Annotated in this window: 59 protein-coding genes, 2 tRNA genes and 3 pseudogenes (1 of these 64 only partly in view); 31 read left to right on the forward strand and 33 right to left on the reverse strand. The window is 44.4% G+C overall.

Annotated features, from left to right (window positions below; genetic code table 11):
- Positions 1 to 333: 333 nt before the first annotated feature.
- Positions 334 to 549 (forward strand): annotated as a pseudogene (locus NIES593_RS07805) (GTP-binding protein); the annotation flags it as partial.
- Between the two features lie 214 nt (positions 550 to 763).
- On the opposite strand, the pseudogene NIES593_RS07810 reads toward NIES593_RS07805, so the two are convergent.
- From NIES593_RS07810 to NIES593_RS07825, 4 genes and pseudogenes are all read right to left on the reverse strand, one after another.
- Positions 764 to 1138, reverse strand: a pseudogene (locus NIES593_RS07810) (DUF2254 family protein); the annotation flags it as partial.
- The gene (locus NIES593_RS07815) at positions 1135 to 2151 is read right to left on the reverse strand and encodes a mechanosensitive ion channel family protein (protein WP_073599051.1); all 1017 of its coding nucleotides are present in this window, start codon (positions 2149 to 2151) and stop codon (positions 1135 to 1137) included. The gene NIES593_RS07815 and the pseudogene NIES593_RS07810, both read right to left, overlap by 4 nt.
- 145 nt (positions 2152 to 2296) lie before the next feature.
- Positions 2297 to 2539, reverse strand: coding sequence for a hypothetical protein (locus NIES593_RS07820; protein WP_217651846.1), 243 nt, complete (start codon positions 2537 to 2539; stop codon positions 2297 to 2299).
- Positions 2540 to 2640: 101 nt separating this feature from the next.
- Positions 2641 to 3834, reverse strand: a complete 1194-nt coding sequence (locus NIES593_RS07825) for an aminotransferase class V-fold PLP-dependent enzyme (RefSeq protein WP_073599052.1) — start codon at positions 3832 to 3834, stop codon at positions 2641 to 2643.
- A gap of 111 nt (positions 3835 to 3945) precedes the next feature.
- On the opposite strand from NIES593_RS07825, the gene NIES593_RS07830 reads away from it, so the two are divergent.
- The 3 genes from NIES593_RS07830 to NIES593_RS07840 all read left to right on the forward strand — a co-directional run bounded on the left by NIES593_RS07830 (position 3946) and on the right by NIES593_RS07840 (position 6432).
- The gene (locus NIES593_RS07830) at positions 3946 to 5442 is read left to right on the forward strand and encodes a TM0106 family RecB-like putative nuclease (protein WP_073599053.1); all 1497 of its coding nucleotides are present in this window, start codon (positions 3946 to 3948) and stop codon (positions 5440 to 5442) included.
- A 265-nt stretch (positions 5443 to 5707) separates the two neighbouring features.
- Complete coding sequence (locus tag NIES593_RS07835; RefSeq protein WP_073599193.1) at positions 5708 to 5944, forward strand: hypothetical protein; 237 nt, start codon at positions 5708 to 5710, stop codon at positions 5942 to 5944.
- Positions 5945 to 6039: 95 nt separating this feature from the next.
- Positions 6040 to 6432 carry a hypothetical protein gene (locus NIES593_RS07840; protein ID WP_083602373.1) on the forward strand — a complete coding sequence of 131 codons (393 nt, stop codon included), beginning with the start codon at positions 6040 to 6042 and terminating at the stop codon, positions 6430 to 6432.
- A gap of 9 nt (positions 6433 to 6441) precedes the next feature.
- Here NIES593_RS07840 and NIES593_RS24010 read toward each other — a convergent pair whose 3' ends face one another.
- On the reverse strand, positions 6442 to 6600 hold the full coding sequence (locus tag NIES593_RS24010; RefSeq protein WP_175561072.1) for a hypothetical protein: 159 nt from the start codon (positions 6598 to 6600) through the stop codon (positions 6442 to 6444).
- Positions 6601 to 6826: 226 nt separating this feature from the next.
- Positions 6827 to 8878 (reverse strand): NAD(P)H-quinone oxidoreductase subunit 5, encoded by a 2052-nt coding sequence (locus NIES593_RS07845; protein WP_073599054.1) that lies wholly within the window; start codon positions 8876 to 8878, stop codon positions 6827 to 6829.
- Between the two features lie 258 nt (positions 8879 to 9136).
- Between NIES593_RS07845 and fni the strand changes: the two genes are divergently transcribed.
- Positions 9137 to 10165 (forward strand): type 2 isopentenyl-diphosphate Delta-isomerase, encoded by a 1029-nt coding sequence (gene fni / locus NIES593_RS07850; protein WP_073599055.1) that lies wholly within the window; start codon positions 9137 to 9139, stop codon positions 10163 to 10165.
- 42 nt (positions 10166 to 10207) lie between these two features.
- Complete coding sequence (sppA, locus tag NIES593_RS07855; protein WP_073599056.1) at positions 10208 to 12013, forward strand: signal peptide peptidase SppA; 1806 nt, start codon at positions 10208 to 10210, stop codon at positions 12011 to 12013.
- Between the two features lie 89 nt (positions 12014 to 12102).
- Here the strand turns inward: sppA (NIES593_RS07855) and NIES593_RS07860 are convergent, their stop codons facing one another.
- Together NIES593_RS07860 and NIES593_RS23210 are read right to left on the reverse strand one after the other, a co-directional pair.
- Entirely contained in the window at positions 12103 to 12582 is a 480-nt protein-coding gene (locus NIES593_RS07860) for a hypothetical protein (protein WP_083602375.1), read from the reverse strand.
- Entirely contained in the window at positions 12576 to 12809 is a 234-nt protein-coding gene (locus tag NIES593_RS23210) for a hypothetical protein (protein WP_083602377.1), read from the reverse strand. Before NIES593_RS23210 ends, NIES593_RS07860 begins: the two co-directional genes overlap by 7 nt.
- Before the next feature lie 408 nt (positions 12810 to 13217).
- On the opposite strand from NIES593_RS23210, the gene NIES593_RS25765 reads away from it, so the two are divergent.
- The 4 genes from NIES593_RS25765 to NIES593_RS07880 all read left to right on the forward strand — a co-directional run bounded on the left by NIES593_RS25765 (position 13218) and on the right by NIES593_RS07880 (position 16091).
- On the forward strand, positions 13218 to 13421 hold the full coding sequence (locus tag NIES593_RS25765) for a YqhA family protein (RefSeq protein ID WP_073599057.1): 204 nt from the start codon (positions 13218 to 13220) through the stop codon (positions 13419 to 13421).
- 55 nt (positions 13422 to 13476) lie between these two features.
- A complete protein-coding gene (locus tag NIES593_RS07870; protein ID WP_073599058.1) occupies positions 13477 to 14355 on the forward strand; it encodes an alpha/beta fold hydrolase in 879 nt (292 codons plus the stop codon).
- Positions 14356 to 14372: 17 nt separating this feature from the next.
- Positions 14373 to 14555: a hypothetical protein gene (locus tag NIES593_RS07875; RefSeq protein WP_073599059.1), complete on the forward strand. Its 183-nt coding sequence runs from the start codon at positions 14373 to 14375 to the stop codon at positions 14553 to 14555.
- Between the two features lie 135 nt (positions 14556 to 14690).
- Positions 14691 to 16091, forward strand: coding sequence for a cytochrome P450 (locus NIES593_RS07880; protein ID WP_083602379.1), 1401 nt, complete (start codon positions 14691 to 14693; stop codon positions 16089 to 16091).
- 30 nt (positions 16092 to 16121) lie between these two features.
- On the opposite strand, the gene NIES593_RS07885 is transcribed toward NIES593_RS07880, so the two are convergent.
- The 3 genes from NIES593_RS07885 to NIES593_RS07895 form a co-directional block, all read right to left on the reverse strand.
- Positions 16122 to 16451, reverse strand: coding sequence for a hypothetical protein (locus NIES593_RS07885; RefSeq protein WP_073599061.1), 330 nt, complete (start codon positions 16449 to 16451; stop codon positions 16122 to 16124).
- A 508-nt stretch (positions 16452 to 16959) separates the two neighbouring features.
- The gene (locus tag NIES593_RS07890; protein WP_073599062.1) at positions 16960 to 17691 is read right to left on the reverse strand and encodes a lysophospholipid acyltransferase family protein; all 732 of its coding nucleotides are present in this window, start codon (positions 17689 to 17691) and stop codon (positions 16960 to 16962) included.
- Positions 17692 to 18107: 416 nt separating this feature from the next.
- Positions 18108 to 19112: a DMT family transporter gene (locus NIES593_RS07895; protein WP_073599063.1), complete on the reverse strand. Its 1005-nt coding sequence runs from the start codon at positions 19110 to 19112 to the stop codon at positions 18108 to 18110.
- A gap of 284 nt (positions 19113 to 19396) precedes the next feature.
- On the opposite strand from NIES593_RS07895, the gene sppA (NIES593_RS07900) reads away from it, so the two are divergent.
- The 7 genes and pseudogenes from sppA (NIES593_RS07900) (at position 19397) to NIES593_RS07930 (ending at position 23693) form a co-directional block, all read left to right on the forward strand.
- Positions 19397 to 20218 (forward strand): signal peptide peptidase SppA, encoded by an 822-nt coding sequence (sppA, locus tag NIES593_RS07900; protein WP_073599064.1) that lies wholly within the window; start codon positions 19397 to 19399, stop codon positions 20216 to 20218.
- 72 nt (positions 20219 to 20290) lie between these two features.
- A pseudogene (gene aroH / locus NIES593_RS07905) lies at positions 20291 to 20671 on the forward strand (chorismate mutase); the annotation flags it as partial.
- Between the two features lie 304 nt (positions 20672 to 20975).
- Positions 20976 to 21113, forward strand: coding sequence for a 50S ribosomal protein L34 (gene rpmH, locus NIES593_RS07910; protein WP_015142969.1), 138 nt, complete (start codon positions 20976 to 20978; stop codon positions 21111 to 21113).
- Between the two features lie 12 nt (positions 21114 to 21125).
- Complete coding sequence (gene rnpA, locus NIES593_RS07915; RefSeq protein ID WP_073599065.1) at positions 21126 to 21515, forward strand: ribonuclease P protein component; 390 nt, start codon at positions 21126 to 21128, stop codon at positions 21513 to 21515.
- On the forward strand, positions 21487 to 21882 hold the full coding sequence (locus tag NIES593_RS07920) for a PH domain-containing protein (RefSeq protein WP_073599066.1): 396 nt from the start codon (positions 21487 to 21489) through the stop codon (positions 21880 to 21882). The genes rnpA and NIES593_RS07920 overlap by 29 nt, the downstream gene beginning before the upstream one ends.
- Before the next feature lie 124 nt (positions 21883 to 22006).
- Positions 22007 to 23161: a membrane protein insertase YidC gene (yidC, locus tag NIES593_RS07925; RefSeq protein WP_073599067.1), complete on the forward strand. Its 1155-nt coding sequence runs from the start codon at positions 22007 to 22009 to the stop codon at positions 23159 to 23161.
- A 40-nt stretch (positions 23162 to 23201) separates the two neighbouring features.
- Positions 23202 to 23693, forward strand: a complete 492-nt coding sequence (locus NIES593_RS07930) for a Jag family protein (RefSeq protein ID WP_073599068.1) — start codon at positions 23202 to 23204, stop codon at positions 23691 to 23693.
- Between the two features lie 68 nt (positions 23694 to 23761).
- On the opposite strand, the gene NIES593_RS07935 is transcribed toward NIES593_RS07930, so the two are convergent.
- The 3 genes from NIES593_RS07935 to lpdA all read right to left on the reverse strand — a co-directional run bounded on the left by NIES593_RS07935 (position 23762) and on the right by lpdA (position 26283).
- Positions 23762 to 24223, reverse strand: coding sequence for a hypothetical protein (locus tag NIES593_RS07935; protein WP_073599069.1), 462 nt, complete (start codon positions 24221 to 24223; stop codon positions 23762 to 23764).
- A gap of 103 nt (positions 24224 to 24326) precedes the next feature.
- Entirely contained in the window at positions 24327 to 24788 is a 462-nt protein-coding gene (locus NIES593_RS07940; RefSeq protein WP_217651847.1) for a protein tyrosine phosphatase family protein, read from the reverse strand.
- Positions 24789 to 24849: 61 nt separating this feature from the next.
- On the reverse strand, positions 24850 to 26283 hold the full coding sequence (lpdA, locus tag NIES593_RS07945; RefSeq protein WP_073599070.1) for a dihydrolipoyl dehydrogenase: 1434 nt from the start codon (positions 26281 to 26283) through the stop codon (positions 24850 to 24852).
- Positions 26284 to 26484: 201 nt separating this feature from the next.
- Between lpdA and NIES593_RS25135 the strand changes: the two genes are divergently transcribed.
- Positions 26485 to 26607 (forward strand): hypothetical protein, encoded by a 123-nt coding sequence (locus NIES593_RS25135; protein ID WP_281250710.1) that lies wholly within the window; start codon positions 26485 to 26487, stop codon positions 26605 to 26607.
- A 91-nt stretch (positions 26608 to 26698) separates the two neighbouring features.
- Here NIES593_RS25135 and NIES593_RS07950 read toward each other — a convergent pair whose 3' ends face one another.
- Together NIES593_RS07950 and NIES593_RS07955 are read right to left on the reverse strand one after the other, a co-directional pair.
- Complete coding sequence (locus NIES593_RS07950) at positions 26699 to 27229, reverse strand: tetratricopeptide repeat protein (protein WP_073599071.1); 531 nt, start codon at positions 27227 to 27229, stop codon at positions 26699 to 26701.
- A gap of 150 nt (positions 27230 to 27379) precedes the next feature.
- On the reverse strand, positions 27380 to 28165 hold the full coding sequence (locus tag NIES593_RS07955) for a transporter substrate-binding domain-containing protein (RefSeq protein WP_073599072.1): 786 nt from the start codon (positions 28163 to 28165) through the stop codon (positions 27380 to 27382).
- A gap of 219 nt (positions 28166 to 28384) precedes the next feature.
- Here NIES593_RS07955 and NIES593_RS07960 point away from each other — a divergent pair, with 219 nt between their 5' ends.
- The 4 genes from NIES593_RS07960 (at position 28385) to NIES593_RS07975 (ending at position 31694) form a co-directional block, all read left to right on the forward strand.
- Positions 28385 to 28882, forward strand: coding sequence for a TIGR00725 family protein (locus NIES593_RS07960; protein ID WP_073599073.1), 498 nt, complete (start codon positions 28385 to 28387; stop codon positions 28880 to 28882).
- 139 nt (positions 28883 to 29021) lie between these two features.
- Positions 29022 to 29624 (forward strand): superoxide dismutase, encoded by a 603-nt coding sequence (locus NIES593_RS07965; protein WP_073599074.1) that lies wholly within the window; start codon positions 29022 to 29024, stop codon positions 29622 to 29624.
- Positions 29625 to 29683: 59 nt separating this feature from the next.
- On the forward strand, positions 29684 to 29908 hold the full coding sequence (locus NIES593_RS07970; RefSeq protein WP_073599075.1) for a hypothetical protein: 225 nt from the start codon (positions 29684 to 29686) through the stop codon (positions 29906 to 29908).
- 406 nt (positions 29909 to 30314) lie between these two features.
- Complete coding sequence (locus NIES593_RS07975; RefSeq protein WP_073599076.1) at positions 30315 to 31694, forward strand: hypothetical protein; 1380 nt, start codon at positions 30315 to 30317, stop codon at positions 31692 to 31694.
- Here the strand turns inward: NIES593_RS07975 and tgt are convergent.
- Positions 31691 to 32797 (reverse strand): tRNA guanosine(34) transglycosylase Tgt, encoded by a 1107-nt coding sequence (tgt, locus tag NIES593_RS07980; RefSeq protein ID WP_073599077.1) that lies wholly within the window; start codon positions 32795 to 32797, stop codon positions 31691 to 31693. The two genes, NIES593_RS07975 and tgt, sit on opposite strands and share 4 nt — an antisense overlap.
- 89 nt (positions 32798 to 32886) lie before the next feature.
- Positions 32887 to 33345 (reverse strand): hypothetical protein, encoded by a 459-nt coding sequence (locus tag NIES593_RS07985; protein WP_073599078.1) that lies wholly within the window; start codon positions 33343 to 33345, stop codon positions 32887 to 32889.
- A gap of 144 nt (positions 33346 to 33489) precedes the next feature.
- Here NIES593_RS07985 and cobS point away from each other — a divergent pair, with 144 nt between their 5' ends.
- Positions 33490 to 34281, forward strand: a complete 792-nt coding sequence (gene cobS / locus NIES593_RS07990) for an adenosylcobinamide-GDP ribazoletransferase (protein WP_073599079.1) — start codon at positions 33490 to 33492, stop codon at positions 34279 to 34281.
- An 87-nt stretch (positions 34282 to 34368) separates the two neighbouring features.
- On the opposite strand, the gene NIES593_RS07995 is transcribed toward cobS, so the two are convergent.
- The 11 genes from NIES593_RS07995 to asnS all read right to left on the reverse strand — a co-directional run bounded on the left by NIES593_RS07995 (position 34369) and on the right by asnS (position 48677).
- A complete protein-coding gene (locus tag NIES593_RS07995) occupies positions 34369 to 34824 on the reverse strand; it encodes a PPC domain-containing protein (RefSeq protein ID WP_015144896.1) in 456 nt (151 codons plus the stop codon).
- Positions 34825 to 35413: 589 nt separating this feature from the next.
- On the reverse strand, positions 35414 to 36223 hold the full coding sequence (gene pstB, locus NIES593_RS08000) for a phosphate ABC transporter ATP-binding protein PstB (RefSeq protein ID WP_073599080.1): 810 nt from the start codon (positions 36221 to 36223) through the stop codon (positions 35414 to 35416).
- Positions 36224 to 36295: 72 nt separating this feature from the next.
- Complete coding sequence (gene pstA, locus NIES593_RS08005; RefSeq protein WP_073599081.1) at positions 36296 to 37216, reverse strand: phosphate ABC transporter permease PstA; 921 nt, start codon at positions 37214 to 37216, stop codon at positions 36296 to 36298.
- Positions 37213 to 38145: a phosphate ABC transporter permease subunit PstC gene (gene pstC, locus NIES593_RS08010; protein ID WP_073599082.1), complete on the reverse strand. Its 933-nt coding sequence runs from the start codon at positions 38143 to 38145 to the stop codon at positions 37213 to 37215. The genes pstA and pstC overlap by 4 nt, the downstream gene beginning before the upstream one ends.
- A gap of 58 nt (positions 38146 to 38203) precedes the next feature.
- Positions 38204 to 38359, reverse strand: a complete 156-nt coding sequence (locus tag NIES593_RS24015; protein WP_175561073.1) for a hypothetical protein — start codon at positions 38357 to 38359, stop codon at positions 38204 to 38206.
- A 107-nt stretch (positions 38360 to 38466) separates the two neighbouring features.
- Positions 38467 to 39555: a PstS family phosphate ABC transporter substrate-binding protein gene (locus NIES593_RS08020; protein WP_073599084.1), complete on the reverse strand. Its 1089-nt coding sequence runs from the start codon at positions 39553 to 39555 to the stop codon at positions 38467 to 38469.
- A 525-nt stretch (positions 39556 to 40080) separates the two neighbouring features.
- Positions 40081 to 41100, reverse strand: coding sequence for a PstS family phosphate ABC transporter substrate-binding protein (locus NIES593_RS08025; protein ID WP_073599085.1), 1020 nt, complete (start codon positions 41098 to 41100; stop codon positions 40081 to 40083).
- A 346-nt stretch (positions 41101 to 41446) separates the two neighbouring features.
- Positions 41447 to 42634, reverse strand: coding sequence for an 8-amino-7-oxononanoate synthase (gene bioF, locus NIES593_RS08030; RefSeq protein WP_073599086.1), 1188 nt, complete (start codon positions 42632 to 42634; stop codon positions 41447 to 41449).
- Positions 42635 to 42798: 164 nt separating this feature from the next.
- Positions 42799 to 43893: a metallophosphoesterase family protein gene (locus tag NIES593_RS08035; RefSeq protein ID WP_073599087.1), complete on the reverse strand. Its 1095-nt coding sequence runs from the start codon at positions 43891 to 43893 to the stop codon at positions 42799 to 42801.
- 726 nt (positions 43894 to 44619) lie between these two features.
- Complete coding sequence (locus tag NIES593_RS08040; protein WP_073599088.1) at positions 44620 to 47046, reverse strand: WD40 repeat domain-containing protein; 2427 nt, start codon at positions 47044 to 47046, stop codon at positions 44620 to 44622.
- Between the two features lie 239 nt (positions 47047 to 47285).
- Positions 47286 to 48677: an asparagine--tRNA ligase gene (gene asnS, locus NIES593_RS08045; protein ID WP_073599089.1), complete on the reverse strand. Its 1392-nt coding sequence runs from the start codon at positions 48675 to 48677 to the stop codon at positions 47286 to 47288.
- A gap of 245 nt (positions 48678 to 48922) precedes the next feature.
- On the opposite strand from asnS, the gene NIES593_RS08050 reads away from it, so the two are divergent.
- Positions 48923 to 49075 (forward strand): chlorophyll a/b-binding protein, encoded by a 153-nt coding sequence (locus NIES593_RS08050; protein ID WP_073599090.1) that lies wholly within the window; start codon positions 48923 to 48925, stop codon positions 49073 to 49075.
- A gap of 197 nt (positions 49076 to 49272) precedes the next feature.
- Here the strand turns inward: NIES593_RS08050 and rpoD are convergent, their stop codons facing one another.
- From rpoD to NIES593_RS08075, 4 genes are all read right to left on the reverse strand, one after another.
- On the reverse strand, positions 49273 to 50397 hold the full coding sequence (gene rpoD, locus NIES593_RS08055; RefSeq protein ID WP_073599091.1) for an RNA polymerase sigma factor RpoD: 1125 nt from the start codon (positions 50395 to 50397) through the stop codon (positions 49273 to 49275).
- An 844-nt stretch (positions 50398 to 51241) separates the two neighbouring features.
- On the reverse strand, positions 51242 to 51916 hold the full coding sequence (locus tag NIES593_RS08065) for a polysaccharide deacetylase family protein (protein WP_073599093.1): 675 nt from the start codon (positions 51914 to 51916) through the stop codon (positions 51242 to 51244).
- A gap of 107 nt (positions 51917 to 52023) precedes the next feature.
- Positions 52024 to 52095, reverse strand: a tRNA-Thr gene (locus tag NIES593_RS08070).
- Between the two features lie 26 nt (positions 52096 to 52121).
- Positions 52122 to 52206: transfer RNA gene (locus tag NIES593_RS08075), tRNA-Tyr, on the reverse strand.
- 387 nt (positions 52207 to 52593) lie between these two features.
- On the opposite strand from NIES593_RS08075, the gene NIES593_RS08080 reads away from it, so the two are divergent.
- The 7 genes from NIES593_RS08080 to atpA all read left to right on the forward strand — a co-directional run.
- Entirely contained in the window at positions 52594 to 52947 is a 354-nt protein-coding gene (locus NIES593_RS08080; protein ID WP_073599196.1) for an ATP synthase subunit I, read from the forward strand.
- Positions 52948 to 53010: 63 nt separating this feature from the next.
- Positions 53011 to 53766, forward strand: a complete 756-nt coding sequence (atpB, locus tag NIES593_RS08085; protein ID WP_073599094.1) for a F0F1 ATP synthase subunit A — start codon at positions 53011 to 53013, stop codon at positions 53764 to 53766.
- Between the two features lie 219 nt (positions 53767 to 53985).
- Entirely contained in the window at positions 53986 to 54231 is a 246-nt protein-coding gene (atpE, locus tag NIES593_RS08090; RefSeq protein WP_015143401.1) for an ATP synthase F0 subunit C, read from the forward strand.
- A gap of 252 nt (positions 54232 to 54483) precedes the next feature.
- Entirely contained in the window at positions 54484 to 54915 is a 432-nt protein-coding gene (locus NIES593_RS08095; RefSeq protein ID WP_073599095.1) for a F0F1 ATP synthase subunit B', read from the forward strand.
- A gap of 31 nt (positions 54916 to 54946) precedes the next feature.
- On the forward strand, positions 54947 to 55483 hold the full coding sequence (locus tag NIES593_RS08100) for a F0F1 ATP synthase subunit B (RefSeq protein WP_175561074.1): 537 nt from the start codon (positions 54947 to 54949) through the stop codon (positions 55481 to 55483).
- Positions 55483 to 56037 (forward strand): ATP synthase F1 subunit delta, encoded by a 555-nt coding sequence (atpH, locus tag NIES593_RS08105; RefSeq protein ID WP_073599097.1) that lies wholly within the window; start codon positions 55483 to 55485, stop codon positions 56035 to 56037. The genes NIES593_RS08100 and atpH overlap by 1 nt, the downstream gene beginning before the upstream one ends.
- Before the next feature lie 42 nt (positions 56038 to 56079).
- Positions 56080 to 56172: the start of a F0F1 ATP synthase subunit alpha gene (atpA, locus tag NIES593_RS08110; RefSeq protein WP_073599098.1), read on the forward strand. Its footprint extends 1419 nt past the window's final position; 93 of the gene's 1512 nt are visible here — the first part of the coding sequence; the start codon lies at positions 56080 to 56082; its stop codon lies beyond the right edge, outside the window.

Genomic DNA, 56172 nt, shown 5'->3' on the forward strand with positions numbered 1-56172 from the left:
GGGTTTCGTCCAAGCGACTGGTTCGCTGGTATCGCCATCAGCCAAAATCGACTTTAAGTAACTGATTTAAGTTAGTACCGATTACTTAGGGTTATTATAGGATTAACAAGAATTCCCAGTTTAAAGCATGTATCGGTATTGTGCAATCACAATTCGTCAATCTAGCTTCAGTGTTGGCTCTCAGTGTCCACCCTAAAACTGCTTTTTTAATTTTTACTAAATGGGCAATTAATAGCTTCGTCATTGCCTGACCAATTAGTGCAATTAAGCAATACTGACTAATTCTGATTCTCAGACTTTAGTTTCTATAGTAGTTTTAGGAAACTTTAACCGATGCAAACAAATATAAATTCGACAATTTTGTCGAAAAATTCTGTTGTTGAACAGATTTACCAAGAAGTCTCTCGTCGTCGTAACTTTGCCATTATTTCCCACCCCGACGCAGGAAAAACCACGCTTACCGAGAAATTACTGCTTTACGGCGGAGCCATTCAAGAAGCCGGAGCCGTTAAAGCCAAAAGGACACAGCGTAGCGCGACTTCTGACTGGAATGTATTTAATTTTCTTCATGATGCTAAAAGTTCTTTTTTAATAGTTAAATAACGCTCCTCAATATCTTTTTTGTCCATTTCTTCCGATATCGCTTGCTGGCTATCGCGTCTAATCATTTCGGCATGACGCAACAGTATTTCGCGTTCTTTTGGGTTTGAGGTATAACGAGCTACCGTTGCGATCGCTTCTAACAAACGAATAGTAACTGCGACATCACTAAGGAATAGATGAACGTGCTAATGAAGGTGCCAAGAACGAGTTGATTTCCTATGTCCTGCATAAAGTTACGCAGCAACCTGGGACCGAAATTGGAAGCAGCTAACTGAAGTGCCACAACGGTAATTGAAAAGGCTGTACCAGCAACGCCAATAGTGGAACTAGCCACCGATGAAAGCACCTCACGCGCCCCATCAGTTCCGCCAGTGTAAATCCAACCCCATTTCTCAATCGGGCCGTAATAACCTTGGCGATCGAGCCATAACATCGTAAATGCTAGCGCGATCGCGAGCAGTGCAAAAATGGTTGGCAAAAACCAGTAACTAGAATGGAGCGTGTCCCAAATTTTACCGAATTTGACATTTTTCATGGTTCGTCATGCTCGGCTTGAGCCTGCTTGGTATTGTCATTTCTCGACGAGCGCATTTGAGCGAGTTTTATTAAAGAATCGCTGATGCTGCGCGGTTTTGGGACTTCTTTCTTTCCAGAAGGCCAACCTTCTCTTTGAGATTTGCGATCGCCATCTGTCTCTTCGGTTTGGTCGTGGAATAAAATTTGTTGGGTTGGGAAGGGTAGATCGATTCCGTTTGCTGTTAGCTTATGCTTAATGGCAGTTAAAACGCGATCGCGCGAGTCGAGATCGTCTGCTCGTCTTGGCGGTTTAATCCACCATCGGGCACGAATATTAACGGTACTTTCTGCTAGTTCCATTACCAGCACGTCAGGAGATGGATCTCTTAAAACTCCTTCAACACTATGAATCGCTTCTAAAATTAAACGCTTCGCTTCGTCAAGATCGTCGCCATAGCCGATGCCAACATCGTATTCCATGCGACGACTTTCAAAAGCGGTATTTACAGTAACTGAATTAGTAAACAATTCTGAATTAGGAATCACAATTCGGCGACCGTCGTAGGTTTTAATTGTCGTCGCGCGGGTTTGAATATTTTCAACCGTTCCCTCATATTCTTTAAAAACTATCTGGTCGTCAATTTGAAATGGTTCGGTTAAAAGAATTAAAATTCCTGCCAGAAAATTTTGCAAAATATCGCGAAAAGCGAAGCCAATGGCAACACCACTAATTCCGAGTAATTGGATTAAATCCCCTGCTTTGAAAGTCGGGATAACAATTGACAAAGCCACAAATAAACCGATGAGAATAACAGTTCCTTGCGCTAATCGTCCTAAGACCATGCCCAGATTTCTCGCTTGTCGATGCCTTCTCGTGAGGCGTTTAACCAGTATCTTCAGCCATCTGGCGGCGAAAAAAAACGCGATCGAGACGATTCCGGCTAAGATAATATTTGGCAGCAAAACAATTAAACCATTAATTAGTCCACTAATTTTTGCCCATGCTGCCGCAATTGATTCCTGAAAGTTCATGGTATTTCATGCCATTTTTTGCTCGTTTTCATTATTTGCTTTTTTAAGAAAATATCGAGCAATTTACGAGCATCATAGTCAAAATCTCTTCGTTATTACTCTGTCTAGAGTTTGATTTTTAAGAGCAAATTTACAAATTATTTTGTTAGCGAAGCTCCTCTGTAGGAGGCACGCCATTTTCAATTTGAATAGGTGGAAAGCCGACAACATTGTATCTAGTAGTGGCAATGCCAATTCCCGCTTTGTCAAAACCTTTGAGAATATCTCGACTGACAGCATCTTTAAGATCGCGAGTCGCTCTTTCTCTGACGACAAAACGAACGGTCAGTTCTAGCCAATTGTTAGTAATGCGATAGTAAACTTTGGGTGTTAAATCGTGTGAATGCAAAAATACCGATCGCGCATGATTCTTAACGATTCCTGACTCATTTCGTTTTATTTCTCAAACTCTCAAATCGAAAAAGCTTTTTTTGCTAAAAATTTAAAAAGCTAAATCATTTGCTTGATTGCCTCAACTAATCGATCGATTTCTGCCGACAATGTAAAATAATGAACGCAGGCACGAATGCAATCGGGTTCGGCAATGGTTCTGAGTAACAAACCTTGTTTCTCTAATTGTTGTACCAGTTGTTTGTGAGAACTATTATTGGTTACTCGAAAAGAGACTAAGCCCGCTTGGGGAGGGGAATTTTTTAAACACTCAATCCCATTAATTTTCGATAAACTTAGCCAGAGATATTCGCTTAATTGACAGATTTGTTGATAGCGTTCATGTGGCGTTCCCCATTGTTGATGAAGCGCGATCGCGGCTCTCAACCCTTCATATTCTGGATAAGCAGAAGTAGCGATCTCAAAACGCTGTCCGTCACCTTTCCATCCGATTAATTCGCCTTTTTCATTGGTATTAACGCCGCGCCAGCCAATAAATGTGGGTTGAAGTTTCTCAAAAGCTTCGGGACGAATATATAATCCTCCTACTCCCGCCGGACCGCACAACCATTTATGACCGGTAAACGCATAAAAATCAACGCCAATTTCGGTTAAATTTAGTGGCAGAGAACCGACCGATTGGGCGGCATCGACTAATACTTGTACGGGTTTATTACTGCCAGAATAATTATGGCAAACTCCTACGATTTCAGCTAATGGTAACACCTGACCCGTATTCCATAATAAATGACTCAAAACGACCAAACGAGTTTTGGGATGTAAATGTTGAGAAATAACTTCAATCGGATCTCCTTCATTGAGCGTTGCCATTATCGGACAGAGATCGATGTCTACTCCAAAACGCCGCGAAATTTCTTTGACAATAGCGATGACTCCAGGATGTTCGCAATCGGTTATTAAAATGCGATCGCCCACTTGCCAGTCAATGCCCCACAGAACGATATTGCAGCCAGCCGTCACGTTTTCCGTCAACGCGATCGTTTTGGGAGAAACGCCCAGTTCGCTTGCGATCGCACTTCGCAGAGAAGCTGTCTTTTGCACGATCCAAGCATTGATCTCCACAGAAAAAGGTCCGCGTTCTTGTAAATATTTGTGAGTCTCAATAATGGCTCCCAACGCAATGCGAGACAATGTGCCTTGTCCCCCAAAGTTCAAATAAACTTTATGCGCCAGTGCGGGAAACTCTTGTCGATATTTTTCTAAGCGAGCCGTTGCAGAAAAAGCGTCGAGCATGGGAATTATGTAGTCAAGTAAGCGAGAGAGAGGATATCTTCTATATTGAGGGTTCTGAGTGTCCCCAAGTTTATCCTATTGTCTAGGAAAGCTTAACTTTTCCTAAAAGTAATGCTGCTGACTGATGCCCTGCTACTAGATTATAAACGCTGTCCGCGTCGTGCCTTTTTAAATCTCTATGGAGATAGTAACGAACGAGAACCGGAACGAGATTTTCTTCTGAAACTCCGACAAGAAAGCCAACACCACGTTGCTACCGTGCTTGCCGAGTTTTATCCCAACTCTCAGCAGCCTCAAGCTTCTGATGAGGACTGGCAGACAAAAGCCAAAGAAACGGAAGTATTAATGCAGCAGGGCGTAGATTGTATTTACCGTGGGGTTTTAATCCAGCCTAACTACCGAGATTGGGGATTGGTATCCGAGAAGGTTTTAGGTACCCAAGGCGATGAACCAATTCTCTTTGGGACCCCTCATTTACTGGTAAAACAGTCAGGACTCTCAAAGTTTGGCAATTGGTGCTACATGCCGATTAGCATTCAATTAGGTCGCCGTCCGAAACCAGAATATAAGCTGATCGCCGCCTTTTATGCTCAATTGCTGGCAACTATCCAAGGCGTTTTACCCACTACTACCGAGATTGTCTTGCGTCGTCAGAATCGCTACGCAGTCGATCTCGCCGAATGGCTTCCTCGCATGCGAGAGACTTTGGCAGAATGCCTGCAAATGCTCTTAGCGCGTCAAGAACCCGAAGTTTTTATTTCTCGCCAGCGATGCGGCTTATGTCATTGGTACGGTCACTGTTATACCCTTGCTCAATCGCAGCAGCATCTCTCTCTCGTTCCCGGCGTAACTCCTAGTCGCTACGAATATTTACAAGCAATCGGCGTAGACACGGTGGCTTCTCTAGCCGATGCTTGTCCGATTAATCTGGGCGAGACAATGGGGAGGGAAGTTGCCACTCAGTTAAAACAACAAGCTAAAGCCATTGTCGAAAATCGAGCGATTCGCAAATCTAATGGGTTTTTAGACGTTTGCAAGACAATTCCCACTGCTTCTATTGAGTTATATTTCGATATCGAAGCAGAACCAGAACGCAATCTGGATTATCTGTTGGGAATTTTACTGGTCGATCGCCAAAAAAATAGCAAATGTTTTTATCCATTTTTGGCAGAAAAACCGGAAGAAGAAGAAATTATTTGGAATCAATTTCTAGCCGTCGTTAATTTCTACGAACATGCCCCCATTTTTCACTTTTCTGAATATGAAGTAGAAACGATTAAACGCCTTGCTCATTTATATAAAACGCCGAGAAAGCAAATAGAATCATTATTATGGCGCTGCATCGATCTTCATAAGCGAGTGATTCATTCTGTTACTTTTCCAGTGGAAAGTTATTCTCTTAAAGCATTAGCTAATTGGATAGGATTTCAATGGCGCGATCGCGGCGCAAGTGGCGATCGCTGCGTTTGTTGGTACGATCGATGGCTAAAAACGGGCGATCGCAGCTTTTTAGAAGCAATTTTACGCTATAATGAAGACGACTGCCGCGCTACTTTTGAACTAAAAGATTGGCTAGTCGAGTTTTTGGGAAAAAGCGAATCAATCTGAATTCAGAGATCGTAGCTCTGCAATCTTCTCAAGATTTGACTTTTTCCAAGTTGGCGACAAGAATAACAAAACTAAACATTTATTCGATCGAGCGATCTTTAATTTAAAGTTCTGCAAAGATTTCTAACAAAATTTCAGTTTTGTAATCGATTTATCCATTCTCTTGAAAAGAGAATGCTATGGTGAAAAGCGAAAGCCTTGATGACTTAATTGAATAAAGTCTTTGAGACGCTCCACTTTACCAAGCGACTAAAAGGTGATGGATATGATGCTCCCCATGTTTCCGGTCTTATTATTAATCGTCGCAGTAGGAAGCGTTCTTTGGTATCAGCACACAAATAATGATATTTTTTGGGTTCTAGCCGTTGCCAGTGCTATTGCTTGTCTAATTTGGGGGTTGGTTATTGCCCATTGGTCGATTCTATTGGTCGGCTTGTTGGCTTTACTCAAGTTTAGAGCGCCGATGGTAAGACCAGTTCGAGTCGAAACCAACAATAAATAAATTCTGCCAAAAGCAGGAGGGCATAGTTTCTGAATAAATAGCTAAGCTGGAAAATAAATAGAGCGATCGCCGCTCAATTTCTTCTGGCTAAAACTATGAAAAGATCTTCTTGGCTGGGTCGATCGATTGTCAAATTCTCGCTGATTTTACTTGTTGCGTTCTCTATTGGAATTACCATTCACTTTATTAGCTCTCAAAGGGTTTTGGGTCAATCTGATACCACCGTTCGCTCGGAAATTCAGGATCTTAAAAGGCGTATAAATAACTTAGAAATCGAATCTTCTAGGCGAGTGGGCGTGCGAACGATTCAACCAAGCCTTCCCTCTCAACCCGCTCAGATTACTACTCCACAAGCGATTGATGGAAGAATCGTCGGACGCAGCGACCCCTTGTTTGAACGGTTGGCTAATTTGACGATTGAATTGAGAGAGCGAGTAGCAAAATTAGAAAAGCGAGTCAAGCAGCTCGAACAAAAAAACCTATCTTAGAGAAAAACTTTACTCTAACTGACGGGCAACTCCTCCGTGTTTTTTAGCCATTATCTCTGCCATTTGTTGAGAGACGAATTTGCTGGCTCTCTCTAATCCAGGTTGAAAGGTGCCAGAGGGAGTCAAATAATGCGTAAATAGACCGACTTGCTTGCAGACTATCCACATAGAGGTTCGTTCGGTAATTTGTCAGATCTTATTACATTACGATAGTTTTTGACCGAGCCAATGTTGAAACAATGGTAAACTCATCGCCCGCGATCGCGAACGGGGGATAAAAGCTTTGCTTGGGAAAAGGTAAAAAGAAAAGGACTTTTGACAAGTGACAAAGGACAAAGGACAAAAAAATAACGGGAGCAAAATGCCCCCGCAATTGCTAGCGTCGCTCACAACTTTAGACAACACTAAACAAAATGACAAAGCCCAAAACGGCTGCAAAAATGATTAGGGCATAGAATTGGGCGCGACCGTTTTCTAGGTATTTCAATCCTTCTCCACTAAGGATGGTGGCTAAACCCGTTAAGTTGACCGCACCGTCGATGACGCGATAGTCCACTTCCATGATTTGTCGGGCAAGACGACGGCATCCTTGCACGAAGACGCGATCGTAAATGTCATCGAAATACCATTTATTGAGAGAGAATTGATAGAGAGCGGGATATTTCTTGGCGATCGCGGCTGGATCGATTTTCTTCTGGAGATACATTAGCGAGGCAATAGTGATGCCAATCAGAGCGATCCCGACAGAACTGCCTGCCATAATATAGAATTCAGTCCAGTCAAAGTGAGTGACTTTTTCTAGTGCTTCGCCTGGGGCATAAATAAATTCCTCAAAAACATTATCCCAAGGTTTACCAACCAAGCCAACCAAAACGGATGGAACTGCTAGAAGCACCAGAGGCAGCGTCATCGTTATGGGAGACTCGTGGGGGGATGTGCTATGACCGCGAGAATGAGATCCGCGAGCTTCATGTTCCAATTCCTTGACATCCATCGCCCCAGGACCAAAAGCAGGAGTTGCCACGCCCGCGGCAGCTAAAAGTTTTTGCTTGATGGACGCATCGTTGCCACGAAATCCGCCTTCAAAGGTCATGAAGTACATGCGGAACATATAAAATGCCGTCAGTCCTGCCGTAAACCAGCCAATAAACCATAAAAACGGATTGGCGTTAAAAGCAAGTCCGAGGATTTCATCCTTCGACCAGAATCCTGCAAAGGGCGGAATTCCGCAAATCGCCAGCGTTCCAATCAGAAAAGTCAGAGCTGTAATGGGCATATACTTGCGCAAACCGCCCATCAGGCGCATATCTTGCGCCAAAACGGGATCGTGCCCGACAACTCCTTCCATTCCGTGAATCACAGAACCGGAACAGAGGAACAGCATCGCTTTGAAATAGGCGTGGGTCATTAGGTGAAATAAACCTGCCGTATAAGCCCCAAATCCCATTGCCATGACCATGTAACCCAACTGGGAAATGGTGGAATAAGCCAAGCCTTTTTTAATGTCATTCTGGGTAAGGGCGATGGTTGCTCCCAAGAAGGCGGTGAAGGCCCCCGTCCAAGCAATGACATTCATTGCGGCAGGAATCGGTTCAAACACCGGATACATGCGAGCGATCAAAAAGACCCCAGCAGCTACCATCGTCGCGGCATGGATGAGGGCAGAGATGGGCGTAGGACCTTCCATCGCGTCCGGCAGCCAGACGTGGAGGGGAAATTGAGCCGACTTAGCCACGGGTCCCAAAAAGACCAGTATGGCAAAGAGAGCTGCTAAACCAGACCCTAACGCGCCAGAGGATACTAATCCTTCTAAGCGTTCTCCGATGATGCCAAAGTCAAAGCTGCTCGTTGCCCAGTACAAACCGAGGATTCCTAACAATAAGCCGAAGTCGCCAACGCGGTTGACGACAAAAGCTTTTTGAGCAGCATCGGCAGCTGATTTGCGATCGTACCAGAAACCGACCAGAAGGTAGGAACACATGCCAACCAGTTCCCAGAAGATGTAAATCTGTACTAGGTTGGGACTAATCACCAGCCCCAGCATCGAGGAGGCGAAAAGGCTCAAATAAGCATAGAAGCGTACATAACCCGGATCGTGAGCCATGTAACCATCGGTATAGACCATCACCAGAAAGGCAACCGTAGTCACGATGACTAGCATCAGGGAACTGAGATGGTCGATAACGTATCCCATTGAGAGATGGAAGTTTCCCGCTGCTGCCCATTCAATTGAGCGGCTATAATCGGCGTGACCGTGAATTTGGCTCCACAGTAAGGCAAAGGATAGTACCATGCTCGCTCCGAGCAAGGAGACGATGAATACGGAATTAACTCGCCGGAGACGATTGGTAGCTTGATTTAGAGAGATTAGACCCGATCCGACCACCATCGCTCCTACCAAGGGGAGGAAGGGAATCAACCAGGCATATTGATAAAGCCATTCCATTATGTAATGCCTACTTTATGTCGCTTCACTATTTTGTTAATAACGCTAACAATTGTGACACATGAAATTCCTTAATGAAGTGTTTATGCTTAGTATTAATTATTCCAATCAAGCCTGTCTTCTTACTGTGGGTCGAAACCCGTGTCATCGGATTCTTACCAAAGCGCGATCGCATTATCGTTGGCTTTAAAAAAACTTGGTTGCTGGTTCCCCCTTCGCTGATAATTGATAACTAATCACCGATAACCGATAACTGCTATGAGTAACACCCAGACGCGCAAAGCCGATCACTTGCGGATTTGTCTGGAAGAAGACGTTCAAGCTTGCCGGATTACCAATGGATTTGAACGCTATCGCTTTACCCACTGTTGTTTGCCAGAGTTAAATCTGAGCGAGATCGATATTACGACGACCTTTTTGGGCAAGTCGCTGGGCGCACCGCTGCTAATTTCGTCCATGACGGGAGGAACCGAGCAGGCAAAAACGATCAACTATCGACTTGCTCAAATCGCTCAGATTTATAAGTTGGCGATGGGAGTCGGTTCCCAGCGAATTGCCCTGGAAAAACCAGAAGTCGCCGATACGTTTGCCGTGCGATCGCTCGCTCCCGATATCCTTCTGTTTGCCAATCTCGGAGCCGTACAACTCAACTATACTTACGGTTTAGAGCAATGCTTGCAGGTGGTCGATTTTTTAGCGGCAGATGCTCTCATTTTGCATCTCAATCCCCTACAAGAGTGCATTCAATCTAAAGGAGATACCAATTTCAAAGGGATTCTTGACAAAATTAACACTTTGTGCTCAAAAATATCAGTACCCGTAATTGCCAAAGAAGTTGGAAACGGGATCTCGGCGACAATGGCGCAAAAGTTGATCGAGGCGGGCGTGAGCGCGATCGATGTCGCTGGGGCAGGCGGCACTTCTTGGGCGAAAGTAGAAAGCGAACGTGCCGAGAAGCCCCTACAGCGAGAATTGGGAAGAACCTTTGCCGATTGGGGCATTCCGACCGCAGAATGCATCGTCGATATCCGTCAGCATTACCCGACCATTCCCCTGATTGCCTCTGGGGGACTGCGTAACGGTCTCGAAGCAGCCAAAGCGATCGCGCTGGGGGCAGACATTGCAGGTTTAGCCCTACCCTTTTTGCAAGCAGCGTCTCAATCAATAGAGAGCCTTCACGAAACCGTGCAACTGCTGATGGCAGAAATAACCACCGTGCTATTCTGTACGGGCAATGCCAATCTCAGAGCGCTAAGACGCGCCAATGCCCTACAAAAGTTAGCATAAGAATAATCTTTCACAATTCAACTGCTAGAATTCATCATTCAAATGGGTCAATTTCTCAAACAAATCTATGCCAGTCTAATCGGCAGTTTTGCCGGACTGATTCTTTTTTTTGCTCTTGGGACGAGCGGATTAGTTTTACTATTAATTGCAGCTGTCCTAACAGAGAGCGGACCGACGGTTAAAAATAAAACGGTTCTGGTTTTTGACCTATCAACGCAGATTAGCGATACCCAGCCTCCGTCTACTCTCTCTCAAGCTTTTTCAGAAGAACCAACGCCAACTGTAACGCTGCGCCAAGTCCTCGACGCGATCGACAAAGCAACGAAAGATCCGCGAATTGTGGCGATTTTCCTAGATGGGAGAAAGGCGGGCACCAGTAATGGCTATGCTACCCTCAAAGAAGTCCGCATGGCTTTGGAGCGTTTCCGCGCTGCCGGCAAAAAAATTATTGCTTACGACGTAGATGTCAGCGAGCAAGAGTATTATTTAACCTCAGTTGCCGATACCAGTACTCTCAATCCAATGGGAGCGATCGAAGTTAACGGACTGAGTTCGCAACCTCTATTTTTAGCCGATGCTTTTAAAAAATATGGGATTGGCGTGCAAGTGGTTCGAGTCGGCAGTTACAAATCAGCCGTAGAACCCTACACAAGACCAAATCTCAGCCCGGAAAATCGACAACAAATCAAAGCTCTACTCGACGATCTTTGGGGGGACTTTCTCAATACTGTCGAGAAAAGTCGAAAAGTCCCCGCGCAAAAGTTACAGCAATTTGCCGAAACGAAAGGGATTTTAGACCCAGAAGAGGCTCGCACGGCAGGACTGATCGATCGCGTTGCCTATTTCGATAACGTCCTAGAAGACCTCAAACAAATGACTGGCGAAGAGAAAGAAGAAGGGTTAAAAACCTTTCGTCAGATAGATTTGCCAGCTTATGCAGGCGCTAAGGTCACAGAAGCCCAAAAGAAATCTTCTCGCAATAAAATTGCCGTTCTCTATGCAGAAGGAGCGATTGTTAGCGGCGAAGGAGCCATACAAGAAATTGGGGGCGATCGCTTTGCCAAAGAATTGCACAAACTTAAACAAAACGAGGATGTCAAAGCTGTCGTCTTGCGAATCAATAGTCCGGGAGGCAGTGCCACCGCTTCCGAAATTATTCTACGCGAAGTTCAACTGCTGCGCGAGCAAAAACCCGTTATCGTCTCTATGGGAGATGTAGCGGCTTCTGGCGGCTACTGGATAGCCACTGGCGGCAATCGGATTTTTGCTGAGGGAAGCACGATTACGGGTTCTATTGGCGTTTTTGGTCTTTTGTTTAACTTGCAGGAAATTGCCAACAACAACGGCATTAGCTGGGATATCGTCAAAACCGCACGTCTAGCCGATCTAGATACGGCAACTCGTCCGAAAACCAAAGAGGAGTTAGCCATTCTTCAGCGTTCTGTTAACCAAATCTATGAAATGTTTCTCGACAAAGTAGCCAAGTCTCGCAACATGCCCAAAGAAAGAGTCGCCCAAATTGCTCAGGGACGGGTTTGGTCGGGAGAAGATGCCAAAAAAATTGGCTTAGTAGACCAAATTGGCGGCATAGAGGCAGCCATTCAAGAAGCTGCCAATCAAGCCAATCTCGGCGACGATTGGGAAGTAGAAGAATATCCGGCTAAGCGCAGTTTTGAAGCCGAATTGCTCGAAAGGCTATTGGGTACCGAGCAAACAAAAACCGCACCATCTCATGACCCGCTAACGGTTGAATTTCTCAAGTTTAAAGAAGAGCTGGCAACTCTCCAAACTCTTAACGATCCTCAAGGAATCTATTCTCGTCTTCCATTCAATTGGTCGATAAAATAAACATCTCTGTCTTCGGCGCGATCGCTCGTCGCATGATAACGATAACCTCTCCGAACAGCGCGATCGCTAATGGTTTCGTCAAGAGAACGCTACTTGCTAGTAATTTGCTGCCAAGCTTTTTCCACAGCCCATTTAGCCCATTGTTTGGGTCGATTGAGGTCATACTCAATGCTTGCCCAGTGCTGTTGTACAAATTCTGTTGCTTCAGCGAGAGCGTTTTTGTCGTACCGACCAGAGATTGCCAGTTCCTCGCTGACAATTTTAATTTTGATGCGGACAACTTCGGGACGATCGTCTGAAGAAACGAGAGCATATAAGCGATCGCTCAAGCACTTAACTAATCGTCTAACCTGCGATTTTTTTGCGCTCAAGAAGCCCTTAAGTCCCTCAGATTCACTTTGAAGGCGTTTTTCGGCACCGTCTTTAAGAACAATCGCTTCAGCTTGAATTCCCTCTATATCCTGGGGAAATAATACTGCCCGTCCGCTAAAGAAAGCGGCAAGATCGCCCTCTAAGACGAAAGCAGCAATTTCTCCCGTTTGCCCGTTAAAGAGGAAATCTTCTACCAACGAAGATGGGCGGGAGATTCATCTCGCCAGCAATCATGAACGAATACTGTATCGGCATCTATGTGTGAGATTTGCTGCACGCGCGTATATCCCTTAGTACAAGCTAAATACGCTACTCGCCCTGTCGGATCGCTCCAGACTTCTTGCACGCGATCGAAAGGGGAATTATCTTCGTTTTCTTTTGTTATTAAGCCAATGATTTGGCTACGACGAATTATCTTTAACATCGTTTGTTATCCTTTCTATTTATTTTTCAGAATAGATTAATGGTTTGAGGAACTTGTGAGGAAGCCATTGCCGATTGTCGGCTACTTATATTGAGAAAATTCGATAAAAGTTGTGACTTCTATAAATGCAACTTTGTATTCTCTTAAAGGCAAAATGTAAAAAACTACACTCATAAACGCATAAACGGTCTGGCTCGCTTTTCTCCGGTTATACCAATTTTCAGGTTTTCGCGATCGACATCTTTTTCCCCTCTCCCAAACTGGGAGAGGAGTTGGGGTGAGGGCGATCGACTATCTGTGTCATTAATGAATGAAAAATGGTATTAGTATTCGAGAAAGATTCCAGTTAAATTTCGCGCTTTTGCCATCATATCTAAAAATCGACTTGAGCAAGTTTTTGAAACCTGTTTGTGGAATTTTCGCTTTTTTACCCTCTTACCCATCCTTTTTTGTCTGTTGAGTCCTTTAAACTTTTTTGTCCTGGGAAGCCTGGAAATTTTCCACGGAATTCGTCTTAATTTTTGTTTTAATGAAGGAAAATGTGGTCAGGTTGCTGAGATAGTTGGCTACATTATCGGCGGAGTCGATCGTTACTTAATTAGATTATTATAAAAATCGCCGTCTTTAAGGCTAATTTACAATCAAAAAACGGAGGAAAATTAGCTCGATGTCTGTACTAGAAGGATCTTGGAAACACGATTTTATTACCACTAATGGAATCAAACTCCATTACATTACTCAAGGGGAAGGTCAATTAATTTTAATGTTACATGGCTTCCCTGAATTTTGGTATTCCTGGCGGCATCAAATTCCTGAATTTGCCAAAGACTATAAAGTCGTTGCTCTCGACTTGAGAGGGTATAACGAGAGTGATAAACCTAAAGAAGTAGAAGCTTATGTGACCAAAGAATTACTCAAAGATATAGAGGGAGTAATTAAAGGATTGGGCTACGAAAGTTGCATTTTAGTCGGACACGATTGGGGTGGATTAATTGCTTGGAATTTTGCTTATGATTATCCTCAAATGGTCGATAAATTAATTGTTCTAAATATTGCCCATCCAGCAAAAATTAGTGATGGACTTCGCACACCTCAACAATTACTAAAAAGTTTGTATATGTTCTTCTTCCAAGTACCTTTCTTACCAGAGTTTGTTTTACAAGCAAACGATTATCAACTCATTGGTTCTATTTTTACCAATACGATGGTTGATAAAAGTGCCTTTACTCAATCCGATTTAGAAGCCTATAAAGATGCTGCTGCTAAACGAGGAGCTTTAACAGCTATGTTGAATTATTATCGAAATATTTCTAGGGAAATATTTCAAAATTTTCAAAAAAGCTGGGGAGTTTTAGAAGTACCAACTTTAATGATTTGGGGAGAAAATGATGCTGCGTTGGGAAAAGAATTAACCTATAAAACGGAAGCTTTTGTAAGAAATTTAACGATTAAATATATTCCCAATTGCAGTCATTGGGTGCAACAAGAACAGCCGCAATTAGTCAATCAGTATATACGAGAATTTTTGGAAAGTTCTCAAGGATAAATTCGGAGGAAAAAGTTATGGGAAAACAATCTAAACTTAAAAAAATGAGAAAATCCGGACAAGAAGAGTCAATAGCTCAGCCGCCAGAACCAGTCGATCGCGATCGCTTTGTGCAAGACATAGAAAAACAAGGCTATTCGATCGAGCGAATTCAACGCGCTCCCGAAGTGCCTATAAAACGAACAGAACCGCTAGTTTAATCGACGGGTTAGCGGCGATTATCGATCCTACTTTGAATTTTAGCGCTGCTCGGATTGTATCTTCCCGAACAATTATAAAGTTGTCTGCAATCAAATCTCTGATTAGATTAGAAAAAGCATTGAGGAAAAACAATCGTGAGTAAACTGCCCGACGGATCTGAAAGTTTTGCTTGGTGGGAACTAATTAAATGGATTGCAGATCCGCTAGCTTATTTAGAAGCAGGAGCAAGACGCTACGGAGAAGTATTTACCATAAAATTGAGAGGATTTGCTCCCTTCGTAATTATCAGCAATCCTCAAGGAATTCAGGAGATTTTAAGCGTCGATGCCAAACTATTCGATTCGGGGAGTGCAAATAACATTGTACGACCCCTAGTAGGGGATAACTCTTTATTATTGCTCGACGGCGATCGCCACAAGCGCCAGCGCAAGTTATTAATGCCGCCTTTTCATGGAGAAAGATTGCAAGCTTACGGTCAAATCATCTGCGAGATTAGCGAAAAAGTAGCCAGTCAATGGACGGAGGGAAATTCATTTATTGCTCGCTCGGCAATGCAAGATATTACCTTAGAGGTTATCTTACAAGCCGTATTCGGTTTATATGAAGGCGAGAGATACCAACAACTCAAGCCACTTTTGGCAGCTATGCTCGATCTGACGGGTTCTCCGCTACGTTCGAGCATTTTATTTTTCAAATTCCTACAGCGAGATTGGGGCGCGTGGAGTCCTTGGAGAAGAATGGAGCAGCGCAAACAGGAAATTTACGACTTGCTGCAAGCGGAGATTGATGAAAGACGCGCTGACAGGGAAATTCCGGGCAATGACATTCTCAGTTTAATGCTGTTGGCTCGCGATGAGAATGGAGAGCCGATGAGTGATGAAGAATTGAAAGATGAAATGATGACGCTGTTAGTAGCGGGACATGAAACGACTGCTACAGCATTAGCATGGGCGTTTTACTGGATTCATAAGTTGCCGGAGGTGCGCGAAAAACTTCTGCAAGAACTCGATAGTTTAGGAGAGAATCCAGATCCGATGGCAATTTATCAACTTCCCTATCTGAGTGCTGTCTGTCAAGAAACGCTGCGAATTTACCCAATCGTCCCCATTGCTTTTTTCCGCTTGCCCAGAAAGCCAGTAGAAATTATGGGACGTTCCTTTGCCCCCGGAACGATGTTAGCATCGTGCATTTATCTCGTCCATCATCGAGAAGACCTTTATCCTCAATCGAAACAATTTAAACCAGAGCGATTTTTAGAACGGCAGTATTCTCCTTACGAATATCTTCCCTTTGGGGGCGGAAATCGCCGCTGTTTGGGCTATGCTTTGGCACAGTTAGAAATGAAATTAGTATTGGCGACGATTTTATCTCGCTATCAACTGGCTTTGGCAGACAACAAACCCGTCAAGCCCCAACGTCGCGGTTTAACCATTGCGCCCGATAGTGGGGTTCGGATGGTGCTGACAGGAAAACGCGATCGCGCTACGCGAGCGATCGAACCCAAACCAGTAAAAAAAGAGGCAGTGGCGCAATAGTAAAGCTTTTTATAGACGCGACGCGTACACCTAATTGCCAAAAATGCCAAGTGCTTGCAACTCTTGAATCTTACGCGGGCATTTCTGCGCCATATGAACTCCCAAGCGATCGCCAACCGCTTCTCCCAGGGCTTGATTATTTGCCTCATCTTCTACTTCTTCGATCGTCACGCTGCCGCTGTTAATCCATTTGTTAAATTCTTCGATAAATACCTTTTCGTAGTCTTGTGGGGAGGCGCTTTCTAATTGGCAAAAGCGTTCGGCTAAAACAGCAATTTCATCATCCGATGGAAATGCCCCAGCAGGCAATGGCAGCACTCCTAACAACAGTGGCACTAGCCAGATTAGATGGCAACTCATGAAAAACCTCCTCTAATTTCAGAATCGTTTTATTGCTAGAAACTAAGCTCGAAAATTTCTAGCTATCCGAGCAAAAAACTGGACTAAAATCCTAGTTTTAGAAGCACTCGGCAAACTCGGCATCCCGTAAAAGGGTGCAATCTCGATTTGGGGGGAAACGATTAATTTCATCGTAGTAACCCTACCAGTCCTTCTAGGAATCGTTAGAGAAGAATTTAGAATTCCAATGGGAGGTAGGATAGTGCGATCTCAGATCTGGCACCATGTAGAGAAAACCTGAAGGCAGCAGCCCTGTTATCGAGAAGAACGAGGTTCTACCTCGACAAATTAAGTTCGCTCCCCTTCAGTAGAAATCCACCAGCTAGCAGAGTTTTTCCGGAATCGCTAACTGATTAGACTTCTTGCAAAAGTCATGATTTTATCTTAATCCTTTGCGCCTTTGCGTCCTGGCATGAGATCGAATCACATTTATGCCAGAAATCTATCTATTGTTGAAGGTTCTGTAGAATTATACTGTCGCCATCGGCATTGCTTGGCTCGTGCCTTCGTAGAGTTCTCTAAGTGCTGATTCTAGCGCGTTGGTTAGCGCTTGCGAGCTTTTCTTAATTGAAGCGCTGCTGTAATCGGCAACATCGATGGGTTCGCCAATCGTAACGGCGACGTTGCTTCCCCAGCTCGGATATGGCTGACTGTACTTAATAGCGATCGGTAAAATTTTAATCCCACTGCCCGGTTGAGCCAATTCTACTTCTAGGGCAATGCGAGCAACACCGCGTTTGATAGGATGGACCGTTTCCCCTCGATAAATTTTACCGCCAGGAGCGCCTTCTGGAAAAATTACCAGCATCTCACCCGCCCGCAGCAGCTCGACGCTATGATGCAAGCTGCTAATTCCTGGGCGCTTGGTATCGATGGGAAATCCTCCCAGTTGTCGAATAAACCAGCCTTGTACGGGTCTGTGATATTCATCAATCGTAACCATAAACCGCAAGTCGCGCCCGCTCGCCAGACGACCAATAGCATATGGAACAATAAGAGCATCCCAGCGAGAACGATGGGTTGGTGCGACTAGGACGGGGCCTGTTTGAGGGACATTTTCTCGTCCTATAACTTCTATCCGTCCGAAAAATAGCGGCATGACAACATAGCACCCTAGCGGATACGCCAAGCGAATCAAGCAAGGGTTAATGCGAGAATTAATTAGCTCTGAAGGTTCCGGTGAAGAGACGAATTGTACCATTGGTGACTTGACTTGGGGTTCCTATCTCTACCTTAAGTTGTTGGAACAGAAATGGCATATTCCATAGGGACAGTTCTATGGGTGTCAACTCAATCTAAAAGAATAAATTTAAATTGCAAAACCGGGTTATATCGAGTTCGGATCGGGTTGACTGACAAATCTTTGTTTCCTCATCCCTAAATCCCTTCTCCCACAAAGAGCGAAGGGATTTCAGTCTAAAGTCTTAACTTGAGAGCTACTCTCCCAGAGCGGGAGAGGGGTTGGGGTGAGGGCGATTTGAGTTCTGTCAGTCAACTAAGTTCGGATAATTAATTGTCATTCCCAACGAAGTGAAGATCTGCCAGCTTCTTCACTTCACTGCGTTGCGATCGGTATGAGACAACGAGCTTTTGATAAGTATTCAAACTAATCCGATCTTATCGGTATTCAGCTTTTTCGGAGCTGAGAAAGGAAGGTATTAGTTTCCAGGAGCGCAATTGCCGAGCGATTTTCTCTCGTTGGTTGATGAGATAAATGCTAATCAGGGTTAAACAAACACCAATCCATTGCAAGGGACTGAGAACTTCCGATAAAAAGAGGTTGCCAAAAGAGAGGGCAAAAACAGGAGTTAGAAAAGTAAGGGCACTGAGACTGGTGAGATTGCCTTTAGAGGCGAGGAAGAAAAAGATCCCGTAGGCGATCGCGCTGCCAAAGATCGTTGCATATCCTAATGCTAGCCAACCTTCTGGGTTAATCTGCGTCCACTGTTGCGATTCGTAAATTCCAGAGAGAAAAAATAGCGGCAATCCCCCTAACACCATATGCCACCCCGTAGCCGTTACGGGATCGGCATGGCGACAGACGAAGCGAATACTAACCGTTCCCACTGCCATTGACAGCGAAGCTAGCAGCATCAACCACTCGCCGCTATCAAAGAGATTTTGCCAGCTAAAGGACGAGAGAAAAGATTGAACTGGCAATCCATGCAAAAACCACTCGTCGGGCAACCCAATTAAGCTAATGCCTGCAATGCCAATGACTAATCCAAGCCAACCCCATAACCCGATGACTTCTCCAAACAACCAACTCGACATCAGTGCCACGGCTAGGGGTTGAGAATCGATAATCGTCGAACCCAAACCAGCCCCCGTTCTCACTAACCCCTCGGCAAGAAAGCCTTGAAACATGGCTCCGTCGAGCAAAGCGAACAAACCGATCCACAGCCAAGCTTTCCAGCCTTTGGGTTGCGGTCGTCCCAAAATGGCTGCCATGGCTAGGACGAGCAATCCTGCTGGTAGCAAGCGCACGCCAGCTAGGAATAGCGGCGTTGTATTAGCGAGGGTACCTTTCATCGCTACCATCGCAGTTCCCCAGAGAAAGAAAGGAGAAATTAGCAAGATTGGCGATTCGATTAAGTTGGGTTTTGAGAGCTTCCGGTTCATTAGTCTCGGTTGGATGAGGTTGGCGATCGAACAACAAATAATTTTTAATTTTATTTAATCGATCTTAACTAATTGTATATTTTTGTTAATCATAACTCGCTCAAACTCCGATCTTTGTACGATGTGCGATCGCAACCTGCCACACAAAACCGAACAGATTAGAGTATATATAGGCATAAGCTTAAGTTTGGCTTTCTTTTGAACGATCTCAACCTTCCGTCCGAACTAATTCGAGCGGCTGCGTTGAGCTAGCTCAACCTCACAACATAGTTTCTGAATAACGCATGATCTGGCCCTTTAAACCCAAAACAACAAAGAAAATTGCACGGATAGAAATTACAGGAGTAATCGCAGGAGATACTCGCAAACGAGTTCTCAAGGCTTTAGAAACCGTTAAAGAAAAGAAATTTCCCGCCCTGCTGTTGCGGATCGATTCACCTGGCGGTACGGTGGGCGATTCCCAGGAAATTTATGAAGCTCTCAAGCGTCTGCGAGAGAAAGTCAAAATTGTTGCTAGCTTCGGCAATATTTCTGCCTCTGGCGGCGTTTACATCGGCATGGGAGCCGAACACATTATGGCAAACCCCGGCACGATTACGGGCAGTATTGGCGTGATTCTGCGCGGAAATAACCTAGAACGTTTGCTCGATAAAGTCGGCGTTTCCTTTAAAGTCATCAAATCCGGTCCCTACAAAGATATTCTGGCTTTCGATCGCCAACTAACTGCCGAGGAACAAAATATCCTTCAGGAAATGATCGACACCAGTTATCAACAATTTGTAACAACAGTCGCCGAGGCTCGCAAACTAGCAATAGAAACGGTGAAAAACTTTGCTGACGGTCGCATTTTTACAGGTCAGCAGGCAGTAGAATTGGGAGTTGTCGATCGCCTGGGAACGGAAGAAGATGCTCGCCGCTGGGCAGCCGAGTTAGCCGGACTCGATCCCGAAAAAACCGAGTATCAAACCATTGAAGAACCCAAACCCCTACTCAATCGGATTTTAGGAGGCAGAAATCAATCTAAAACTGCGATAGGCGCGGCGATAGATTGGCTAGAATTTGAACTGGCGACTAGCGGTCAGCCATTATGGTTATATAGACCGTAATGAGCGGAAAAATTAGATTTTGGAGATCTTTAAGATTTAAACTCTAAAAACAATTGTCGGAGGAACATGACAGTGGAGTGGAAAGTGCGAGCGATTCGGGGAGCGACGACGGCTTCAGAGAATACGGTAGAAGCAATTAGAGAAGTTGTCACGGAACTGCTTGACGAAATCGAAACGCACAACCAACTCGATCCAGAAGATATCATCAGCGTTATTTTTACCGCAACGCCGGACTTAAATGCGATTTTCCCAGCCGCGATCGCAAGAGAGCGCCCTCACTGGGAAAATGTTCCTCTACTAGACGTACAGCAAATGTCCGTCAAAGGCAGTATCGAACGTTGCATTCGGGTTTTAATTCAAGTCAATACCTTCAAACGCCAAGTCGAGATTCATCATTCCTATCTACGCGGTGCCAAAAATCTCAGACGCGATTGGAGTTTAGCCCAACTCAGCACGCCCGCTTCAACTTCTTTTCCCTTCTCTTTCCCATCGCCAATAGAGCTGTTGCATAAGTTTCTGACTTTCTGGCAGTCGGAGACAACAAGAAAATCGCTCGACAAGATTGATGCCTGAAGGAACGGAAAGTTAATCGAATTTATCGCTATTATTCAGAGTTGCCGATCGGTGACTGACTGGTAACCGATCGCTAGCTTCTGAATTTATATCTTTTTAATTTTCTTCAAATTAATGTTATAATTAGAGACTGGTTTTTTAGGATAAAATCCCGATCGAATTGCGTTAAGGAGGAAATAATTACGTGACTCGGCGAACGCTAGAAGGTACCAATCGCAAACAAAAGAGAACTTCGGGCTTCCGCGCTCGGATGAAGACCAAAAATGGTCGGAAAGTTCTCCAAGCCCGACGTAGAAAAGGACGGCATCAGCTAACAGTTTAAGCGGCTGTTATTGTGGGATTGCCTAAAGTTCATCGGCTCAAGCACTGGAAAGACTTTCAGAAAATTTATCAGCAGGGGACTCGCTACAGTAGTTCTCACCTAAGCTTATTGGCACTGTCGGAAACCGAACCAGACAATTCACTTCGAGCGGCAGCAACTCGCATTGGCATTTCTGTTAGCCAAAAAGTCAGCAAAAAAGCTGTCATTCGCAATCGTATCAAGCGGCAAATCCGGGCAGCGCTTATAGAGTTACTTCCCGACCTTTCACCGGGATGGAAAATAGTTGTTGCCGTGCGTCCCAAGGCATTGGAGTGCAAATATGAACATTTTTTGCGAGAATTGAAACAGTTGTTAGTTGAAGCCGATATTATCAATGGGCATAAGAGAGAATACGTTTTATGAAGGCGGTCCTCATATTGGCGATTTAATTGTCAATATCTTGCTGGGCTTTACAGTAATTTGTTTGCCGCTAACCATAGGAGCTATCGTTCGGTCGATTTGGTTGCGCTATAGGATTACCGATCGCCGCATCTCGGTGACCGGGGGATGGATGGGACGCGATCGCACCGATATCATCTATTCAGAAATCGTTAAAATCGTTAAAGTGCCCCGCGGAATTGGATTGTGGGGCGATATCGTCGTGACGCTAAAAGATAAAAGCCGCCTAGAGCTGCGATCGCTGCCACGATTCCGAGAAATCTACGACTACATAGCCCAAAAAACTTCTGCTAAAACGGGTCGCTCTGTAGAAGCGATTACCAGTTCGTAGATTGTAGATTAAAGATAACAAGAGACGATGGGATAAGGAGACAATAAACAATTTTTCCATCTCCTATCTCAATCCCTAACAGAATTACAGAGGAAACGTTACAAAAAGGCATAAATTTAGAAGAATGGATTTTGGTGTCGGATTTATTTCCACAAATATCATGCTGCCAATCCTGGACTTTTTCTACGGGATTGTCCCCAGCTATGGCTTTGCGATTATTGCGCTTACATTAGTCATTCGCCTTGGTCTCTATCCTCTCAGTGCCGGGCAGATTCGCAACATGAGAAAAATGCGCATCACCCAGCCCTTGATGAAAGAGCGGCAAGAACAAATCCAGAAACGCTATAAAGACGATCCGGCAAAACAGCAGGAGGAAATGGGAAAACTCATGCAGGAGTTTGGCAATCCCCTAGCCGGATGCCTGCCCCTGCTGTTGCAGATGCCGATTCTTTTCGCGCTATTTGCTACTTTACGGGGATCGCCATTTGCCGATATTAACTATACCGTTGACGTTCAAATCTTGCCTAGAGAGCAAATTGCCCAAATTCAGCCCCAAACTTTTGCCACCAAACCCCAAAATATTTATGTCAGCGATGGCGTCCACTACCCGATCGCTGCCATACTGCCTGGTGGCAATAAATTAGCCGTTGGCGACAAGACAAAAGTTGAGTTTCAAACGGTTGAAGGCAAGTCCTTAGAGCAGTTAGCAGCAGATTACCCAGAAAGCCAAATTCAACCTAAATGGCAAGTTATCAAAGGCTCCGAACGCATCAAAATCAATGAGGACGGAACCATCGAAGCGCTAGCTCCTGGAGAGGCAACCATTCAGGGAACAATTCCGGGAATTGCTGCCAATACCGGATTTCTCTTTATTGAAAAGCTAGGGCGCGTGGGCGTAACGTCAGAGGATGGCAGCATTAACTGGGATATCTTGGGCATGGTAATCTTTTTTGGGTTGAGTATCTATATCAACCAAGAACTGTCCGGTTCTTCCCAAGGCGGCGGTGGAGCTAATGCTCAGCAACAGCAAACCGTTAACAAGATTACGCCAGTTATTTTCAGTGCTATGTTCCTCTTTTTCCCCCTTCCGGCGGGAGTGTTGATGTACATCGTAGTGGCTAACCTCTTCCAAACCCTGCAAACGGTAATATTAATGCGAGAACCCTTGCCGGAAAACCTCCAAAAACTGGTAGAACAGCAAGAAAAAGCCCAAAAAGGACGAGAAGAACTGCCCTTTGAAAAGCGTTCTAAGAAGAAGGAAAAGGAGAAAACATCTTAAATTTTAAATTCTGAATCGGAATGAGGGGGCGATCGCGGTAATGATGGAGGAAACAATCCAGCGAGGTCAGCAGTGGTTAGAAAAACTATTACAGCTAATGGGGTTTCCTACCCAGGTAAAAATTGGGCAAGGAGAGCTTTACGGGGCAGATGTAAATGCCTGCTGGCTCATTATTGATGAAACCAATTTAACGCCAGAACAGATAAAAATTCTGCTCGGTCAAAAAGGAGAAGGGATTGATGCGATTCAATACCTTGCCAACACTATACTGAATCTGGGGTTAGCGCCAGAAGACCAACGGGCGTTTACAGTAGAACTCGTTGGCTACCGGATCAAGCGTCAAGAGGAACTTCTGACTCTCGCTAAGGAAGTTGCCCAACAAGTGCGTCAGACCGGACAAGAAGTAGAAATGAAATCCCTTTCCTCAGCTGAACGCCGCCAGATTCACACTTTTCTTAAAGATGCCGAAGATTTAGAAACCGAAAGTCGAGGTCAAGAACCCGATCGGCGATTAGTCGTTCGACTACGTTGATTGAAAAAAATAACCAGGTAAACTTAAACTTAAAACCCGCTTAGGCGGGTTTTTTGACTTCAACCGTTTTAATGATAAATTTCCAGGTGCAAGACATAGTGCCCTAAGCGAACATTCTGCGACCACAACTCGTACTCGACTCGCAAGTGCGTGGGCAGAGGAGAACCTTCTAGTTGCAAGCTGCGAGTATAGTTACGCAGGCGGAAAGATTGTCCGTCTCGATCGCCGCTGCCATTGAACCAATAGCGGCTAATGCCGTAAATTCCTTGTTCCCAATAATGACGGTAGGCTAACCGATCCTTTCCTTGCATCGTCATAATTGCTCGATAGGGGGAAATTTCCAACCAGAGTAACCTTCCGTTTTCCAGGGAGCGATCGACTGGTTGAGGTAGATCTGACTGATAAAACAGCAGGTGAAATCTTTGTCGATCTTTCTGATATAAGGTTGCTGCCGCCTCAATCGTCGAACAAATAGGAAGATCGGTTGAAAAAAGAGATAGGCAGATAGGTCGGCGATGATGGGTTAGCATAAAGAGTAATAATAAATAAGGCTATCTATCTAAGATAGACTCCAAAAGTAGAGGTGTAAGCTGCTTTTTCCTGCAAAAGAGAAAAAATTTTTAAGCGGATTTTTCATCGCGACCAAATGTTCTCTCTGCCTCTTGAATGAGCTACTGCCACGCGCCTTCTGGCTGCCAAATTTCTGCCATCGGATAGCGCGATCGCGCTTCGGGCAACTTTAAGACGTGCTTTTGAAAAAGATACAGAAAACAAGAGACTCTCATTCATATTGAGCGCGCAATGCACCCACACCTTGCGATCGCTCAAAGATTTCATTACGTCAAAAAAGAGGCGCACGTCGTCGAGTTTTGGGGCTTCCCAAACGACGGGAATATGAAAGTAAGCCATTCCCAAACCCGCGACGATTGTCCCTTCATCGGCTAGGGCATTTTTGGATGAAGGCAGCGCGAGATTGATAACCGACTCGTAACCCGCATCGGCGATTTTTTGAAATTGTTCCCGCGTCGGCTGTCCCGATGTGGCTATCTTGTCTGTGATTTGATAGTAATTAACGATTTCTTGCATAACGAACATAGATAGGATAGTAGTTAGTGGTTAGTTGGAGAACTACTAACTACTAACTACTAACTACTAACTAAACTGCTACTTCTGCCCGTTTATACGCCTCGTCGAGAACTTCAGAGAGGGTAGGATGAGTATGGACGTTAAAGGCGAGGTTTTGGACGGATTGACGTTCTGCGATCGCGTTAGCGGCTTCTTGAATCAAATCGGAAGCGTGAATGCCAATAATATGAACGCCTAACACTTCGCCCGTATCTTGGCGATAGACGACCTTTGCCATCCCCTCGGTTTCGCCTTCTGCAAGGGCTTTAGAATTGCCTTTAAAGTAGGTTTTAACCGATGCTACCTCAAATCCTTCCTGCTGACCTAATTCTTTGGCTGCTGGTTCTGTCAGCCCCACATAGCTAATTTCTGGATGAGTGAAGGCGGCAGCGGGAATGCTGCGATAATCGATGTTTTTTTGACGACCGCAGATATTTTCGACAGCGACCACTCCTTGACCGGATGCCGCGTGAGCAAGCATCATTTTCCCCGTAGCATCGCCGACTGCCCAGAGATGGGGAATTGGTTCTCCATTGCTTAAGACTGCCATACGATCGTCTACAGGAATATAGCCTCGGCGATCGAGTTCTACGCCTACCGATTCTAACCCCAAATTCTTAGTAGCAGGAATGCGCCCCGTTGCCACTAAGCAAGCATCGACTTCTAGAACATCGATAATTTCTTTCGTTTGTGCATCTGCCAATTCGATAACCACGGGAGAACCCGGTTTTACGGTTTTCGCAAGCGTTCCTACATAGGTTTCAATGTCGCGGGGATCGATCAAAATCCGTTTGGCTATTTTAGAAATATCCGGATCGAATCCTGGCATGAGAGTATCTAGGGCTTCAATCATGGTAACTTCACACCCTAGCGCCGTATAAATATCGGAAAACTCTAACCCGATATAACCGCTGCCGATAATGGCAACCCATTTGGGCAGGTTTTCTAATCTGACTGCTTCATCGCTAGTAAAGACGGTTTTGTGGTCGATTTCAATTCCTGGCGGTACGAACGGTACCGAACCGGGACACAGCATAATATCCTTAGCCGTAACGATCTTTTCGCCATCCTCTGTAATGACGCTCACTTTCTGGGGAGCGACAATTTTTCCCCAACCGCGAATCGTATCGACTTTAAGACGCTTAAGGCTGTTGGTGAGATCGCCGCGAATCTTTTCAACTAGATTAATAGCATGGTTGGCGATCGCTTGGCGATCGAAAGTTACACCGCCAACGTGGATTCCAAGACTGTCTAAATGGTGAGTATCGCGTAATTCTCTGACTCTTCCCGATGCAGCTAGGAGGGCTTTAGAAGGGATACATCCCCGATTGACACAAGTCCCGCCCATATCTTTTGCTTCGACAATCGCGGTTTTCAATCCGCATTTGACTGCGTGTAGCGCCGCACCGTGTCCGCCGACGCCCGCACCAATAATTACTAAATCGTAATCAAACTGTTCGCTCATAGACGCTCCTTATAGGCGATCGCAACCTTATTTTAGAATTAATTGCGAAGAAGGAAAGGTTGATAAAGCAGGGCAACCTTACATTGGTCATCCTATCCGCGTCATGAATAATTTAGCAAATGTTGAGGAGAAAATTGTCGGCGTGCTTCGCAATGTAGTTGAAGAATTCCGGTCGAACCTTATACCATTTTTCATTCATTAATGACACAGATGGTCGATTGCCCTCACCCCCAACCCCTCTCCCAAATAGGGAGAGGGGAGAAGAATGTCGCTCGCGAAAACCTGAAAATTGGTATAATTTTTGGAACCATTGATAAGTTTTAAGCTACCAGCCAATATATGGTCGGATTCATCTGTTAATTTAAGATTGGCAGGAATTCGCCCTTAGAAGCTTTCCCCCTACTTCTCCTATCTCTTAATTTGAGCTTACAAAACGCTTGCGCAACGATTCAGCTCGACGCTTGGCAACGGCATTATTAGGCTCGAATTTGAGCGTTTCTTCATAGGTTTCTAATGCCTTGATTGCCATTTGTTTGCGCTCGTATACGTTCGCTAAATTATTGAGCGCGATCGCATACTCGGGGTAAAGTTTTAAAGCTTCTTTGTAGTTACGAATGGCTAATTCGTACTGTTCCTGAGAAAAATAGGCATACCCAAGCGCATTATAAATTAAAGCTTTGTTTTCTGGTTCTATTTCTTCATCGGTTTTTAAAGCTTTTTGCAGGAGATTGATTGCTTGGACAAATAATTTTTTATCTAAATAGATACTGCCTAGTTCGTAGTATTCTTTAGCAGTGCCTTTTTCTTTTTGCAGTTTCTTTTGCAGGCGAGAAAAAGTGCTTTCAACCTGACGAGTTTTGAAAACCTGACGCAATAAAAACAAGGCTGTACCGCCTAGCAGTATCAGCAACACAGATAGGTAAATGACTGGAAGATATTCACTCATCGTTGGTTATTAGTTAGTTGTTATTAGTTATTTGTCCTTTGATGAAAGGATTTTAGATTTTGGCGAAGCCGCCGCATGCTCCTTGAACCGCTTCAAGGAGAACGGTGGATTTTGGATTGATTCTTTCTTGTCCCCCAGTCTCCTCCGTCCTTAAAGAAGTCCCCAATAGGCGGCCCTTTCTCGCAACCAACCCGATTGTTGCCAACGAGCGATCGCTTGGTTGACGCGATCGCGCAAACTTGAGGATTGTAATCCTTTTGGGATCGCTACACACAAAGCTTCACCGGAAAGACGGACGGGTAATTGTCGATACTGGGGATATTCTTGTACCCAGCCAGCTAAAACGCTATTATCTGCGGCAAAGGCATCTGCACCTCCTGCTTCCAAGAGCAACAAGGCCTCTTGATATGACTCTACCCCAATTAGTTGAGCCTTGGGTAGCTCGTATCGGACGACAGCAATCGTACTAGAGCCTTTGAGAATGGCAATTCTACCGGAAGCTAGATCGCTCAACTGTTTTACGGTTGGATTTTGGGTGACGATTCCCGTGCCATCTAGATAATAATAATGGCTAAAGTCTACCAATCGCGAACGAGCAGGAGTTGTCGTCACTCTAGCGATGACGAGATCTACCTCGCCATCGAGTGCGACTTGCAAGCGTTCTTGATTGGCGACGGGTTTGAAAACGACTGCATCGGGACTGCCTAATAATTCTTGCGCTAGACGCTTGGCAATGTCGATTTCTAGTCCTTGTAAATTGCCCCGTTCGTCGTAAAATCCAAGCGGACGTAAATTATCTTTAACGGCAACAACAAGCTTGCCCCGACGGACAATTTCCTCTAATTCGGCAGCGAGTGCTGAGGAAGAGGATATGAAAGAGTTAACCGCGATCGCGATCGCAAGACACGATTGCCATAGTTTCTTCTCAATTGCCATGCTAATTTTAGGCTCTAGAAATACTATCTCAGACCGCAGTTAGTTATTATAGCCTCAGGAGCGAGTTATGCTAAAGAAAACTGTATCGCGATCGCCTTAAAATCTCAATGGCAACGCTCAATGAGGCACTGGGGTACTAGGGTTAGGAACTAGCCTTATCAACTTGGAATCCAAGCTTTTTTCTAGAACCCTACAAAATTGTGGAAGTTTTAGACGAGAATGAGAAAAATAACGATCGGCGTGATGGGACCGGGCGAAAATGCGATCGCAAGCGATCTAGAAAATGCATACAAGCTTGGTCAATTAATTGCTGCCCAGGGATGGATCCTCCTAACGGGAGGCAGAAATGTCGGCGTAATGGATGCGGCAAGTAAAGGGGCAAAGGCGGCGGGAGGGTTGACGGTTGGGATTTTACCGACAAAGAATCTTGAGGCTGTTTCCGAGGCAGTGGACATCGCCATCGTGACGGATATGGGAAACGCCCGCAATAATATTAACGTCCTTTCTTGTGACGCGATCGTTGCCTGCGGAATGGGAGCAGGTACGGCTTCAGAAGTCGCGTTGGCTTTAAAGAATGGCAAATCAGTCGTTTTATTAACCCATACTCAGGAGAGCATCCAGTTCTTTACCAGCCTTTGCCAGGAGCGAATTTTTGTGGCAGATAATGTCGAAACTGCGATCGCGCTAGTGAAAGCGATCTTGAGAAAATCTGTCTAAAGAGCGATCGCTTGGTCGAGATTCGCTTTTAAGGTAAAATCAAGCTGTTAAGTTTTATTGCATAAGCCAGGAAGCCGTACTTTGGGGGCAACTCTGAGTGACGGTACTCCGCAATAGCAATCAGAGAGGATTGAACACAATGGCATACGAACTTCCTGCACTACCATACGACTACACGGCACTAGAACCAGTTATTTCTAAAAAAACCCTTGAATTTCATCACGATAAGCACCATGCTGCCTATGTAAACAACTACAATTCGGCAGTTAAGGGAACCGAATTCGAGAACAAGTCAATCGAAGAAGTCATCAAAGCAGTTGCAGGCGATTCTTCTAAAACTGCAATCTTCAATAATGGTGCCCAAGCTTGGAACCACACTTTTTATTGGAATTGCATGAAACCCAACGGCGGCGGCACTCCCAGTGGGGCACTGGCAGACAAAATTAATGCTGACTTTGGCAGTTTCGATAAATTTGTCGAGGAATTCAAGACAGCAGGCGCTACCCAGTTTGGTAGCGGTTGGGCTTGGTTAGTACTCGACAACGGTACGTTGAAAGTCACCAAGACTCCTAATGCCGATAATCCGATCGTAGCCGGACAAGTTCCCCTACTCACAATGGATGTGTGGGAACACGCCTACTATCTGGATTACCAAAATCGTCGTCCCGACTACATCAATGAGTTCATCAGCAAATTAATTAACTGGGATTTCGTCGCTCAAAATTTTGCAGCGGCTAGCTAGTTTTTTAATAAAGGGAGTAGCGCCACTACTCCCTTTTATTTATCCCCTGTTTTAATCCCATGGATAGCAAAGACTTAGCACGATATATCGAAGAAACTAACGGCATTTCTAAACCTTGGTTGTTAGTACAATTGCGCTTACAAAAATTGCATGAAAATCGCTCTAATCTTTCCCAAGAAGAATATATGCGCCAACTAGAAGATTTACACCAAGATTTGATGAATTTGGGCGAGTGGTGGAAAGGAATTGAAGATAAAGTTTTCAATCCTGAGAATCTTTTTTAGAGGACATCTCATACCAATTAGCAATTATTAATTCGCAATTTACAATTATCAGTTCGCAATTAGTCAGCAGCTCTGTGTGTAAGGCTTTTTCATTGGGTAAAAGAATTGATGAAAGCTAATCGCAATAATATCAAATCCGTTTGATTGACCGCAATATCGGTAGGGGCGGGTTTTGTTTTTAAGTTACTAATTTCATATCAAATCCGTCTAATTAGCCATAATTAGGTATTGCGGTTGTTTAACCGGATTTAATATCACTAAAAATCTTAGCCAAACCCGCCCCTACAAGCAATTCTATTGGGCAATAACTGTGGTAATGATTCGTAAATTATGCTGAGATACTGACAGTTCCTCACACGCACAGCCTTATTCTCAAGAAATTTTTCGACATCGCACAGAAGAACTGATGGCAATTTACCATAGATTTAAGAATCGGGCAAAATTATCTCCTCGAATTCGCAGAGAAAGCAGACAGCACCTATTACAAAAGTTAGTAGTTTTTGCGATTTTGGTAGCAATAAGCTTGGGATTGCTAGTTTTTGACAGATCGATATTTCTATCTTCTAACAATCTTGCGTTAAAAGAGAGAGAGCGCGCCGAACCATTAAAGTTAGTCCCTGCATGGTTCGATAAATCTCAAGAGTCGAGTAACAGTAGAGTCGGTCATCCCTTAAACCAGCAGGAACGCCAAGCGATCGCGCAAATTTTAGGACAACCCTTATCAACCGATCCCGATCCAGCATTCGATCGAATTCCCAAGTTTATCTTGCACGATACGTCGGGCGAACTGAGCGATAGCACAATTGAGAGGATGAAACAGCAAGCGAGAGGTCCGATGGGCAATGGAATTGCCGCCTATGTATCTAGGGAAGGTAAAGTGACGATCGCGCGATCGATGTTCTTCAACCAGCGCCGTCCGACAGCAACCGTTTATGAAAAGGCAGCCGACATTCTACCCGAAACCGTTCGCAATCGGGAAATTCGCCGAGTCTGGAGTGCCACCGCAGCATCGATAAGACAAGCAGCGCTCAAAAATGTAGTGGCAGAGCTAAATTTGAACGAACCCTCTCTCGCTAACCGAGCGAGTATTTGGCTTAATGCACCTTCCGAGCAAGCCTTTGAAGCGCTAAAAGCCCGTTCTTCAACTAACTTGGACGGGGGGAAGACGACGGGATTGTGGACGGTTGCCCAGATCTGCAATGGCGTTCTCAACGATAGCGAGAATGCCGCTCGCATGGCTACTTCGTCTGGGACGGCCGCGACTCTCAAAAACGCTTGTCAAAAACTAAATCCCGTACTCAGCGAAAATCGAAAGAGGGTCGCCTCATCCACTCACGTCGAAATTCTCCAAAAGCGAGGGTCTGAGTGCTGGGTAACGAATGCACAAGTGAGAGCATACAATCAAAATGTGCCAAATAGCTTAAAAATTCAAGCCAATCGAGTCGTTCCCCTGGAAACCTTAGATCGACCTGCTTATACTGACGAACAGTACGAACAAATCGCTCGCCTGTACCTGCAAGCTGCCCTGCAAGCAGGTCAGTTTCCCGAAATTACGACTCACTACTGGGTAGACCAAGGCGAGTTCGGACGAATAGGCACTCATTGCGATCCCAGGGGCTTTGACCTAATGCGCCTCTACCGCCAAATTAGCCTGGCTTTGGGGCATCCCCAAAAGACGCGCTACGGCATCGAGCCACAATATGGCATACATCCAGAAAAAGGGGACAACGTTTGGTGGACTGAAGCAGTCTTGGAGAAACTCCCGCCCGATAGCGATTCAATTTAACGATCGTCTAACCAGCCGCCAAACTCTTCAACAAAGCGATCGCGCAAGATTGCCTCGCGAATTTGTTGCGTAAAGCGTACCAATTCGCTGATATTGTGCAAAGACAGTAAGATATAGCCGAGCATTTCCCGCGACTTAACCAGATGGTTGAGGTAAGCCCGACTGAAATTCTGGCAGGTATAGCAGGGACAAGTCGGATCGAGGGGGGTAAAATCTTCCCGAAACTGGGCATTTTTGAGATTTAGGCGCTCTCCTCGGACTAATGCTGCCCCGTGACGACCAAAGCGAGTCGGAATCACGCAGTCAAATAAATCGATTCCAGACGCAATCGCTACTACCATCTCTTTATAAGTTCCCACTCCCATCAGATAGCGAGGTTTTTCTGGCGGCAGCAAGGGAGCTGTTATCCGAACGATTTTATGAATCAGTTCTGGTTCTTCGCCTACACTCACGCCGCCAATGGCATATCCGGGTAAGTCCAACTTAACTAGAGATTCCGCAGCAGCACAGCGCAAGTCTGGATAAATTCCTCCCTGAACGATGCCAAAAAGAGCTTGTTCTTGCGGGCATTGATGGGCGTTGAGGCAGCGTTCCAGCCAACGGTAAGTTCGTTCCGTTGCTGCGACGACTTCCTCGTACGCAGCACCAGCAGGCGGACATTCATCGAATGCCATAATCACATCTGCACCCAAGGCATTCTGGATTTGAATCGAACGTTCTGGAGTGAGTTGGATAATGCGTCCATCCCTGGGAGAGCAAAAGGTCACGCCAGATTCATCGATTTGGCGGAGTTCGCTCAAGCTAAATACCTGAAACCCTCCCGAATCGGTCAGAATTGGCCCCTGCCATCCCATAAACTCGTGCAATCCTCCTGCCTTCTCTACAATTGCTTCTCCGGGTTGTAGGTGCAGGTGATAGGTATTGGCTAGTATCATCTGTGCCCCAGTTGTCTGTATTTGTGCTGGGGTCAATCCCTTAACTGTTGCCAGCGTTCCTACCGGCATAAATCGAGGCGTTTCTACGCAACCGTGCGGCGTATGCCAAACTCCCGCTCTTGCTCCCGTTTGACGACAGGAGGCATGACATTCAAAGGAAAATCCCACTTAATCTGTTACCAGTTACCGGTTACTGGTTATTAATTACTATTATTAACTATACTACCTAACATTTTAGTGTTTGCTGGTCGCTGAATTTAAAACGGGCAATCGTCGTCTTCATCATCGAGTTGTACGTCCCACCTGGCTGAAAGGACTTGCGCGACCATGGCTTCGAGGGTAGCTGCATCAATGTTGCTCGTAACTTCTGGATCTTGCAAAGCGTTGGCAACAGGAATGAGGCGCAGTTGGCGATTGTCTTGAATGAGATCGAAGTAAGTTTCTTTTTCTAAAGATTGATGAAGCTGTAAATAGTCAAAACTTAAAACGTTAAGATATAGCTTGCGGTTGGCTACGAGTGTGGCTCGATCTGGATCGACAAAAACTTCTAGAACCCATCCTTCTCCTTCGCTTTGTAGCTGACCGTCTAGAGTATGGATGTAACGAACGCGGCCCAAATCGTTAAGTAAACGTTGTATGTCGGCTTTATTGACAATCGTACCGGAATCGATAATGCAAGGGGCGGGTAGGTGGTGCGCGGATTGTTCCTGACTCATAGGAAATAGCCTTTAATGGTAATTGTCTTGACAGCCCAAGGGGGGAAATCTATGCATATCCCGATCTTGAATCCGGTAGGCTACGACACAATCTTAGCCCAAGATGTCCTGACTGTTTCTTAAAGTTTTAGATAAAGATAATTTATGAAGGGAGTGGATTGGAAAATCATATCGCGCTGGCGAGAACGACAAACAACCTCTTTTTTTGGTGCTGTTACCTTTTATACCATAATACGGCTCCCAAAAAACTGGCAGCTAGAATTTCGACGGATTGCTCGTTGGGCCCCTTGTATTGGGTTGCTCGTAGGAGGATTGTTAGGGCTAGCTGACGAGGTTTTGCAGCGACTGGGATTTTCGGTCTTAACTCGTAGCGTTTTGGTTATTACTCTTTGGATTGCACTGACGGGAGGACTTCACCTTGATGGCGCGATGGATGCAGCTGATGGGTTGGCTGTTGGCGATCGCGATCGCCGACTAGAGGTCATGAAAGACAGCGCGACGGGTGCTTTTGGCGTAATGGCAGCCCTCGTCGTATTGGCGATCAAAACGGCGGCTTTGTATGATTTGGAGTCTTACCGCTGGCTGGGATTGATGGGTGCCGCTGGATGGGGACGTTGGGGACAAGTAGCCGCGATCGCGCTTTATCCTTATCTCAGACCGACAGGAAAAGGAGCCTTTCACAAACCAAGTCTGCGCCTGCCCCAAGATCTTCTATTCGGTCTTGTCTTTTTATTGAGTCTTGGCGGACTTCCCTATTTACTCGACCCTCATCAATGGTGGCTGGGATTGGCAATGACAGTAGTTGGAGGCGCGATCGCGCTTTTATCCGGTTTTTGGTTCTATCGCCAGTTTGGCGGACACACGGGCGATACTTACGGCGCAGTTGTCGAGTGGACGGAAGCGCTATCGCTTTGCTTTTTTACTGTCTTTTTTTAACAGCAGCTTTTTCTTTCGACTTCCCACTCCGCCGTTAAAAGACGAAAGTTAGAGCCGCGCCGAATTGAGAATTTCGACTTCCGACTTCTACTTCACTGGCCGCAAACGAGTCATTTTTAGCTTAAAATTGCCGCTTCCCGTTTCTCCAAAGGCGCGAACGCGAATGATGTAGTTTCCCGTCTCCGTAATTCGCGCAAACAGAAGCGAATTTGTCGATCCATCCGGTCCGTCGTCATTTTCTGCTACCGTCGAACCGTCGGCGGCAAGCAGTACGATAATGCTATCAAAATCATCGGAAGTTAGGTCGATCGCTACCTGATCCCCCTCTTCTAGCTGCACGAAATAATCGCGAGCAAACCCTCCTTCGCCTGTGGGGATATCTCGTTCGGTAAGCTTATCGGAGATTTCGGAATTGGTGGGCATGGGAAGCGGATTATATAGCTTCTCCTGTGCCTTCACTGGCACGGTTTTCAGTCCTATCAGTAGTGAAAGCGTCCCAAATACTAAGGGCAAATGCCAACGATTGACGCAGAGGATAGCCATACACAATTCGGTCGCTCGATCTTAAACCTATTTATTTTGACACTCCCACCGATAAATTGGGGGATTCTTGCTTCATCGGGTAAGGCGCGCTTAAAATCATCTTTGATTCCGAGCAACGTCCAGATTTCCCTCGGCAAGCTACTATTCAACGTCCACTGGCCGTCCGACAGCAGACAAAAAATTTAACTTTCTCTTCTTCAGACTATATCGCGACGGACACTCAAACGCCAGACGCACGTTCCAGCAACGTGTCCTCCCCTGTTACTAAGTATTTTTTCTTAGTTTGACTTTCTGACTACTGAGAATTAGTAATCTTGCCTCTCGTAGCACCCATGGATGCGTTGGTTTGTTCATTGTACCACGCCTGACCGTTATTCACGAGGCTCTTAAAGAGCCGTTCATTTTTTATCAAGCTATCAAGTGTCCGAGGAGCGGGAGAAGATAGAATTATATCGTTTTGAGAAATTCCTGCTATAAATCACCCTTTTCCCACACCTCTCACTCTTTTATCTTTCATCTTCTGCAAGGATTTACAGAAATCGATTTTAGGTTCTTCTTATTGACTTATAGCAAGATAACTTAGCTCAAATCAACCAAAACGACCGCTGACGTAATCTCTAGTCGCTTCTTGTAGGGGATTTTGGAAAATTGTTTCAGTTCGGTTATATTCGACTAAATAACCAACTTTTCCTCCCTTGGGAGTAGCTTCTGCATTATAGAAAGCCGTGTAATCGGATACCCGCGACGCTTGTTGCATGTTGTGGGTGACGATGATAATAGTATATTGCTGTTTCAACTCGTGAATTAACTCTTCCACCTTTAAAGTAGAAATGGGGTCTAGGGCGGAACAGGGTTCGTCCATTAAAATGACTTCCGGTTGAATCGCGATCGCTCTGGCAATACATAAGCGTTGCTGCTGTCCGCCTGAGAGGGCAAGTCCGCTTTCTTTGAGCTTATCTTTGACCTCATCCCACAAAGCAGCTTTGCGCAGGGAATCCTCGACTAACTCGTCCATATTGCCCCGATAGCCGTTAATTCTAGCCCCGAAAGCAATATTTTCATAAATAGACTTAGGAAATGGATTCGGCTTCTGAAATACCATGCCAATGCGGCTGCGCAACGCCACGGGGTCGACTTTTTTGTCATACATATCGCGTCCGCGAAAGGTAATTTTCCCTTCAACCCTTGCCCCTGGAATTAAGTCGTTCATGCGGTTAAAGCAGCGCAGAATCGTACTTTTTCCGCATCCAGAAGGTCCAATAAACGCAACGACTTTATTTTCTGGTATGTCGAGGGAAGTATCGCGAACGGCTAAATTAGAACCATAGTATACAGAAACATTCTGAACTCTTATAATTGCTTCGGTGATGACATTAGTAGAAGAAGAATCGGATAGCATAAGATTAAGCCAAAACTAATAGATGAGAAATAAATTCTAAATTTCTAAGTTAAAAGTTCCCAATTAATGAATTCAAACTCGCTTTTGGAACTTATTGCGTAAAATAATTGCCGTGGCATTCATTGCCAACAAAACAACCATCAAAACGATAATTCCCGCTGCTGCATTAACATGAAACTCTTTTTGGGGACGAGAAACCCAGTTAAAGATTTGAATGGGTAGTACGGTAAAAGAACTCTGTAAATTCTCTGGTAAAAATGAGACAAAGGTCAGCGCGCCAATCGTAATCAGAGGAGCTGTTTCTCCAATTGCCCGTGCCAAAGCCAGAATTGTTCCCGTTAAAATCCCTGGGAGAGCCACTGGAAAAATATGGTCGCGGATCACTTGCCAGCGAGTTGCGCCCAAAGCAAAACCCGCTAGTCGCAAGCTGTCAGGAACGGCACGCAATGATTCGCGGGTTGTGACGATGATAATCGGTAGTACCAACAAGGCGATCGTGAGAGAACCTGCCAGAATACTCCGCCCTCCCGTAATGGGTGCCATTACCCGAACAAAAAATCCTAGCCCTAACAATCCATAGATAATGGAAGGAACCCCGGCTAAGTTAGCAATATTGATTTCAATGACCTTGGCTAAAAAGCTATCTCGCGCGAATTCCTCCAAATAAATTCCAGCCCCAACTCCGACGGGAAAAGCCAATAGTGCTACTAACCCTAACATCCAAACGGTTCCTGCTAGGGCAGATAAAATGCCTGCCTGTTCCGGTCTGCGGGAGGGAAAACTGCTTAGAAACGTCCAATTAAGGCGAGGTAAACCATCAATAAACGTATCCAATAGTAAAACTGCTAATACGACTAGCGATACAAATGTCGCCACCCAAACCAGAATTTCAAAAAAACGATCCACTCCATAGCGTTGGGCGCGATCGCTCTGAAAAAGCTCTTGGTCTTGCTGGCTTTTTCCTGAAAACAATCGAGTATTTGGACGTGTCATTCGTACTTCTCCCGGAAACGGCGAACGAACCAAAAGCTAAAAATATTGAGTGTCAGGGTGATGAGGAACAGGGTCATACCCACAGCAAAAATGGTCTTATAAGCGAGGGATCCTGCTGGCGTATCTCCCAAACTGACCTGCACGATAAAGGCTGTCATTGTCATCACGGGAACGAAGGGATTTAGTCCCAACCGAGGATTTTGACCGGCAGCAATGGTCACGATCATTGTTTCCCCAATTGCCCTAGAGATGGCTAAAATAAGCGAAGCGACAATTCCTGAAAGGGCGGCTGGCAAGACGACGGCAAGAATGGTTTCTCGCTTGGTTGCTCCCAGGGCATAAGCTCCCTCTCGCAAGCTGCGAGGAACGGCATAGATAGCGTCTTCACTTAAAGAAGCGACTAATGGAGTGATAGAAATTCCTAAAACTAGCCCGGCACTCAAGGCATTGAATCCTTGCAAACCGGGGATAAAACTTTGCAATAGAGGAGTAACAAACAATAAGGCAAAGTAGCCATAAACAACTGTGGGCACGCCCGCTAAAATTTCTAGACCGGGTTTGAGCCACTTACGTACCTGGGGACTAGCATACTCGCTTAAGCAAATAGCAGCTAGCAAGCCTAACGGTAAAGCGATCGCAATAGCAATGACGGAAGTGAGAAATGTCGCACTAATCAGGACGAAAATCCCAAATTGAGCGTTAGCAAACAGGGGAGTCCATTGCGTGTCGGTTAAAAACTTCCACAAGGGAACCGATTGGAAAAATTCAATCGTCTCAAAGATTAGCGTCAGGACAATCCCGATGGTGGTAGCGATAGAAACCAAGGCAAACAAAGCAAAAATTGCTTTGACAGCTAATTCTATCCGTTCGCTCAGTTGCCGCCGAGGTTGCCACAGGTTTGATTTAGACAACGGTAATTCTAAAGTCATACCATTTTGGATTTTGGATTTTGGCGAATTTGGATTTTGGTCGCCGTTGTGCTGGAAATCAATTCCAGCGGCGTGCGGCGACTGCGTTCCGCAGATTTTGGCGAAGCCGCCGCACGCTCCCGGAACCGCTTCCGGGAGAACGGCGGATTTTGGATGAAAGGATTTTGGATTGGGAAACCCTTTCTACTTCTACGATTGAATTGTGTAAATTCATCTGTCGCCTTCTTATTTCAAATTGGTATCATAACGCGATAGATAAGGGGTGAAAGGCGAAAGGGAAAAGCTCCCTTGCCCTCCAAGTTAATAGCGTCTTGTTACTTTTTACTTCTCTTTGGCCAGAATATCGGCAAGTTTCACGCCTACTGCGGGTTCTCCGCCAAAGACAGTACCTATTTTAGTGGTTTCTAAGCGCTCTTTTACTACTGCGAGAATATCATCGGGAAGCGGCACGTAGCCAGTCTCTTTAATCAGATTTTTATTGGCTGGATCGATCTGAAATTGAGCAAACGCTTTAACCGCAGGTTTGTCAAGGGAAGTTTTCTTGACGTAAATAAATTCTGGACGAGACAAAGGTTTGTAGCTACCGTCAGCAATCGTTGTTTCGCTAGGTTCTACGCAATTGCCATCCCCGCTATCGATCGCGACTAGCTTCAGTCTATCTTTGTTTTCTTCGTAGTAAGCATAACCGAAGAAGCCAAGACCGCCTTCATCGGAGGCCACCCCTTGAACGATTGTGTTGTCATCTTCGCTAGCGGTGAAGTCGCCTCGACTTTCGCCTTCTTCACCGACAATAGCAGCCGTAAAGTAGTCGTATGTACCGGAGTCAGTGCCTGCACCGTACAAACCAAGGCGTTTATTAGGAAAGCCTTCTCTAATTTGATTCCAGTTAGTGACTTTGCCTTGGGCAGCGGGTTCCCACATCTTCTTGAGTTCGTCCACTTTTAAGCAAGTCGCATAGTCGTTTGCCGGATTGACCACTACCGATAGACCGTCAAAAGCTACGGGAAGTTCGACATATTCAATGCCATTTTTCTGACACAGTTCGATTTCTTCTTTTTTGATCGGACGAGAAGCATTGGAAATATCGGTTTCTCCAGCGCAGAATTTCTTAAATCCGCCGCCGGTTCCGGATACCCCAACGGTCACTCTCACGTTGGGATTTGCCTTCATAAACTCTTCTGCCATCGCCTCAGAGATCGGAAAAACGGTGCTAGAACCGTCAACTAATACTGCACCGCTTAGGTTAGAAGCGGTAGGTTGACTGCTTTGTTGAGTTCCTGAGGGACTTGAGGTGGAATCAGGAGTGGTGGTAGTTTGATTTCCTCCGCCGCAGGCGGCTAAAGTTAAAGCTAATCCGATAGACGATAAACGAATGGAAAGCTGGCGTTTAGTTTTCTTAGAAAGGGTCATAAAGTTTTCTTCAGATGACGCATTTTTCAGGCAAGGCATGTTTTCGTAAATTCGTAACTTTAAAAACTTTATTGATTCTACGACACAGCGTAACTCTTGTTGGTAAACAAGAGGTTAAGAAAATTGATTTGGATGTTAAGATTTTTTGGGGATTTGTTTAAATAGCTCAAATTAAACTTGTACTTTTGTCGTTAGCTTGAAGAACAATTAATCGTGTATGTGTATTGGTAAAGCGTAGTCTCTAAAGAAAAAGTTGGAATAGGCTATCAAAACTAGATTTTCTATTTGGAATCTTGTTGTCAACTTTTGATTTTTTAAAAATTAGAAAAGTTTTTGAAGCGGAGTTAACATTTAACTTTGCTATCGATAGAGTTCTCATATATCAATCTAAGTTTTAGACAATCTCTCCTCAGGAATAACTCAATTTTTAACTTAATCGATAGCTAGCTAAGAGAAAAGAAAAAAGCCGTCAATTCTTTTTTGAGAGGCAGTTGATGTTTGACAGCGAGTGAAAATTATTTTAGCTTACTCTAATCGTTTCTCTCTCTTGAGCAGTTCCTGAAGCGTCAACTTTTCAGAATGTCCGGCAAAAGCAGTCCCGACTTTACGACTCTGGAAATGGTCGAGAGCAAGAGTATATGCTTCATCGGATAAAGGTACATAACCTACTACCTTAGCCAGATTTTCGGCATTGACGAGATAGAATTGAACGAAGTCCTGCAATCCTGGCTTCTCTTCTAGCAACTTAGCATTCACATAGATGAACAGCGGGCGAGCAAGAGATTTATACTGACCTTCAAGTACTGTCTCGCTTGAAGGCAATACAGGACCTCTGCCTTCGTCAATGGCTACTGCCTTGAGTAGGGTTTGGCTTTCCTCATAATAAGCATAGCCAAAGTAGCCCAGACCATTGGGATCGTTCCTGACTCGTCGCATTAATTCGTAGTCATCCTCGCTGGCGATATAATCATTCCGACTGGCTCCTACTTTACCGACGACTATTTCGGTAAAGTAATCAAACGTCCCAGAATCTCTACCTGCACCATATAGATTGAGAGGCTTGTCGGGCCACTCAGGACGAATCTGGTTCCAACGGGTAATTTTTCCCTGTGCTGCTGGTTCCCATATTTTTTTCAGTTCTTCTAGAGTAAGGCTTTGTGCCCAAGTATTGGAAGGATGTATGACTATTGTTAGGGCATCATAGGCAACTGGCAATTCAATGTACTTTACTTGATTGGCTTTACAAGCTTCTATCTCCTTATTTACAATCGGACGAGACGCATTGTTTATATCTGTTTCACCTGCACAAAATTTTCTAAACCCACCTCCCGTACCAGAGAAAGCAACTGTAATCTCAGGAGCATCGCTGCGCTCAAATTGATACTCTTTGACGACTTCATCTGTCAAGGGGAAAACGGTACTGGAACCATCAATAACGATGGGCTGTTGCTGGATTTGAGAGGTTGATGTTGGCGGTACGCTACAGCCTGTCACCAGAGTAGAAAAACTCAGAGCGATCGCCCACCCACAAACTTTTATATTCATTGTTTTATCTCCTTATTCCCATCAAGGAGTGTTTTCTAGAATATATTTCAAATAAATTTGATACATTAGGTCAAGTAAAAGCTTATGGTTTGATAAAAATCTTAATATTTTTGTGCCGCGATCGCTCCTGCTCAAGATGTTTTTGTAATTTTAATATCAAAAATTTTTATTAATTTAATCTTAACCCGACTCTTAAAGGACATCTGAAAAGCGAATTGGTATGAGATGTTTCGCTTCGCTATCGCTATGCTCAACATGACGAGACGGCGGAGTACCTTGCACATTCTCTACTTTTGGAACGATCTCTCAGAAAGCGCTACATAGTTTTGCGCCATTTTCTCCTTCCTCACTCCCCACTCTTCCATCTCTTATCATCTTCTGCAAGTATTGATGTAATTGATATTACTAACTGCTGAATCTGGTTGGGTTCGTGAGTCGCCATAACTGAGAAGCGAATGCGGCTGGTGGGAACTGTTGGAGGGCGAATGGCTGGGGCAAAAATTCCTCTTTCTTTGAGTTGTTTGGCTAGCGTTAATGCTTCAGCAGGCGTAGCCAAACCAAGACAAATAATCGGCGATTCGGAAGGCAATAAATTTAGTCCAGCTAGTTGCTGTTTGAGTAAATTAACATTGCGCCATAATTGTTGACGGCGATCGCGATCGGTTTGCACAATTTCAATAGCTGCCAATGCTGCTGCTGTATCGGCGGGAGAAAGCCCTGTAGTATAGATCCAACTGGGGGCGCGATTGCGTAAAAAATCAATGAGAGTTGCCGAACCTGCAACATATCCTCCCAAACTTCCCAAGGCTTTACTCAGCGTCCCTACTTGAATGAGTTCTTTCCCCGTGCAACCGAAGTGTTCTACACATCCCGCACCCGTTTTTCCCATAACTCCGGTGGCATGAGCTTCATCAACTAATACCATGCAGTCAAAGGCTTCTGCTAGAGATAATAATTGGGGCAGGGGACACAAATCGCCGTCCATACTAAAGATGCTATCACTCACAATTAAACAGCGACGATATTGTTGGCGATATTGCTGTAATTTTGTTTCTAAATCTGCCAGATTACAGTGAGAATAATCGATAACTTTTGCGCCGCTTAGTTTGGCTCCATTTTTTAAGCTAGAGTGATTGTATTGGTCAGAAAAAATCACGTCGCGCCGTCCAACTAAGGCGGAAATTGTTCCTATATTTGCAAGATAGCCAGAACTAAAAACTAACGCATCTTCTGTTTGTTTTAAAGACGCGATCGCGCTTTCTAATTTCTCGTGCAATTCTCGATGTCCGCTCAATAATCGAGAACCCGTACTACCCGTTCCCAATTCTTTTGTTGCTTCTATTGCTGCTTGAATTAAGCGATCGTCTCCTGCTAGCCCTAAATAGTCATTGCTAGCAAAATTAATAAGCGATTGTCCTTCTAAATTTACAATCGCTCCCGGACGACCGTAAATTGTTTTTACCGAACGATACCAATCAGCGCAATGAATTGTTTCCAGAGATTCTTCAATCCAAGCATAAGGATTCGAGGACATATTTTGTCATATCAATAATCAAAGTATAAATCTTTTTTCTTAAATTTTATTCTATATTTTAAAGATTTAATTCGCTTTGGATTGCGAGCCAAATTGCTTGAGAATAGATGGCATTTTGCTTCTTAGCGCAAATCTATTATTTTATGGTTTTGCAAGGCTATAAATTAAATTAACAACGTTGCATGATTATCGATTAAATCGTTAATTCCATTGCCATTGATAGCACTAAATTGTTGAAAATAACGACAAACTAATGGCGGAAAATCAACAAAATCAAAAACCGCATCGCCCGCCGCAATATCTGCCCAGAAATAGCGCAACTGAGGAACTAATTTTTCTGCTTCTTCCATTGATAAATTCAAAGGATGTCCGGTTAATAACCTTATCATAAAAGGATAAGAGCGATCGCCCATCCATTTTCGGGAAACTTTTGCTAAATCTTCCCATCCTGGTAGGGATTTTAGACGATGAGATTCTATTTTTAACTCCCAATTTCCTCCTCTTTTGGCTTGCATTTCCAAGATACGATAGGGGTGAGGATAGCTGACCAAAGATCCAGTCGTAATCTCATAAATTCCCTTTTCATAAGCCACATCTTGAACGTGTAAATGCCCGCTAAAAATTAGCTTAATGCCCGCTTCTCGAAGCATTTCTAGCAAAATAGGAGCGTTTTCAAGCATATAGCGCTTGCCGAGTTCGTGGTGAGATTGCCCTGGTAGATGCTCGATTACGTTGTGATGAATCATTACCAATACCAACTTATCTCGAACATCTGTAAGCAATTTTTCCAGCCATGCTAATTGTGCCTCATCTAAACATCCTAATTGCTTACCATGAGAATCGAATTGATTAGAATTAAGGGCAATTAATTGAACCCCTGGTAAAAGTTCACAAGTATAGTAATGTTGTTGAGAATTCTGATAGCCAAACTGACGGTAATAGAGGGGAAAATCTTGAAATCCAATTGACTGTTCTGTTGGCAATAAAGTTGGGATGTCGTGATTACCAGGAACGACATAAACGGGAAAAGGCAAAGTTTCTAGGCGTTGTTGTAGCCATTGATGATTTTCTGGTTCTCCATCTTGAGTTAAATCTCCTGGTAGTAAGAGAAAATCGAGATTTATTTGTTCTAGATGCTCTAATACAACCTCTAAAGCAGGAATACTGACTTCTACTAGATGAAACCGGTTGGAACGATTCCAGATAGTTGGGGGCACAGCGATATGGGGATCGCTGATAATTGCAAAACGAAAGTTCATCGCGAATATAAAAACACAAGCTTGTTTAAGAACTTTTAACTATTTGCCAGTATATTAGCGTAGCGTATCGGAGGCAAATTCTATTAAGATTGTTTTATTGTTAATTAAGCTCGGTCATAAATTGTAGTGAACTTGCAATACCCGCACTATAAATATTTTATTCTAAAGTTCGAAGTATATTCATTGCTATAGCAAGTCTATTTGATTGATGAAAAGTAGTGCGTTCGCGTGGCGTGTGCGTAAGCGCATACGTCTCGCTCGCGACCAAGATGGTCTCACTACAAAATGATTTTACGATTTATTGAGAAACGCTATATTTCAGAAATTATCATAGCCACAATATCAAATCTGGTTGAAAGCTCGTAATCTTGGTAAGGGCGGATTTTAATGAAAGTTTCGATTGTGGCTTAGAAATGTCGGCTAAACCCGCCCTTACAGGCTTTATAGTTATTCAGTCGGATTCGATCTAAATTTCTTACAAAAACATTTTATTAGCCAAGAAATAAATTTCTTGGCTAATATCAAAAGTCTACTTAAATGGACTTTTTTGATTAGCTTGGGAATTGATTTCTAAGTGGGAGTTTAGCTAGAATTTACTTATACCAATTTTCGGGTTTTCGCGATCGACATTCTTCTCCCTTCTCCCAAATAGGGAGAGGGGTTGGGGGGTGAGGGCGATCGGCTATCTCTGTTATTAATGAATGAAAAATGGTATTAGCTCGATCGCTAAAAGGTTCGCCAAATTTTGAGAGTTTTGTCTTCGCTGCCGCTGACTAGAGTTTGTCCGTCTGGACTGATGGCGAGGACGCTAACGGATTCTTGATGTCCTTTGAGTGTTTGCAGCAATTTTCCCGTACTCAGATCCCAGACTTTGATAGTTTTATCATGGCAAGCAGCGATCGCATATTGGCTATCGGGAGTGATCGCGATCGCGCGAATTGCCCCCGAATGTCCTTTAAAGGTATGCAGGAGTTTACCCGTCCCTATCTCCCAAAGTTTAATAGTCGCGTCGTCGCTACCGCTGAGGAGCATCTGTCCGTCAGAACTTATGGCAAGGGCTTTTACACTACCATCGTGTCCGTTAAGCGTGTGTAGTAACTCTCCGGCAAATAAATTCCAAATTCTAATCGTTTTGTCTTTACTACCGCTGATCAGCGTTCGACCATCTGGGCTAATTGCCAGAGAATACACCCACTCTTTATGTCCAAAAAGCGTAAGAAATGGCTCTCCCGTCTGTAAATCCCAGAGTTTGATTTTATGGCTGCCACTGGCGATGAATTGCTTGTTTTCACTCTGCCAAACACCGATCGCCAGAGAATGAATGGCTTGCTTGTGACCAAATAGAGTGCGATGGAGTTTTCCCGTTGGCAAGTTCCAAATTTTGATCTGACTTCTCTGGGCAGTCTTATCGCTACTCGCTAGCGTCTGTCCGTCGGGACTAAAGGCGACTGTTAAAACTTTCCCCGCATGTCCGCCGAGTTTGTGACTCGAAGATAGTCGATCGCTTCCCTTATCCAAGTACCATAACTCCAGCGTGCTACTATTAACCTCGCTAACTAATTTTGGCTCGTCAGAACCAATGGCTAGCGAGGATACTTTCCCAGAAATTCCTTTCACCGTATGGCACAGAGCAAACTTAATCCGCTTGCTTGCCTGAGTTATCTGTTTGTAGGGAACAATTGCATTTAGGAGGTTTTCTACCTGAGTTGCGCCCGACTCATCTCCCAGGATCGACAAACAGGCTTTAAGGCTTTCGAGGTAGTCTCTGTCTTGGCTAGTTAAGGTAGTTGGGATAGTTTCTGGGGTGGATAATCGAGGTAAATGGTGCTGTTGCAGCCACAACTGTAGCGAGTAATCTACTTGTTCTCTAAACAAAGATTTATCGGGGAAAGAAGCAAGACTGAGCGCAAGTTTCAAAGCTAATTCGGGAATGTCTTTAGGTCGTTCGTTTGCTAAGGCTTTAAAAATCTCTCGATAGATTAAAACTGTCGTGCGGACGATTTCGTCAATGGATGATCGATCTGCGATCGCCCCACTCAATTGAGGCAGCCATTCAGGTAAATTTGGGGGAGTATTGTAGTGGATAAGATAGTGAATGTCTGCTACCCAGCCCGCTATTAAACAATGACAGATACTCAAAAATTGACATAATGCTTCAACATCTTTGCGATCGATTTGATAGGAAAAGTTTAGCTCTCTCAAATCGATACCAGCCGCTTGTAAAGCTTCTGCTTCTTCTAAAAGAGCGAGATTGACAGTGTTGTTTCCTCCCAGGCGCTTAACTTCTTCTCTGGTTTTTCCTATAGCGAGAAGTTTCTGGCGCGTTTCTTTCCATCGCAAAGCTCTCGCTTTTGCCGACTCTTGTAGAAACGTTTTGTAAGGCAGTTTAAAAATAGTTGCATAGCAATATTTTTCTTGCTCAAATCCCCAATACGCTATGCGAAAATTAAGAAATTCTCCCTCAAGTTCTGACTCGATAATTAAAGTCGGTTCTGACTTTAGCACTCCAAAGATTGCCTTAATATTTGCTTCTCCATAAACGCCGCGATCGCTCCACGCTCCTCCTAAAAATTCTGTCGGTCTAACCTGAGAGTGTAGCGAATAGTTTTGGCTGAGAAATTCTCGCAGTTCCTGAGCTAAGATGGATTCGATTTCTTGCGTGCCTAGACTGGTTTCTTGGCTTTCTAAGCTTATTTTAGGAGGTGCGAGAATCACTCGTAATGGAGTAGGACTGCGATCGCCAATAGATTCTAAAAGTTGGGAGGGAAATAATCGTAGGGGCCAATGTTCTAATGTTTTTTGCAGTTCGGGAAATTTTAGCGTCGTTTCTAGGACGCGATCGGCAATTTTTGAAAATACTTCATTATTTCGATCGAGCGATTGCTGTTGTAGAATTTTATCTCTGTTACAAGAGGATTGCCCATCTAAATTTATTAACTCAATACTTGAAGTAAAATCTACAATAGCCTCTCGAAGATAACTCGCTTGCTTTTCTCTAATTCCCAGTGAGTTTAATACCAGTTCGGTGCGCTCTTTTTGTCTGTTTGTTAGTTCTTCTTGTAGGCTACTTAGTAGCGTATTCGTCCCCGTATAAACTAAAGTTGAAAAGATAGGCTTAGCAACTTGAATGAATAAGTTAAACCATTTCTCCATAAATTTTTTCTTGAGCCAAGAAGGAGTTAATCTCTTAAGAAGTTATCCTTGCATTAGAATCTAGGTTCATCTCAACACTATATATACTTTAGAATTCTACCTATCTGCGATCGTAGCTTCTAAAACTTGCTTTAGACAAGAGAGATAGTTGCTAAATATTAAACCGCAGCAGGCTGGTTCCCAAGGTTATGGGAAATTAAAATTTTGGTTAGCATTTGGATAAGAAATTCGCGTCAGTTTTAAAACTCCGCATTTAAAGGAGTGCGAGGGAAAGGAATGACATCGCGAATATTGCCCATTCCTGTCATAAACTGTACCACTCTTTCAAATCCCAATCCGAATCCGGCGTGAGGAACGGTTCCAAAGCGACGCAAGTCTAGATACCACCACAAATCTTTTTCCAGCATTCCTAGTTCTTTAATGCGTTTTTCTAAAACATCTAGTCGTTCTTCCCGTTGAGAACCGCCGATAATTTCTCCAACTTTTGGCACTAAAACATCCATGGCGGCAACGGTTTTGCCATCATCGTTCAAGCGCATGTAAAAGGCTTTAATTGAGGCGGGATAATCTGTCACGATGACGGGTTTTTTAAACAGTTCTTCTGCCAAATAGCGTTCGTGTTCTGACTGTAAATCGACTCCCCACTCAACGGGATATTCAAACTGACGATCGCTCTTCTCTAATAACTTAACCGCTTCGGTGTAAGTTATACATGCGAACTCATTGTTGATAATATTATCTGCCGTTGCCAGCACGGTGTTATCGATGCGCTGGTTGAAGAATTCCATATCTTCGGGGCAGTTGTCGAGGACGGATTTGAAGATATATTTTAAGAAAGCTTCTGCTAACTCGCGATCGCCTTTTAAGTCACAGAATGCCATTTCCGGTTCTACCATCCAAAACTCTGCCAAATGACGGGAGGTATTAGAATTCTCGGCGCGGAAAGTCGGTCCAAAAGTGTAAACTTTCTGGAATGCCATTGCCATGACTTCTGCTTCTAACTGTCCGCTGACAGTTAAATAGGCACGCCGTCCAAAAAAATCTTGAGCGAAATCAATTTCTTGTTTTTCCGTGCGAGGAAGGTCGTTTAAATTTAAGCTAGTGACGGTAAATAACTCTCCCGCACCTTCGCAGTCGCTTGCCGTAATAATGGGCGTATGAACCCACAAAAATCCCCTTTCCTGAAAGAATTGATGAATGGCTTTAGCACAAGCGTTGCGGACTCGCATGACGGCACCCATGGTATTGGTGCGCGATCGCAAATGTCCGATAGTACGCAAAAATTCAAAGGAGTGGCGTTTCTTTTGCAGGGGATAGGTTTCGGGTTCTGACTCTCCGTAAATTTTTATAGAAGACGCTTCCAGTTCGATTCGCTGCCCTTTTCCTGGCGAAGGGACGAGTATCCCAGAGACTTCGACGGATGCGCCTGTATTCAACTTTTTGAGCGATTCTTCGTAATCGGGGACATCGGGATTGAGAATGACCTGTAAATTTGCCATTGAGGAACCATCGTTGACCTCGATAAAAGCAAACCCTTTCAATTCCCGCTTGGTACGCACCCAACCCTGAATCGTCACTGATTCGTCTGGTTGACTATTTTTCAATACTTCCCCAATCCGTCGAGTCATCATGTTTTTTTGCGATCGCTAATGAGTCACTAAACTAAGCGGCTACTTCTCATCCGCACTTTTTTTAGTTTAATCGCTATCTTGCCTGAGTTTGGAACCCATTAGAAACAAACTCGATGAGAGTCTTTCGCTAATCAATATTATAAGTAAAATTTATAGTAATTGGTTCTCAGATTGTTGCAGCTTTCCGAAATTTTAGTTACATTTATTAACATAATGCTTTACAAAACGTAACTCAAAGGGGAATTATGGAGAACGAAAACCGCAACGAGTTCAAATTCGGCTTCACTCCCGGCGCTGAAAATTGGAACGGTCGCCTAGCCATGATCGGTTTTGTAGCTGCTCTAATTATCGAGTTAGTTTCCGGTCAAGGCGTGTTGCACTTCTGGGGTTTGATGTAGTTTCTAACACAATCGCCCTTCGTCAATCTCAATCAACTTAATCTCAAGAAAACAACTGGGTCTCCTCACACAAAGGAAACCCAGTTTTTATTAGGATAGGGATCGGTCAATTTAATTCGCAATTAGAGTCCGACAATTGCGAATTGCGAACTGTCAATTGTCAATTGTTTAAGACATATCTTACCCCTACCATCTATTTAGCGGATATATTCTTTAAGAATGCTGTTGCGATTGGGGTGACGCAGCTTGCGTAACGCTTTGGCCTCAATTTGGCGAATCCGCTCGCGGGTAACATTGAAGATTTGTCCGATTTCTTCGAGCGTCTTCATCCGTCCGTCATCTAACCCGTAACGCAGTCGCAGCACGTCCCGTTCGCGGGGGCTGAGAGTGTCGAGGACGTTTTCCAAATCTTCGCGCAACAAATTTTTGGAGACTTCATCTTCAGGGGTTTCGCCGTCTGCTTCGATAAAGTCTCCAAGTCGAGAATCTTCTTCTTTACCAATAGGGGTTTCCAGGGAAATAGGCAGCTGAGCTGATTTAGCAATAAACCGCAATTTCTCGATAGTAATTTCCATTCTGGTGGCGATTTCTTCTTCGGTTGGCTTGCGGCGCATTTCCTGAGAGAGAATCTTAGTGGTTTTCTTGATGCGGGAGATGGTTTCGTAGAGGTGAACTGGGAGACGAATAGTGCGGGATTGATCGGCGATCGCGCGCGTAATTGCCTGCCGAATCCACCAAGTCGCATAGGTAGAGAATTTATAACCTTTCTCGTGATCGAATTTTTCGGCAGCCCTAATCAATCCGAGCGATCCCTCCTGGATTAAATCCTGGAAAGATAAACCGCGATTCATATATTTTTTCGCAATAGAAACTACCAGACGCAGGTTAGACTGCACCATTTTGTCTTTTGCTCTTCTGCCCAGATAGAGGCGGCGTTGAAACGCGGGCAATTCCATTTCCACAGCCTCTGCCCACTCGCGATCGTTGGGGAAGCGGCCCAATCGCTTTCTGAGTTGCTCGTAAATGCGTTCTAATTCCAGCAAATCGGCGATTTTGCGAGCTAATTCTATCTCTTCTTCGGCTCTTAAGAGACGAATACGACCGATTTCTTGTAAATAGACGCGAATTGAGTCTTCTGTATAGGGTTTCTTTTTACTTGTCTCGCGACGGCGAGAGCTACCCCTTACTTTCCTGTCTTCAGGTTCAGCAATAGCGTCTTCTAAGTCCTCCATGTTATCGCCATCGAGGTCTTCTTCTATGAAGGGTTCCCAATCCGTTTGAGGCTCAGTAATAGTTGCAAGTACTTCGTTGGCCTGCGTCATGCCGTTTTCCTCTTACTCCTGCTGTGCAAAACGAGAAGATTTCTTGGTTAGTTTAACTTAATAAGTTTTAGGTGTTTAAGATGAGATTAGCTTTCTGGTTTGGCTCGACACGCTTCCTGACTTTTGTCGGAAAGGTTCGCCATCTATCGCCATCCTGCAAGACTTTGCGAGGATAACAATCTTCTGCCTTCGAGAAAATTGTAAGCCTTCCCGATTGTAGCTTTGATTACAACAAAATGGTTGGGGCTTTTGATTAAATTGCAAAAGAATAAAGCAACTTTTGCTGTGATTGAAATCTTTTCCTCGAACGCATTCATTATTCTGGCTTTCCTCAGAAAACTACCAGGTTGTAATTGCGGGTAGACTATTTTGTTTTAGTCTCGAACCCCTGATTTTATAGCTTAGCTTACAATCCTTGAAAACAGGATTGAGAGATTTTTTTCTCTCGATCGAGTTTATAGACTAACAAGCTAAGCGTAAGACGACCTAGCTGACCTTGACACTCTCTATATAGATGAGCTAATAGCCAACAGTCCCGATCCTTAAGCGGGCGAGCTACTTTTTTTGTAGTCTCAAAATCTTCAGCTATTGTAATTAATTTCACGTCAGAGTGCAGCTAAAACCAATAAAAAACAATTTAATTGTTTGGCTATAAATAGTACACATGTACCAGATAAGATTTTTTAAGATAACGGAATCGTTACCTTACCTAAAGTTTAAATTTTCTGTTGAGAAGCATTGATAAATTTTGTAAAAAAATTTAGGATTTGAAGTTGAAACGTTACTCGCTATCAGATTTATATGTAAACTAAGTAAGCGATCGCTGCCGATCTTGCAAAAGTTCTTAAGGATGCTTCTGCCGCCAAAGTTCGTCGATGGTTACGAAACGATAACCTTTTTGTAAGAGACGGGGAATTAAATTAGCAGCGATCGCGCTTACGTCCTGTCCGCCACAACAACCGTCGTGCAAAACGATTATGGAGCCGTTGCCAATGTTCGCCATAACTCGGTTGCTAGCGACAGCAATGCCGGGACGCACCCAGTCCTCTGGCACCACAGACCACATCACCGGACGATAATTGTTTTGGTGTAAAAGCTGTAGAACTTTAGGAGTAAATAAACCGTTGGGAGGTCGAACGTCGCGGACGCGATCGCGATCGATCTGACAGGCATTGGCGATCGCGGTTTGCGTTTTCTGCAAGCTTTGTTTGAGTTCGTCTGGGGTTAGCAAAGGAAAAGAGTGATGGTGATACCCATGCAGTCCGATCCAGTGACCGCGTTGATGAATTTCTTTAGCAAGGGAGGGATTTCTGTCTACACAAACGCCCAACCAAAAAAAACTTGCCTCGATCTGGTACTCGTCTAAAACTTTTAGAAGTTGAGGAGTGTATTCGGGATGGGGACCGTCATCGAAGGTGAGAGCAATTGTCGGTGAAGCTTCATCGCCATTCCAGAGGCAGGTAGGAAAGATCGGTTTGAGAATCCGATACAAAATCGGATAGAAAGGAGCCAATTGCATCAGAGCTTATTTCATCGGATGAGGCGCGATAATTCTACATCCTTATATATGCTAAATATATGCTAACAAGATAAGGGCAAGGCATGACCCGGACAATTGACCATAGAAGCCCGTGACGAGGATTGAACTCGTGACCTCACCCTTACCAAGGGTGTGCTCTACCACTGAGCTACACGGGCATTTTAAGCTTTATTTAATCGTATTGTGGTGGGCCGGGCTGGATTTGAACCAGCGTAGGCATAGCCAGCGGATTTACAGTCCGCCCCCATTAACCACTCGGGCACCGACCCATGAATGTCACGATTAATCATCATAGCACAACTTTCATCTCAATAAAAACTTTTTTGCCCAATCCTCAAAAATCAGGATTGTCAGCTTCGCGATCGATGCGAGCATCTTCACTAGATTGTTTTTCCACTGGGCAACTTTAGCTTCGTTTATCCTAGAAAAATCTTGGCTTTTACAATTGTTTAATCTTGTTACTATCCCATGATATGATGACTTCTGGCTTGGATTTAACCTTCCTCCATCATGGAAAATTAAATCTAGCAAGTTGTCCTTTTCTAATTAGCCTGTAACCGAGAAGCGTGACCCTTTCCCATCCATCTCTCGAATCTACGACCTTGACACAAGATCGTTCTCAAACCGATTCCCAAATGTCGGGAGCGGATAATTCAATGCAAGAATTCTACCAACTGCAACAAACCCTGTTGTTGACCACTCTTGTTTTGAGTGGGATGATTTGTGTCAGTGTCTGGATAGCTTACTCGCTTGACACAGCGCTAAATTATTTACTGGGCGCATGTGTCGGCGTGGTCTATTTAAAGCTACTTGCTAGAGATGTAGAAAGGGTGGGCAAACAGCCTGGACGAGTCGGAGTAAAAGGTCTAGCCCTTTTTGCAGCGCTAATTATCTTGGCCTGTAAGTGGCAGCAATTGCACATAGTGCCTGTTTTTCTTGGATTTCTAACTTATAAAGCCGCGATCGTCATCTACATGCTGCAAAGCCTCGCGCAGCCAGCAAAAAAGTAGATCGATTAGCTGTTGAGGAAATTCTAGAATTGCCTGTTTTAAAAACTAGGTGAATCTCAGCAAATGACAATGTTGGACGGTTTGAGCGTTTTAAATTCTCTTCCCCTCGCCGCTTTAGAAGTTGGTAAACACTTTTATTGGGAAATTGGTAATTTAAAAGTACACGGACAGGTGTTTCTCACTTCCTGGTTTGTAATTGCACTTCTCATTATTGCTTCGCTAGCTGCAACGCGCAACGTTCAGCGAATCCCCAGTGGCATCCAAAACCTAATGGAATACGTTCTAGAATTCTTACGAGATTTAGCCAAAAACCAACTGGGAGAAAAGGAATACCGTCCTTGGTTACCATTTATTGGCACGCTGTTTCTCTTTATCTTCGTGTCTAATTGGTCGGGTGCATTAATTCCCTGGAAACTCATTGAGATTCCCAATAGCGAACTCGCAGCGCCGACAAATGATATCAATACAACGGTTGCCCTAGCGTTACTAACTTCTTTAGCTTATTTTTACGCAGGTTTTAGTAAAAAGGGTTTGGGATATTTTGCTAACTACGTTCAGCCGATTCCCATCCTTTTACCGATCAAAATTTTAGAAGATTTCACCAAGCCTCTATCTCTCAGTTTCCGACTTTTTGGAAACATTTTGGCAGACGAACTGGTTGTAGCAGTACTGGTGTTTTTAGTGCCGCTATTCGTTCCCTTACCGCTGATGGGGTTGGGGTTATTTACTAGCGCAATTCAGGCATTGGTATTTGCTACCTTAGCCGGAGCCTATATTCACGAGGCAATTGAGTCTGAAGGTGAAGAAGAGCATGAGTAGATGATTGGTTATTAATTATTCAGTTATCAGTTATCAGTGACAGAATACATAAGTAATTGATAATTGATAATTGGTAATAGATAACCGATCTAGAAGCTCAGTAGATGACACTTTGGGAGTAATTTAGAAGAAGTCAACATAGATTGAGTTGCTTGGGGACTTCGCGCTCCTGACAATTAACTTGACGATTTGTTTTGTAATCAAAGGAAATAAGTTGATATGAATCCAATTCTTGCTTCTGCTTCAGTAATTGCTGCTGCTCTAGCCGTTGGTCTGGCTGCTATCGGTCCTGGTATCGGTCAAGGTAATGCCTCTGGACAAGCCGTTTCTGGTATTGCCCGTCAACCCGAAGCCGAAGGCAAAATTCGCGGTACTCTACTATTAACTCTAGCGTTTATGGAGTCTCTGACGATTTACGGTCTGGTAATCGCTCTAGTACTACTATTTGCTAACCCATTTGCCTAAAAGGTTATAGGTCAAAAAGAGGCGGAGAGGCACCGCTAAAATGGTAGAACCGATTCTGCCATTGGGCGATCGCAAGCGAGCTGGCGACGCGGGTAAGTTCCTCTGGAATACTTGGCGAACGTCAGCCAGCCCCTCCGCAAAGTTGGCGCCTTTTAATTAGGAGAGAGTCAAAACAAGATAAAACCGAGATAAGATGATAGGTTTGACTTGTAAAAGGCTTACTTTAACTAAAATTAATGGGAACTCGCAAATATGTTTGATTTTGATGCAACTTTGCCATTTATGGCATTGCAGTTCGTAATATTGGCTGTCTTGCTCAATGCCATTTTCTATAAGCCCCTCGGCAAAGTCTTAGATGAGAGAACGGATTATATCCGTACCACAGAAGCTGAAGCCAAGGAACGAATCGCCAAAGCCGAAGCCTTGGCAAAAGAGTACGAAACTCAAATTGCAGAAGCTCGCAAGCAAGCGCAAGAAATGATTGCGGCGGCGCAAGCAGAGGCTAAAAAAATAGCCGATAGCAAGATTGCGGAGGCTCAAAGAGAAGCTCAAGCACAAAAAGAAGAAGCTGCTCGAGAGATAGAGAAGCAAAAACAAGAAGCTCTGCGAGAGCTAGAGAAACAAGTTGATGCTCTCAGCCGCCAAATCCTAGACAAATTACTAGGACCCGAACTGGTAAGATAACTCCTTCATCGGTTGAGTTTTAAATTTAAACATGATGAGTACAATTTTATTATTAGCAGCTACAGAAGCGGTTGAGGAAGGAGGTTTCGGTCTAAACCTAGACATATTTGAAACCAACCTCATCAACCTTGCCATTTTAGTTGGGCTTCTGGTCTATTTCGGTCGCAAAGTACTCGGGCAGATTCTCAGCGAGCGCCGCGCCAAAATCGCTCAGGCGATTCAAGAAGCCGAAGACCGCCAAAAGAAAGCGGCGGCATTACTAGCCGAGCAGCAGAAGAAATTAGCCCAAGCTCAAGCGACGGCGGAACGCATTCGCAAAGAAGCCGAACAGAGAGCCAAAGACGCTCAAGCTGCGATCGCCTCTCAAACCGAAAAAGATATTCAGCGCCTAAAAGAGATAGCAGCGCAAGATCTTACGTCCGAGCAAGAGCGCGTTATCGCCGAACTCAGACAGCGTATCGCGGCGCTGGCAATCGAGCGAGCTGAGTCTCAACTGAAAGCTCAGTTAGACGAATCTGCTCAGCAAACACTTATCGAGCGCAGTATCGCTCAATTAGGAGGTCGTTAATGAAAGGAAGTGCGTTCGGGACGGAAGTCGCCGAGCCTTACGCTCAAGCTTTGATGGCTGTCGCTCAGTCTAACAATCTAACCGATCGATTTGGCGACGATATTCGCACTTTAATCGATTTAATAGAAAGCTCCCAAGATTTAAGCGAATTTCTGGCCAATCCAGTTGTTAAAGATCCGGATAAAAAAGCGATTCTGCGACGGATTGCACGAGAGAGCCATCCCTATCTCGTTAACTTTCTCATGCTTATAGTCGATAAGCGCCGTGTTATCTTCTTAAAAAAAATTTGCGAGCAATACCTAGAACTATTGCGAAAGTTAAAAAACGCAGTTTTGGCAGAAGTTATCTCGGCAACCGAGCTAAACGAACGGCAGCGCCAAGCAGTGTCAGATAAAGTTAGAGCCTTAACAGGCGCACAAGCAGTAGAACTAAAGACAAAAATCGATCCCGACCTCATCGGCGGCGTTATTATCAAAGTGGGTTCTCAGGTATACGATGCCAGCCTCAGAGGACAACTGCGTCGCATTAGCTATAGCCTTAGCAGCGCCACTTAAATTTTTTTCTCAATCTAAAATCTAAAATCCAAAATTCAGACTATGGTTAGCATCAGACCCGACGAAATTAGCAGCATTATTCGCCAACAGATTGAAGCCTACGACAAGCAAGTCCAAGTTTCTAACATAGGAACG

Origin of the sequence: Hydrococcus rivularis NIES-593 (assembly GCF_001904635.1) — a bacterium.
Classification (GTDB): Bacteria; Cyanobacteriota; Cyanobacteriia; order Cyanobacteriales; family Microcystaceae; genus Hydrococcus; species Hydrococcus rivularis.

Excerpts from the sequence above, each read along its gene's own strand:
- NIES593_RS07885 (WP_073599061.1), bottom strand. The coding sequence starts at position 16,451 with ATGAGTTGCCATCTAATCTGGCTAGTGCCACTGTTGTTAGGAGTGCTG.
- NIES593_RS07965 (WP_073599074.1), top strand. The coding sequence starts at position 29,022 with ATGGCATACGAACTTCCTGCACTACCATACGACTACACGGCACTAGAA.
- sppA (WP_073599064.1), top strand. The coding sequence starts at position 19,397 with ATGATCTGGCCCTTTAAACCCAAAACAACAAAGAAAATTGCACGGATA.
- NIES593_RS08025 (WP_073599085.1), bottom strand. The coding sequence starts at position 41,100 with ATGAATATAAAAGTTTGTGGGTGGGCGATCGCTCTGAGTTTTTCTACT.
- pstA (WP_073599081.1), bottom strand. The coding sequence starts at position 37,216 with ATGACACGTCCAAATACTCGATTGTTTTCAGGAAAAAGCCAGCAAGAC.
- yidC (WP_073599067.1), top strand. The coding sequence starts at position 22,007 with ATGGATTTTGGTGTCGGATTTATTTCCACAAATATCATGCTGCCAATC.
- lpdA (WP_073599070.1), bottom strand. The coding sequence starts at position 26,283 with ATGAGCGAACAGTTTGATTACGATTTAGTAATTATTGGTGCGGGCGTC.
- sppA (WP_073599056.1), top strand. The coding sequence starts at position 10,208 with ATGGGTCAATTTCTCAAACAAATCTATGCCAGTCTAATCGGCAGTTTT.
- NIES593_RS23210 (WP_083602377.1), bottom strand. The coding sequence starts at position 12,809 with ATGTTAAAGATAATTCGTCGTAGCCAAATCATTGGCTTAATAACAAAA.
- NIES593_RS08080 (WP_073599196.1), top strand. The coding sequence starts at position 52,594 with ATGCAAGAATTCTACCAACTGCAACAAACCCTGTTGTTGACCACTCTT.
- pstB (WP_073599080.1), bottom strand. The coding sequence starts at position 36,223 with ATGCTATCCGATTCTTCTTCTACTAATGTCATCACCGAAGCAATTATA.
- rpoD (WP_073599091.1), bottom strand. The coding sequence starts at position 50,397 with ATGACGCAGGCCAACGAAGTACTTGCAACTATTACTGAGCCTCAAACG.
- NIES593_RS07995 (WP_015144896.1), bottom strand. The coding sequence starts at position 34,824 with ATGGCTATCCTCTGCGTCAATCGTTGGCATTTGCCCTTAGTATTTGGG.
- NIES593_RS07920 (WP_073599066.1), top strand. The coding sequence starts at position 21,487 with ATGGGCATAAGAGAGAATACGTTTTATGAAGGCGGTCCTCATATTGGC.
- NIES593_RS07960 (WP_073599073.1), top strand. The coding sequence starts at position 28,385 with ATGAGAAAAATAACGATCGGCGTGATGGGACCGGGCGAAAATGCGATC.
- NIES593_RS07840 (WP_083602373.1), top strand. The coding sequence starts at position 6,040 with ATGAAAAGATCTTCTTGGCTGGGTCGATCGATTGTCAAATTCTCGCTG.
- NIES593_RS07970 (WP_073599075.1), top strand. The coding sequence starts at position 29,684 with ATGGATAGCAAAGACTTAGCACGATATATCGAAGAAACTAACGGCATT.
- NIES593_RS08040 (WP_073599088.1), bottom strand. The coding sequence starts at position 47,046 with ATGGAGAAATGGTTTAACTTATTCATTCAAGTTGCTAAGCCTATCTTT.
- NIES593_RS07870 (WP_073599058.1), top strand. The coding sequence starts at position 13,477 with ATGTCTGTACTAGAAGGATCTTGGAAACACGATTTTATTACCACTAAT.
- NIES593_RS08020 (WP_073599084.1), bottom strand. The coding sequence starts at position 39,555 with ATGACCCTTTCTAAGAAAACTAAACGCCAGCTTTCCATTCGTTTATCG.
- NIES593_RS07930 (WP_073599068.1), top strand. The coding sequence starts at position 23,202 with ATGATGGAGGAAACAATCCAGCGAGGTCAGCAGTGGTTAGAAAAACTA.
- NIES593_RS07895 (WP_073599063.1), bottom strand. The coding sequence starts at position 19,112 with ATGAACCGGAAGCTCTCAAAACCCAACTTAATCGAATCGCCAATCTTG.
- NIES593_RS07825 (WP_073599052.1), bottom strand. The coding sequence starts at position 3,834 with ATGCTCGACGCTTTTTCTGCAACGGCTCGCTTAGAAAAATATCGACAA.
- NIES593_RS24010 (WP_175561072.1), bottom strand. The coding sequence starts at position 6,600 with ATGTGGATAGTCTGCAAGCAAGTCGGTCTATTTACGCATTATTTGACT.
- NIES593_RS07950 (WP_073599071.1), bottom strand. The coding sequence starts at position 27,229 with ATGAGTGAATATCTTCCAGTCATTTACCTATCTGTGTTGCTGATACTG.
- NIES593_RS07875 (WP_073599059.1), top strand. The coding sequence starts at position 14,373 with ATGGGAAAACAATCTAAACTTAAAAAAATGAGAAAATCCGGACAAGAA.
- cobS (WP_073599079.1), top strand. The coding sequence starts at position 33,490 with ATGAAGGGAGTGGATTGGAAAATCATATCGCGCTGGCGAGAACGACAA.
- pstC (WP_073599082.1), bottom strand. The coding sequence starts at position 38,145 with ATGACTTTAGAATTACCGTTGTCTAAATCAAACCTGTGGCAACCTCGG.
- asnS (WP_073599089.1), bottom strand. The coding sequence starts at position 48,677 with ATGATGACTCGACGGATTGGGGAAGTATTGAAAAATAGTCAACCAGAC.
- NIES593_RS07985 (WP_073599078.1), bottom strand. The coding sequence starts at position 33,345 with ATGAGTCAGGAACAATCCGCGCACCACCTACCCGCCCCTTGCATTATC.
- NIES593_RS07940 (WP_217651847.1), bottom strand. The coding sequence starts at position 24,788 with ATGTTCGTTATGCAAGAAATCGTTAATTACTATCAAATCACAGACAAG.
- NIES593_RS08095 (WP_073599095.1), top strand. The coding sequence starts at position 54,484 with ATGTTTGATTTTGATGCAACTTTGCCATTTATGGCATTGCAGTTCGTA.
- NIES593_RS07935 (WP_073599069.1), bottom strand. The coding sequence starts at position 24,223 with ATGCTAACCCATCATCGCCGACCTATCTGCCTATCTCTTTTTTCAACC.
- NIES593_RS08100 (WP_175561074.1), top strand. The coding sequence starts at position 54,947 with ATGATGAGTACAATTTTATTATTAGCAGCTACAGAAGCGGTTGAGGAA.
- bioF (WP_073599086.1), bottom strand. The coding sequence starts at position 42,634 with ATGTCCTCGAATCCTTATGCTTGGATTGAAGAATCTCTGGAAACAATT.
- NIES593_RS08050 (WP_073599090.1), top strand. The coding sequence starts at position 48,923 with ATGGAGAACGAAAACCGCAACGAGTTCAAATTCGGCTTCACTCCCGGC.
- NIES593_RS08035 (WP_073599087.1), bottom strand. The coding sequence starts at position 43,893 with ATGAACTTTCGTTTTGCAATTATCAGCGATCCCCATATCGCTGTGCCC.
- NIES593_RS08065 (WP_073599093.1), bottom strand. The coding sequence starts at position 51,916 with ATGCAATTGGCTCCTTTCTATCCGATTTTGTATCGGATTCTCAAACCG.
- NIES593_RS07835 (WP_073599193.1), top strand. The coding sequence starts at position 5,708 with ATGATGCTCCCCATGTTTCCGGTCTTATTATTAATCGTCGCAGTAGGA.
- NIES593_RS07955 (WP_073599072.1), bottom strand. The coding sequence starts at position 28,165 with ATGGCAATTGAGAAGAAACTATGGCAATCGTGTCTTGCGATCGCGATC.
- atpH (WP_073599097.1), top strand. The coding sequence starts at position 55,483 with ATGAAAGGAAGTGCGTTCGGGACGGAAGTCGCCGAGCCTTACGCTCAA.
- NIES593_RS24015 (WP_175561073.1), bottom strand. The coding sequence starts at position 38,359 with ATGAATTTACACAATTCAATCGTAGAAGTAGAAAGGGTTTCCCAATCC.
- NIES593_RS07815 (WP_073599051.1), bottom strand. The coding sequence starts at position 2,151 with ATGAACTTTCAGGAATCAATTGCGGCAGCATGGGCAAAAATTAGTGGA.
- NIES593_RS07845 (WP_073599054.1), bottom strand. The coding sequence starts at position 8,878 with ATGGAATGGCTTTATCAATATGCCTGGTTGATTCCCTTCCTCCCCTTG.
- fni (WP_073599055.1), top strand. The coding sequence starts at position 9,137 with ATGAGTAACACCCAGACGCGCAAAGCCGATCACTTGCGGATTTGTCTG.
- atpE (WP_015143401.1), top strand. The coding sequence starts at position 53,986 with ATGAATCCAATTCTTGCTTCTGCTTCAGTAATTGCTGCTGCTCTAGCC.
- NIES593_RS07830 (WP_073599053.1), top strand. The coding sequence starts at position 3,946 with ATGCTGCTGACTGATGCCCTGCTACTAGATTATAAACGCTGTCCGCGT.
- atpB (WP_073599094.1), top strand. The coding sequence starts at position 53,011 with ATGACAATGTTGGACGGTTTGAGCGTTTTAAATTCTCTTCCCCTCGCC.
- NIES593_RS25135 (WP_281250710.1), top strand. The coding sequence starts at position 26,485 with ATGACACAGATGGTCGATTGCCCTCACCCCCAACCCCTCTCCCAAATA.
- NIES593_RS07890 (WP_073599062.1), bottom strand. The coding sequence starts at position 17,691 with ATGGTACAATTCGTCTCTTCACCGGAACCTTCAGAGCTAATTAATTCT.
- NIES593_RS07975 (WP_073599076.1), top strand. The coding sequence starts at position 30,315 with ATGGCAATTTACCATAGATTTAAGAATCGGGCAAAATTATCTCCTCGA.